Below are 55,007 nucleotides of genomic sequence, written 5' to 3'. Positions count from 1 at the left end.
TTAATCCTCGTCTTACTAATTGAATAATAATACTGATTGCCCAGAATACACCGACTGTTACGTGAAGACCGTGCGTTCCAAGTAGTGTAAAGAACCCTGATAAGAAGGCACTTGTTTGCATTGTTGCACCTTCGTGAACTGCGTACATGTAAAACTCACGAATTTCGTAGAAAAGGAATCCTCCACCAAGAACAAGTGTAATAACAAACCAAACTAAAAGTCCTTTTAAATCATTATTACGCATTTTAAAGATGGCAATTCCCATCGTGAAACTACTGAATAGTAGTAACAGCGTTTCGATCATAAAATCTTTAACAACGAACAGTTCTTCTGCAGTAGGGCCACCCGCTGTACGTGTATGGTACGTTAAGTACGTTACGAACAGCGTAGAGAACAACGCGATCTCGGCACCTAAGAAAATCCAGAATCCAAGGATATTCAGGCGACTTTGTTCTTCTTGGTATTCTAACGGCAATGATTTATCTAAATGTCCTGCCATTATTTGTCACCCCCTGTAATTCCTTCAACCTTCTTGATTTCATCTACTTTTACATAGAAGCCCGGATCATAATCAAATGAACGAGCAAGCATACAAGCAAAAATACCTGCTAATCCAACGATTGCCATTGGAATCCATTCAAATACTAAGCCAAATCCACCGATAAACCAGAAAATACCTGAGATAAACGGCACACCAGAGTTGCTTGGTAAGTGAATTGGTTTTAAGTCTTCTGCTTTAATTTCTGTTTCATTACGTTTTTTCATGTGCCAGAATGCATCCATTTCTTTCACATGAGGAATTACTGCAAAGTTGTAAGCTTGAACTGGTGATTTAGTCCACCACTCAAGTGTACGACCGTCCCAAGGATCGTTTGCAGTGTCGCGTTTGTTTTTCCATGCACTGTATAATAAGTTAACTACTAATACGAAGAAGCCAAGACCCATTAAGAATGCACCGATTGTTGAAACTAAGTTTAATCCGTTCCAGCCAAGGTTGTCTGCATAAGTTTGCATACGACGAGTCATACCGTCTAAACCTAGGAAGAATTGTGGGAAGAAACATACGTTAAATCCAACAACAAAAATCCAGAATGAAATTTTTCCTAATTTTTCGTTCAACGTGTGACCGAAAATTTTCGGATACCAGAAGTATAAACCTGCGAAACAGCCAAACACTGTACCAGAGATTAATACATAGTGGAAGTGAGCGATTAGGAAGTAACTGTTATGATATTGATAATCGGCTGATGCCATCGCAAGCATAACCCCTGTTACCCCACCGATTACGAAGTTTGGAATAAACGCTAATGACCAAAGCATCGCAGTCGTAAATTTGATACGTCCTTTATACATTGTAAAGAGCCAGTTAAAGATTTTAACTCCGGTTGGTACTGCAATTAACATCGTTGTGATTGAGAAGAACGAGTTAACTGACGGTGAGTTACCCATTGTAAAGAAGTGATGCACCCATACAAGGTAACTTAAGAATGCGATACCGACCATTGATACTACCATTGCTTTATAACCGAATAAGTTCTTACGAGAATGTGTACTGATAACTTCTGAGAAGACACCGAATACCGGTAAAATAACGATATATACTTCAGGGTGACCCCAAATCCAGAATAAGTTAGCCCACATCATTGGAAGACCGCCGTTAGCCATTGTAAAGAAGGCTGTTCCGAATACACGGTCAAGTGTCATAAGTGCAAGCGCTACTGTTAATACAGGGAACGCGAAAATGATAATAATTGATGTGATGAAGATTGACCAAGTAAACATTGGCATTTTCATCATTGTCATGCCAGGGGCACGCATTTTTAAAATTGTTACAAAGAAGTTGATACCAGTCATTAATGTACCAGCACCAGCAATCTGTAGTGAAACGGCATAGAAGTTATTTCCGATACCCTCACTGAATTCTTTACCTGCAAGCGGGAAGTAACTTGTCCAACCTGCATCAGGAGCTCCTCCGATTACGAAAGAAAGGTTAAATAGCATTGCTCCCATAAAGAATGTCCAGAAACTGATTGCGTTTAAGAACGGATATGCTACGTCACGCGCACCAATTTGTAATGGAACGATTACGTTCATTAGTCCGATAATAAATGGCATTGCCATGAATAAGATCATGATAACACCGTGAGCCGTGAAGACTCCGTTGTAGTGATGTTCATCTAAAATGTTCATACCCGGGAATGCAAGCTGCATACGCATCATGATTCCATCAATTCCGCCGCGGAAAAGCATTAATACAGCTGAAAGGATGTACATGACACCGAGTCTTTTATGGTCAACTGTTGTTAACCATTCTGTCCATAACCATTTCCATTTCTTGAAATATGTTAAGACAAAAACGATACCGATGACCGTCATAGCGATTGCTGCGTCAGCAGCGTAAATCATAGGTTCGCCAGTGACGAAAAATTCATCTAGCTTCATTATGTCTTCCCCCAATCATTACGTTATTTAGTGTAATAAATGAATGTTATTCATGATTTGAGTGATCCATGTTTTCCATTTCTTCATTACTCGTTTTTTCGTCTTCTTTCATCTTGCTGTGATCATGTCCTGTACCACGTTCTAGCTCTTTGCCAGGAATGTATACATCTTTTGCATGGTCAATCCATTTTAAATGTGTACCGTTGTAAGTTTGACGACCAACAACGCCTGGGCTTAGGATTTGATCATATTTCTTTTCAGTCAATTTACCAGCTGTACCTTTTACGTCACTAACCCACTCTTTGAAGTCTTTGTCCGTTTGAGCTTGAACTTCGAACTGCATTTGAGTGAAATGTTCACCCGAGAAGTTAGCACTACGTCCCATATAAGAACCAGGCTTATCAGCTTCTAAGTATAATGGCATTGACATATTGTTCATCGAATATTTTTGTCCGCCAAGTTCTGGTACCCAGAATGAGTTCATAGGTCCTTGAGCCGTTAACTCAAATTTCACTGGCGTATCTGCTGGAATGTTTACGTAGTTAACCGTCTCGATATTTTGTTCCGGATAACTGAAAATCCATTTCCAGTTTGCAGATGTAACGTGAATCACGATTGGATCTTTATCCTTTGATTCTGCCGGTACTTCTTCTGCAGAGTAGATCGCTTTAACAGTTGGCACTGCTAATAGAATTAAGATGATGATTGGGAATGCTGTCCAAATAACCTCCATCTTTAAGTTACCTTCTTGCTCAGGTGGCTCATAGTCCATGTTTTCAGGTTTTTCACGATATTTGACAAGAACAAATATAAAAATAGCAAATACGACAACAACCACGATCAACATCATCCACATAGACCAAATGATTAAATCAGATTGCGTTTTTGCAACAGGACCTTGCGGGTTCAATACAGCAAGTTTTGAACAACCGCTCAAAAATACTAGTGAAAGCGCAGATAGTAAACCTACTAGCTTCCAAAATCCTTTTTTTGGTTTCACTTAAAACTCTCCTTTCTAACAACACATGATGCGAAGCCTATATTGATGAACATTCAAAATGCGCTATCTTTCGCTAGATAACGACATTTTTATACAGACTCTCTTCCCCCTTATTTGTAGGCCACTACTATTGTAATACAAAATGACATTTTTTTCGTCCCTTTTGCTTTATTTTTTTATATTAAAAATATTCTAATATAGTGACTGTACCAATGGGGTTAGAGTGCTTCAACCTTGCGATATTCTATCACATAATTTGGTATGAATAAATGTAAATAAAAGGATTCAGCTCCCATTTCTTAACTATTTCTTTAGGAATAACTGCAAAATTAGCTTTGCATGTTTGCTTCAACATTGATATATCAATACACATCGACATAATTGAATATTTTGTGACAAATTTTCAAAGAAAATGTGACGCCCTGTATGAAACTTATTTTGCCCGTTAATTCCCCTTTGTTTTGTAGCAAATATTTGATTTTTTTGCTTAAAATTCTTTCTTTCGAAAATATGAACAAAACGTGAATTTTTTTAAAAAGCTTTTTATTATAGAAAAAAGCCACGTGTTATTCACGCAGCTCTTGGTCCATAAATTCTTTAACCGTGATATCATCCCCTGCTTTATCTAGCAGCGTTGTCGTTGCTGGAAACGGATGTTTAATATGACTCGGTATTTTTTCATACAGCACAAAATAATCACTTTTTGGAACCGCGGCATCAATTGTATATGTATCGTGCACCAAAGCCGCCTTTACGCGCTCAATTTGTTTACTTCTATTTGTTCCTGTAAACAGCGCATATGTACCTTTATTTGTATGGATATCATCATAATCCACTAAATTGCTCATTTTGGTACTGACTTCAATACGCAGGCGTTTGTTCCATCCTTGCTTCAATACGGCCATTCCTTCTTTATCACCAGGTATGGAGAATAAGGCTATGTATGTATTAGAGTGATCAACCCGTTTAAAATCTTGCAGCGTAATCCTTGCAGAACCATCAATACTTTCTTTATGCTCCCAATTTCGCAAATGCTGCTGCACACTTGCAGCATTGTTTTCAATCGGATATCGAATCATCTCATACGCAACAATTACAACCGCTATACAAATGAACAGAAATAGCAACCGCTTTATCTTTCGCACATCTATTCACCTTCCTTAGCTTACTCCCCTTTTATGTAATTGCCTAAATTATAACTTCCTATTAAACCTCTGTCTATGCACTAGTAGAACTACGTTTTTTTTTACCACAAAAGGGATTTTTCAAACCTTTTGTCATAAAAATACGCTAAAAGACTCAGTAGCTGTTGAACCAAAAGAAACCGATCTCCACTCCGCTTCTTAATCCTTAAAGCAAAAAAAGATACCCATTTTGAAATGAGTATCGCTTAGCTTATCTATTATATCCTTCTATATCAAAGTCGTTTAAGGCTTATTTGCCGTTTTTTTATTATACACATCTTTCCGCACACATGTATCCTTTGACCTGATATCCATGTTTTTTTAGCTGCCGAATGCTTAAATTTCGGGAAATGCTGTCAGGAACAATTACGACCACTTCTTTATATGGAATTTCCTCATGCTGTCTCTCTAAATAAGGAAGCGGAATATGGATTGCTTTTTGACAGGGGTTTTGTTTCATTTCATGAAAATGACGAACATCTACATACGAAATCGTTGTAGAAGCACAGTCGGCGGTCGTCACTTTCTTTATTCCTTGCACCGGCACATAGCGTTTATAAAAACTGTAACAAATTAATAAAAGTAAAATACCTATGCTCATATATAATATCGCCATGTTTTCCTCCCAATTAATTTCTATACCCCTGTATGTATACTATATTCAAAAGAAAGAATCAACACAGAAGTACTCTATCTCATTTCTCTCTGAAAGAAAAATGGTCTTTTTACACTTTATTATGAAACCACAATAAAGTGACGAAATCAATCATTATTTATTTTGATTTTTCGAAAGATTTAAATACTAGTAAACAGATCGTTTTTTCTTATTATAATGAAGAAACGCAGAATTTTTATCTTCATTTCCCCTTTTCTTTCCCGTTAAGGCTGAGGTTCGCTTATGAGTAATATAGTAGACCCAGTGTTGCAAGAACGTCAGAAAAATGATTCTAAAAACGAAGGATGCGAGATAGGATAGTATGAACACGTGAAGCGAAAGACTATATTGTGATTGGCTCAGGAAAATACGAGTTAACTTAGAAATGCGATATACACAAAAAAAGGAAAGCTTCGGAGACGAAAGCTTTCCTTTTCTAGATTAATCTCCGTCAAGGTTTGCACGACAATTATTATGAGACAAAGAGGTACTTTGTGCTTCATGCTGTTTTTTCTCACCCTGCATTGTCATATTTTCTCCGTCCTTGCTCCCTTTAGCAATATGTTTAGTTTTCTTTCCTTGGTTTAATGTCATGTTCATTCCCCTTTCTGGTGGATATAGTGTATGAAAATAACTCACACGCCATAAGAGGAAATGATATGAAAAAGCCCCTCTTAAATTGAGTGAGCTTTCTGCCTAAAACTGCTTTTCCTTTTATTGCTGAATCCGCATGAAAGGATATTCTCTATTTTAAACGTTCGTTTCTCGTTCCTTAGTAAGCACCAAGCTTTTACGCTCTGAGGATCAATTTTATACACAATGATAAATCGCTGTGTCAAACATCCTTTATCATCCATATAAATAATTTCAACAGGTCGTTTCGAAGAGTAGCTTTCTTGAAATAGCCGTTCCATAGAATTCGCTCCTTTAATTTTTAGTTTACCGAACACACGTTCCTTTTTCAAGTGTTGTAAACTGAATAATTCGGTAGCTTTTACAGCTTAAAATGGAGAAAAGAGTGGGAAAAATGATAAAAATCATACAAATATTAGGTAATTGTGATATGGTAAAAGAGATTACTTAAGTTGGGAGAGGTGCATGATGGAAAGTAACATACTTAAATGGATCCCCGTTCCTTACTTTCAATTAAATCAAGAAGGTAAAATCCTGCATTTTTCTAGTCAAGCACATTCTTATTTTTCTTCAGTCTCCAGTCTGTGGAGCATTATTCATAAAGACGACCGGAAACAAGCAATGTGGATGCTGTCACAGCACTCTTCATCTAACCCCATCATCAGGCATTTGCGTTTGAGAACGAGCGATGATACATTTGTGAATTTTAAATGCACGATTCATTGGAAAAATAATGTAGGTCATTTAGTATGCACCGAAAAGAAAAATGTCAAGGATCCATTAGATGTTGTATTATCTGCTCAATCCTATTTAGAAAACTCAGACAAGCGATTAAAAGAATCGGACAAGGTGTTAAATAATGCAGCAGATTTATTATTTAATCGATTAAAACGATAACCAAATGAACATAATTTGCGCTGTATTCGGTTATTTCTCTCATTTTTAAAAGTCATTGAAAGGCTACCTATAGGGGTGGCTTTTTGTTTTGTTCTACACGTAAAGTCATTCTCTTTTTGTCCGCACCATTTAGTCCACAGTACATACACTAATAGGCATACTTTTCATATTTATTCTTTCTATATTTATGTTTTGCTCAGAAAAAAAGTCCGAATAATCAATAAATGTTTGAACATTTTTTAAAATTGACATATATTATAAACAAACAATCATTTGAATGTTTGAATGAAGGAGGAAATCATGCCAAAAGACCGCTGTGATATTTATTGTTTTAACGAAGAAAAGGTGAATCGTATTAAGCCTTCTATCGATGTTGAAGCTGTTCAGGATATTTCTACGATGTTCAAAGCGTTGGGAGATGAAACGCGGCTGAAAATCGTATTAGCCCTTTATAAAGGTGAGGAATTATGTGTATGTGACGTAGCCAACATTGTAGGCTCTACGGTTGCTACTGCTTCTCATCACTTAAGACTGCTGCGAAATATAGGAATTGCCAATTATCGCAAAGAAGGAAAGTTAGCTTTTTATTCTTTAAGGGATGCACATATTAAACAAGTAATTGATATTATGTTTGCTAAAAAAGAAGATGTAACCATTTAAGTTTTTCTTACCGTATAGGGAGTGGGACACAATGAAACACGAAGATAAAAAACATCATCACCATACCGGAAGCTGCTGCAGCGGCCCCTCTTCATCAGAAATTGAGAACAGCCCCTGCTGCTCCTCTTCTTCAGAAGCCGCACCTACTGAAGAACCTTCTTCCTGTAGTACAAAGAGTCACGCACACAGTCACAGCTGCTGTTCAGATACAAGTGCGTTAACGACCGATAAAAGCCAGCATTCTTGCTGCAGTGATCACGATATAGCAACAGGCAGTGACATAGAAGAAACGGCTGAATACCGCGTGTATGGAATGGATTGTCCTTCTTGTGCTGCTACGATTGAAAAAAGTTTAAAAACGTTAAACGATATTCAACACGTAGCAATCAACTACAATACAGGAAAGCTTCAAGTGGCGGCGGCAAGTGAATCAGCTCTGTCACTCATTCCAAACTCAGTGGAAAGACTGGGCTTTAGTATTGAGCCTATTCAATCAAATAAGAAAATGAAAACGTATTTGATTGAAGGAATGGACTGTGCAGCTTGTGCAAACACGATTGTGAATCATTTAAAAACAGTTCCTGCTGTCAAAGACGTACGCGTTAACTTTTCAACGGGAAAAGCACAAATTGAACATGATAATGAAGCTGATGACATTATTAAAGAAGTATCTAAAGCTGGGTATACCGCTACTTTAGTGACCAGCAGCAGGCAGCCCGCTGAATCTCGGCACCATAAAGGCAAAAATGGTCCGATTATTTTTTCAGGTATTCTCATCGCACTAGGTTTTATCGGTTCTCATACAGGAATTGCTTCTTATATGACAACTGTACTGTACGCTATTGCTATGATTGTTAGTGGATATAAGCCGGCTAAAAGTGCTTATTACGGAATCAAAAGCCGTTCTTTAGACATGAATGTTTTAATGACCGTTGCAGCACTTGGAGCAGCTGTTATTGGTGAATGGCTTGAAGGCGCTACGGTCGTTTGGCTGTTTGCTTTAGGTGTAGCTCTGCAAACAAGATCAATTGAACAAACAAGAAACTCGATACGAGGTTTGATGGATTTAGCTCCTTCTGAAGCATGGGTAAAGGAAAACGGGCAGCTGATTAAAAAAGCTGCGGAAGATATTTCAATTGGCAGCACGATTGTCGTAAAGCCAGGAGACCGAATTCCGCTCGATGGTGAAATTATAAACGGGGAATCCAGTATCAACCAAGCTCCTATTACAGGTGAATCTATTCCCGTTGATAAAGTAATGGGCGATGCTGTCTATGCCGGCACGATTAACGAAAGCGGATCTTTAGAAATTAAAGTAACAAAGCTAGTCGAAGATACGACCATTTCTAAAATCATTCATTTAGTGGAAGAAGCACAGGAGAAAAAAGCGCCGACTCAAGCATTTGTTGATAAATTTGCAACCATTTACACACCTATTGTCTTTATTTTAGCTTTATTCATTATGGTCATCCCTCCCCTGTTTGATGGTGCATGGAGCGAGTGGTTTTACAAAGGGCTTGAATTATTAGTTGTCGCTTGTCCATGCGCTCTAGTCATTTCGACTCCCGTCGCCATTGTATCTGCGATTGGAAACGCGGCGAAAAATGGCGTGCTCATTAAAGGCGGGACGTTTTTAGAAAAAGCCGGTGCAATCAATGCGATTGCTTTTGATAAAACAGGAACGCTAACAGAAGGCAAACCAGCCGTTTCAGAAGTTGTTTCCCTTGCTGCTGAAGAAAATCAGCTTTTAGCGATAACCAAAACGCTTGAAGATTATTCAAATCACCCTATTGCCCGCGCTATCGTGGATTATACTGCGGAGAAAAAAGTTGTTTCTTTACAAGGATCAAATTTTAAAATTCTTACGGGAAAAGGCGTGCAAGCAACAATTCAAGACACGGTTTATTACGCAGGTAATGCAAAATTATTCTCAGATTTAGGAACACCTCTAACACACTGCTGGTCTCAGATTGAAAAGCTTCAAAACGAAGGTAAAACGATTATTATTGTCGGAACAGCTAAAAGTGTTCTAGGCATTATTAGCGTAGCTGATACCATCAGACATACAACCGTATCTGCTTTAGAAAGCCTTAAGCAAAACGGAATGCAGCAAATTGTGATGTTAACCGGTGATAACGAAGGAACAGCTAAAATGATTGCTTCTCAGTCTCGGGTAGACCGCTATTTCGCTGATTTGCTGCCTGAAGACAAAGTAAAGGCCATACAGCAGCTTCAACATGAAGGGTATCAAACGGCTATGGTTGGAGATGGAATTAACGATGCCCCTGCCCTTGCTACTGCTGATCTTGGCATTGCAATGGGCGGTGCTGGTACTGATACAGCCATGGAAACAGCTGATATTGTCCTGATGGCAGACAATTTAGAAAAGCTTCCTCATACAATGAAGCTAAGTCGCAAAGCGTTAGCTGTTATCAAACAAAACATTTGGTTTTCTATTATTGTTAAAGTCATTGCCTTAGCCTTTATCTTCCCAGGGTGGCTTACTCTGTGGATTGCCGTCTTAAGCGATACAGGAGCAGCGCTACTTGTTATTTTAAACAGCCTTCGCTTACTCAAAATGAAAAAATAAATGGAATCTATAAGCTTTCCAGCATGCGTTGGAAAGCTTATTTTTTAGGAGGGTTTACGTGAATAACCGCTGGAACCAATTTATTTATAAGTGCTGGGCCCCTTTTTATGATGTCTTTTTTAATAACGGGATGTTTTATCGAGCCAGAAAAAAAGTCTTTCAAGATGTCCCCTTTTCGTCTGAGCAGCGCATTTTATTTGTAGGTGTTGGAACGGGTGCCGATTTAGCTTTTATTCCTCATCAAGTAAATGTAACAGCCATCGACTATTCCAGTGAAATGCTTCAAAAAGCAAAAGATAAATACAAAAACCCGTCTATAACTTTCCACCAAATGGACGCTCAGCAGCTAACATTCGACTCTTTTTCATTTGATGTTGTTGTAGCAAGCTTGATTCTTAGCGTAGTACCTGATGCAAAGCAAGCTTTAAAAGAAATGACCAGAGTAGTAAAGCCTAAGGGAACGATCCTGATTTTTGATAAATTTGAAACCAAAAAGAAATCCGCGGCTTTTCCTAAAAAAATATTCCGCCTCTTCGTAAAATTACTAGGAACGGATATTGGCCTCTCTTTTGAACATATGCTTGAAGCAAGCCGGGATCAGCTTATCTTGAAGGAAAATTCAAGCGTCATGTTGAAAGGTATGTATCGGAAAATTATTTTGCAGAAAGTTGATGAATGACTTCAAAGACGAATGATGTCTTTTTAACGTGATGGATGTACATATTATTTTCTATCTTTAATTGAAGAAAGGATGAACATTTTGATGATGAAATCAAAGGTCATACCAGTTGTCCTTGCAGCAGGCATGGTGTCCGGCTGTGGAAACGAAAGTAAAGAAAGTTCAGCTAACAAACAGACAGAAACAACACAACATGAAGAACATCAGCCGCACACATTAGGGGATAAACGAGAAGAAACAAAAAATAGTGAAACTCTCCCTTCCTTTCTGAGTGACAAGCCCGAAGATATGCAACTTATTTATGCAGCCGCTGCTAAGCATCAAACCTTACTAGAAAACATTCCTTGCTACTGCGGATGTGGAGAAGAAGCTAATCATCAAAACAACTACGACTGTTTTATCTTTGAAAACAAAGAAAACGGCGCAGTAACGTGGGATGATCACGGAACAAAATGCGGTGTCTGCTTAGAAATAGCGGCTCAAGCTGTAGTAGACTACAGCAAAGGCAAAAGCATCGAAGACATTCGTCAAGAAATTGATCATAAATATAAGGAAGGCTATGCCAAGCCTACTCCTACGCCCGAGGTATGATGCTTCAGCATAAAAATTAGTAAAAGACTTTGGTCTCTTCATCCAAAGTCTTTTTGTCATTTTATTATTTGTTGGTAAAATCTCGTTTGACCTCCCCTTTTAAGTCCTTATAAAACGCCATAATGTAAAAATAACACATTTGGACGTTTATTTACTGAATGCTCGGGGAATATGCTTTCTAACACCCAAATATAACCATGAGAGGAGAAAAAAACTATGAGTAATTCTGTAGAAACAAATCATTCAGCAAAAGTTGAAGGAGCCATTAATTCTATGAGCGAGGAGAAAAAAGAGGATATTCTCTCTAGCTTCGAAGGATTTAAAAGTTATCTAGGGGACAAGGTCTCAAAAGGTGAAAAGTTAGGGATGAATGAGGAACAGCTTGCTAAAACAGCTCAGAAAGTAGCTGATTATCTCGCTAAGCATGAAGAGCCGCGCAACCGAGAGGAAAACCTTCTTCACGAACTGTGGAAGGTTGGAAACGAAGAGCAACAGCATCACCTTGCCCATATGCTTGTAAGATTAGTTCAATAATAAAAAAGATGACACGCTTCCGTGTCATCTTTTTTATTTACAGATATTAAACAGCGGGAATGATGATTTGCTGCCCAATTTGCAGTTTGGTAGGATCTACGCTGGTATTTGCATCCTGCAGCTGCTGAACAGTCATATTATACTTCTTTGCAATGCTATAGAACGTATCTCCTGCTTGTACAGTATACGTAGTGACAGGAAGAACAATCTGCTGCCCAATTTGCAGTTTGGTAGGATCTACGCCGGGATTTGCATCCTGCAGCTGCTGAACGGTGATATTATACTTCTTTGCAATGCTATAAAACGTATCTCCAGATTGAATGATATAGAATGTAACGCTAGTAGAAGGTAAGTTTAAATACGCAGCAATTCCACGCGCGTGTGCTTCTCCCACTTCACGAAGAAACGTCGCGTTTTTTAATTTTTCAGCGTCGGCTGTTGTATCGATAAACAAGTTTTCAGTTAAAACAGCAGGCATATTTGTTTCACGCAGGACAGCATAATTAGCTGTTTTTAAACCGCGATCTGCAATCGTTCCAAATTTGCGCATGGTTGGTAAAATCTCTGCATGAAGCTCTTTTTGTAAAAGAGAAGATTGACTTCCCTCTTGTGATGGATAGCGATACGTTTCAAATCCAGTACCTCCGCCGGCATTAATGTGCATCGAAACAAATATATCTGCTCCCCATGCATTAGCTCGGTTCGCTCGATCTGATAATGAAACGAACACATCGGTTGAACGAGTTACTTGAACATCTACTAAATAGTTATGCTCTAAATACGCCCGCGCGTGTAATACAAGCTGCAGCGTAATATCTTTTTCACGCAAATTATTTCCTAAAGCGCCTGAATCTGTACCGCCGTGCCCTGCATCTAGCCATACTTTTTTCATGTGAACCTTTCCTTTCAGCCATAATATGAAAGAACTTGGGGTTAACACCGGCTTTGTCCGATGTTTTATCTCTCATTTTATATATATATGTAAGTGGACAAGAAGGGTTCGTCCTCTTAAAGGTTAGAGAACAATAACTTAAAAAACTGGATTTTACCATAAACATAAAAAATCCGAACGAATTGGATTTATCGTTCGGATCTCCCTTTAACTAACCTATGTCCACGCCTCTTAATAGAGATAAAAAGCAGGTTCGCCACCTTATCTTCTGCTATTTCTCACTAAAAGCAATTTTTAAGCCAATAAGCGTAAAGATAGAGCCTTGCACGAGATTAAGCCGCTTAGACAGCGCCGGAGATTTTCGCAAAAACTCCCCTACTTTCCCTGCAAATAGACTAATTAACGTAAAGATAATCAGCGCTTGAACTAAAAACACAGCTCCATAAACAAGCATTTGCTGCGTGGTGTGTCCGGTTGAATGATTAACAAACTGAGGTAAAAGAGCAAGAAAAAAAAGCGAAACTTTTGGATTTAGCAGGTTCATAATCACTCCTTTTTTATATAGCACCTTGTACTCAATGGCTTCTTTATTTTCAACAGCGAGAGCGGAATCTTTGGCTGTAAACGTCTTATAAGCCAGATATAATAAATAAGCTGCCCCAGCGTATTTGACAATAGCAAATGCTAAAGCTGATTGATAAATAATAGCTGACAGACCCAACGTTGCCGCTGCTATATGACCAAGCAAGCCCGTGCAAAGACCTAATGAAGTCGAAATCCCTGCGTGTTTACCGTTTGATATGCTTTGTGCTAAAACAAATAAGTTATCAGGACCAGGCATAACCGTAAGCAAAGCGGCGACACTTAAAAAAGAAGTGATTGATACGATATCCATAAGTCGTTCTCCCCCTGCATGATTTTGCCAACCATTATAGCATTTTTTACTATCTAGTATTCAAAAAAAGAAAATTTATCCATAAAAAAGGCTGGGACATAACTAAATCAATCTAATCTAAAGACGAATAAATTGTATACATGAGCTGAGCTGCTTGTTACACCGCTGTTGATTTCCGTGCAAGGCTTCGCTTTCCACAGGCGGCCGCTGAGCCTCCTCGTCGCTTACGCTCCTGGGGGGTCTCATCTGTTCCGCTTTTCCCGCAGGAGTCTTCGCCTTGTCCTCCAATCAACTGCTAGAAGCAATTGAAAACATGAAATCTATCTTCAACATAACAACAAAAAACACGAACTACCAATTAAAAAATAATTAATAGTTCGCATTTGACTTTAACTGAAATACTTTTGTCCCAGCCTTATTTTTACTACTTATTTAATTTGTTTTTCCATGATTTGTTCTTTAGCCGAGGCAGTCTGTGCTTCCGCTGCTATCATTTCATTATTAACATGAATTGCTTCTTTTAAATACTCTGTTTTGTACCCGCTTTTAAGTGCCCAAGCATAAAAGAAAAGTGCAACAATTGCAATAAGTCCCATATCCCAGCCGTATTTAATAATATTGAGTCCCCCGAATTTTTCACTTCCTATCCAGGAGATTGTCATCATACATAATAAGTAGACAATCATCCAAACGCCAGCTCGGAAGTTTTGACCAAAGCCTTTCCATTTTGATTTTGCTTGATAATAAAAATAAATTGGCAAACCAATTAAAATAATAAATAATACCTGTCCAGTTAACGGCCATCTCGCCCAGTAAAGAGTAAGTGAAGCAAAAATAAAGCCAAGAGGCGCTATTACATTTAACCCTTTTATACGTAAAGGTCTATAAAGATTGGTCCCCGTTTTTCTTAACGTCATAGCTGTGATAGGACCAGTAAGATATGAAATTAACGTAGCTACAGAAATAATTTCGGCTAAAATTCCCCAGCCTCTAAATAAAAATAAAAAGATGAATGAGACAAATAGATTAAAAAACATGGCTTGACGAGGAACGCCGTAAAGAGGATGAACTCGTCCTAGTATATTCGGCAAGTATTTATTTTTTTCCATACCATAAATCATGCGTGACGTGGTAGCTGTATACGTAATACCTGTTCCTGATGGCGATACAAACGCATCGGCATATAAAACAATAACAAGCCAGTTAATATTTAGTGCAATCGCTAAATCGGCAAACGGCGAATTAAAGTTCAGATGACTCCATCCTTTTACGATTTCTGAAGGATTTACCGCTCCAATAAACGCAATTTGAAGCAATACATAGATCACGGTTGCAATCAAAATGGATCCTACCACGGCAATTGGAATAGAGCGTCCCGGATTTTTCGCTTCTCCCGCCATGTTAATAGGGCTTTGAAAACCGTTAAAAGCAAACACAATCCCAGACGTAGCAACAGCTGTCAACACGCTTGCCCATCCATTTGGAGCAACGCCTCCTGCAGAGGAAAAGTTTCCGCTGTGAAATCCTGCAAATAAAAGAGCACCAATTGTAAGCCCTGGAATCACAATTTTAAAAACGGTAATAAGTGAGTTAGCTTTCGAAAATAAGCCTACCGTCCAATAATTTAAAAGAAAATAAATGATTAATAGCCCTGTAGCAATAGCCAAGCCTTTTCCAGTAAGAATCCCGTTTTCTACTAAACTGCCTGTCCATTTCGCCCACTCCCACGGCCATGAACTCATGTACTGAACAGAGGCAACCGCTTCAACAGGAATAACGGATACAATGGCAATCCAGTTTGCCCAAGCCGCAATAAAGCCAAGAAATGAGCCGTGTGAGTACTGCGTATACTTAACCATACCTCCTGCTTCTGGAAACATCGATCCTAGTTCACTGTAAGAAAGAGCTATAAATAAAATAACAACCATTCCAATAATCCAAGAAGCAATTGCTGCAGGGCCTGCAATTTGAGCAGCTCTCCATGCCCCAAACAGCCATCCTGATCCAATAATAGATCCAAGGCCGACCATCATGAGAGAAAACGTTCCCATTTTTCTATGTAAGTTATTCATGTATCTAACACCTTTCTTCTATATATTCTGAGAAGTGAGTTATTAAGCGCTTTCATTAAATTTAAAAAATAAAATTCATTTTGATCTCTAAAAATGCTGCTTAAAAGTACTAACCAAAAGCTTTTACATTCATTCACGCGTCCCCCTTCTTCATTTATTATTTGCTATTATATCATCATCAAGTTAAAAAAGTACGCGTTTTGAATAAAAAATATTTTTATTTTTAGAATTTTTTGCGTTTTACCAATTAAAAGTACGCGTTTTGAACACTAACATTTATAAAAACAGCCTTTTCATTAAAGTGATATACAAACGATTTTGCTGCAATAACCAGAAAAAAAGCAGGGTAAAATGAAGCGCTCATTTTACCCTGCTTTTTTAAATTATTTTACAACAGCTAACACTGTTTCTTTGAAGCTGTTATAAACATACGACCAGAGAGCCGGTTCTTCTTTATATCTTGTTCGTAACGCAGAAAAGACTTCTTTTTGCTTTTCTTCAAACGAAGGATCTTCTTTTGAAGGAAGTTCGGCGCGAAGCTCATCCACGATTTGCTGAACTTCAGGAGCACGAGGACCCCATTTACCTAGTAAATTTCCTTCATTATTAAAAATTAAAATAATCGGAATAGCACGGCCGCCGTTTGTTAAGTGACGATCAATTAATTCGGTGTCCGCATCGCGCAGTGCAACACGCACATCGATACCGGCAGCTTCAGCTACTTTACGAATGATTGGGTTAATCATCATCGCATCTCCGCACCAATCTTCAGTAATCGCTAAGAAGTGAAGCTTGTGAGCTTTTAATTTGTCAGCCAGTCCATCTTTAGGAAGCTGAAATTGTTCATAAACAGCTAAACTTTCCTCTTTTAATGTACTCATGTCGTTCATATATGTTTGAATTGATTTTCCTTCTTCAAAATACTGTTGTTCTGTTTTCATCAAGATCCCTCTTTCTTTTTTGTATATGAATAGATGAGATATCCAACCTCGTTTTCGTCTTTTTTATACGCACTACTAGTATAGCTTTTAAGCACCATGAATCAAAATATAAAAGTCTGCGTGCTCATTTTGATCATGTTTTTTTATTCTGCGACGGAATTCATAAAACTTCAATTTAAAAACAGCACATTGAGATGTTATAAAAAAAGAGAATGGGGTACATGTACACTATCAATGTAACAAATTTTAAATCTTTGTGAATATTTGAGAATGTTTATTGTGTAACCGTCATCTTTTGATTATGATAATGATATGTTAGCCACTTGACTAAATATGGAGGATGAGGCGAATATGAATCAATCCCCGCATGAAAAGCGAAAAAAACGCAAACAGTTTGTAGAACGTTTAAGACTAAAAGGAATCAAAATAGAGCTGACAAAACCGCGCTCTCACTTTTCTTCACTATCCTTACTAAAATCATAACTCGTAGCCACCTTTTTCTAAAGCGGAACGGTATCGAATTTCAACTATCTATGCTAATGCTTACATATCATTTCAAAAAGAACAGCTTCTAAGTGCTGTTCTTTTTTGATGTTTCTTTATATTTCTGCTTTGTCAAAAAAATTATAAACCTTTTTCTTTATTTTCCCCTTTTTTCTATCTAGGTCTTTTCGCTCTCTTCCATATGGTATTCTCAAAATATATAGTTCTATAAATACCTTAAATTACCACTATATTCAAGGTATATATAATATAAGTATATATTGTAAATTTATAACTCTTACTATATAATCTTGTAGAAAACGTAAAAAAAAGGAGAAAATTGATGAAAAAACTGGGGACAATTTTATTATCATTTCTGCTGTTTGTTGGCGTATTTCCAACGTCTTCATTCGCAGCCGCGTCAACATTTGACGCAGACTTCAACAAATATTTAAAATCGGTAAGCCAAACGCGAGGTTTTGAAGTAACCAAAGACGACGTTGAATATTCACTTTCACTGTATGACGATAGTCTTGAAAACTACGATACAATCGCAGATTTAGAAGATTTTTTAGGTGAACCGATTGCAGCTGACTTACATAACGTGCAAGATTTGTATGCAGATTTTGACTTAGACAAAACAAGCTTAAATGCGTTATTAAAAGAAAACGGCCAAAGCTTAGACGATTATGTGTACCTAGATGATTTATACGATGATGTCGGCTTCTATCTAGAAGGCGATGACTGGTATGAAGATGATGAGTCATATGACGAAGAAGACACTTCTTACGATGATGAATTAAGTGAAGAAGATTTAAGCGGCTTACTATCATTTATGCAGTCTGAATTAGGCTTAACTTCAGAAGAGTTAAATCGAATTGAAGCACATTTTACATCGTTAGAAGATGAGCTTTCAAATGAAGCAACGCTTAACCGCTTAGATCAATTAGGCGAGCGCTTAGCGGCATTCGAAGATTTTGATACAGCAACAGAATTATCTGCTGATCAAATCGCTGAATTAATGTCTATTTATAAAGAAATGCTAACAATCTTCCATTTAGACGCTAAATTTTCACTTGTACAAGGTGGAAATGAAAGATCGCTTTCTCTTACTGATTTAATCAACTTAGAAGAATTAAAAAATGCAAGTCTAAAAATTTCTCTTTATACAACAGACGGTAAATTTTTAGCAGACATGGTGATCACAGGCGATATGTTTAATTCTGATATCATCACAGACACAGGAAAAGAAGTAGAAAAATCTGCTGAAGCTGTAGCAAAACCAGCTCAAGCGCAAAAACCAGCAGTGGAAAAGAAACAAGAACCGGAGAAGCAACAAACGAACAGCGCTGTACAAAAAACCGTTAAAGGCGGAAAACTTCCGGAAACGGCTTCTAATTATGTAACAAATACATTAATTGGATTAGTGCTTGTAGCAGCTGGCTTTGTTCTTTTCCGCAAAGTGAGACGCGCATAAAATGGAACCAAGAAAAACAAGAAGAACAATCAATCGTAAAAAGCGGTTGATTGTTCTTTCCCTTTTAGCCGCTGTCATCTGCTTTGGTCTTTGGTTTACAACAACAAACGCCTATAAATTTGCAAGAGGCTATTTGGCATTTAAAACAATGGATACAGAAGAACCAGCCGTAGCTTCAGTCTCTAAAAGCAAGGACTCATCAACAGCAGACTCTTCTGCTGAAGCTTCTTCTGTTGAACCCAAAAAAGCGGTACACTCTCGTACTGCTAGCTCAGAAAAAAAGCCAAAAGTGTCAAATGTGTCTTATCCGAAACAGCCAAAAATCGGTGATTTAATGGGAGAACTATATATTCCTAAATTAAACGCGAAGCTGCCAATTTATCACGGTACGAACGAAGATGAATTAGAAAAAGGCGTCGGTCATTTTGCGGGAAGCGTGCTGCCTGGTCAAAACGACAATTCTGTTCTATCAGGACATCGCGATACGGTTTTTCGTAAGCTTGGCGACGTGGGTGAAGGCGATTCGCTTGTGGTAAGTACAGCAGCAGGCACCTTCACATACAAAGTAAACAAAGTACGAATTGTGGATGCGGATGACCGGACCGTTATTGTGCCAAAACCTAGAGCCACTTTAACCGTCAGCACCTGTTATCCATTTAACTACGTTGGTTCAGCACCTGAACGCTATATTTTAGTCGCTCATCTTGTTGCATCAACAACAAAATAAAAAAGCTGCCCTTAAAGAGGCAGCTTTTTTTAATGAATAGATTTCATTAGTAAATCAAACCATATTTTCAACGAAGTCGCCGTAATAACGACTGCTAAGATCACTTGCAGCGACGCTACCTTCGTCTTTTGCCCGACAAAAGCGCCAATCGGAGCTGCTAGTAAGCTTGCTCCAATAATCATAAGCGCCGGAAGCAAAAGGACTTGATGCGTCATTACTTTACCGAATGTTGTTCCCATAGACGAAATAAACGTCACGGCTAATGAGCTTGCAATCGTTACGCGCACAGGAATTTTTAACACGGTAATCATAATAGGAACAAGTAAAAATGCGCCTCCTGCTCCGACAATTCCCCCGCAAATCCCAACTAAAAACGCCAGGGCTGCTGCCAAAGGTTTTGAAAACGTCACTTCGAATGAATCGGCCGCTGGATTATTTTTTTTGGGCATAAACATTAATCCTGCAGCAATTGTTGCCATCACGCCGTAAATGAAATTGATCATTCCTTCTGAAAACGAGTTTGATAGCGTTGAACCAATGAGACTACCAACTAAGACACTGACGCCCATATATAAAATTAACGGTTTATTCAAATAGCCGCCCTTTTTATAAGCAAGAGCTCCTGAAACGGAGGCAAACAGCGACTGCACGGCTCCTATACCAGCTACTTCGTGCGCGCTGAATATTCCCACTCCTACAAGAGGCGGAACAAATAGCAACAGCGGGTACAAAACAACTGACCCTCCAATTCCAAGCATACCTGCTAAAAATGACCCGAAAAACCCGAGTGCAAATACCGTTATTAATAGTTGTACATCCATGTTTTTACCACCTGCTTTTATCAATCCAATATCATGTTTGTTAGAAAGTATGTATACATACAACGCCTTATCTCTTCTTCCATTGTATCACTGTATATGCTTCTTTTCTGTAAAAATATTGATAAAAGTGCTTTCAATTATTAATTTTTTTAATCATTAAAATCCTATCGACTTTATGCGTTATTTACGTTTAGCTCAAACTTCCTCGTTCTCCGCTCTGCTACTTGTGGTAGAATAAAGAAAAACTAGATGTTAGAACTGCCTACATGCTACGCTTATCTCAGCAGGCCCATCATCACAGGAGGCTTTCGTATGTTTGAATACAAAATTGATGACGAAGTTAGTTTGCATTTAATTGAATCAACTGACGCTTTCCCCTTGCTTTCTCTTATTAACGAGTCAAGACCTTACCTAAAAGAATGGCTCCCATGGGTAGATAGCATGCAAAGTATTGCTGACTATGATGAACTCATCCCTGAATGGAGAGCTCAATACTATAATAACCAAGGGTTCCAGGCGATCATTCGGTACTACGGAGAAATCGCCGGAATGATTGGTTTCCACGGAATTAATTGGGGAAATAAAAGTACAAGTCTCGGCTATTGGATTGGACATGATTTCCAAGGAAAAGGCATTATGACAAGAGCCGTACACGGATGCCTGAATTATGCATTTAATACGTTAAACCTTCATCGAGTCGAAATACGCTGCGGCGTTAATAATGAAAAAAGCAAAGCCATCCCTACGCGTCTAGGTTTTACGGAAGAAGGCATTTGCAGAGAAGGTGAATATCTATATGATCACTACCACGATCTTGTAATTTATGGCATGTTAAAACACGAGTGGAAGCAAGCTCCTTATGCTCCGTGGCTTCTTTCTTAAAAAGTAGAATCATTTGGACAAGCTATCGTTTAAATAGGGTATAGTAAAAAGATTAAAAGAAGCTGGGACAACAATATGTGAGTTGAAGAGAAATCCGAACGAGGTTGATTCTTAATGAAGAATCAACCTCGTTCGGATTTTTTATTGTGATGCTGAACACAGGTTTCATTCAATGCAGGTGATACCAGCTGTTGATTGGAGGGCAAGACGAAGACTCCTGCGGGAAAAGCGGAATAGATGAGACCCCGCAGGAGAGAAGCGACGAGGAGGCTCATCGGCCGCCCGCGGAAAGCGAAGTCTTGTACGGAAATCAACAGCGGTGTAACAAGCGGTTCAGCTCATGTATCCAATTTGTTCGCCTTTTGATTGGAGCGATTTCGTTATGTTTCAACCTATTTTTTAATTAAAATATTGAAGCTGTTCGCGGCGAAGCTTATCTTTTTGTTTGTCCGAAATTGAGTAGTCGTAGTTATAAATAGCTCCTTCCCAATCTCCATACATTGGATTTGGAAACACAATTAGCTTTTGACCAAATGCTTCTTTTTGTTCTTCTACAAGCTTATTTCGATCGTTCATCGACTTTTTATCAAAGCCGCTAAAATCAGATAAGTTATCACCAAACAGCAGGACTACATTATGATTCGTCGCTACTTTTTGACGGCGCGTTTCTTTTCCTTCGTCTTTTGGACCCGTCAACAGCACATGGTCTTTGGTTGCTTGAGGAATATGTAAATTCTTTAGGTTTTTAATTGTTGCCTCAAGCTGAGAAGTTGTACGGCCTGAAATGTAGTAAATATCTACACCTTTTTGATCTGCATACGTCAAGAAATCGACAGCACCTGGCACTGCTTTCGCTTTTGCTGCTTGCACCCATTCATCCCACTTATAAGGGAATCCTTTACCCGTTTTGATGGCTGAAGCTTGAAATGGGCTATTATCAAGCACGGTCTCATCTAAATCCAAAATAATGGCAGGCTTTTTATCGGTACTTTTTGCAAGCGCCTCATCTAAACGAAGCTTCCCTGTATTATAGCCTTGGTAATACAAAGCTTTCATTTCGCCGGATGTCTGGTACCAAGCGTCCGCCATAATTTGCTGATCAGCTAGATTTTGAACGGGTTCTTTTTTCTCAGCAGAAACCTCTTTTTCCTGCTGAGGGGCACATGCTGTAAGCGAAAAAGCAAGTACAGCCACACCTGTCAACGCTGATAATTTCTTATTCATTTTGCATCCACTTCCATCTCTACATATTTTCATGCTAATAATGTTATATATTACCTCAATCAAACAAAAAATCAACAAAAATACGAATAATATTTTAATTAATAATTAAAATAGTTCGTTTTAACTGATATTCCTTCCCTTTTTTTGACCATTATCCAAATATTTGTTTATACATTTTCCAAAATCCGTTTTTCTCATTCTTTCTTTTTAATCTTTTTTTAGAAACATATCGGCTTATCACTCATTTGCTCCAGAAGAACTCAATAAATCTGAATTATCTAACTTTTTATCTTGTGTTAGATTCTCTCACAAAAGTGCTTTTTTTTGAAAAGATATATAGTAAAATAGATTTTGTGAATTAAAAGACGGTGTTTTCTATCGAAAGTGTTGTATAAATATACAAAAGGGGATGGAGATATGAATCACGTAAAACAATGGGGATGGATTACCTTTGGCTGCTTATGCGTTGCCATCGGAATTCAATTTTTAACCGCTTCTAACCTCGTTATTGGCGGAACGGCAGGACTTGGCATTGTGCTGCAGCATTTAACCGGTATTTCATTTGGGGTATTGTTCTTTATCATCAATCTACCGTTTTATTTTATGGCTCTTACACAAATTGGACTGCAGTTTACGATAAAAAGCTTCATCAGCGTTAGCCTGATGTCAGTGATGTCCGATTTATTAGCTGCCAACTTTTCATTTGCACTTCCGCATCCGCTTGTAGCCGCGGTTATGGGCGGCATTATCGTCGGCATTGGACTAATCTTTTTGTTTCGTCACGGCTCTTCTCTTGGCGGAATCAACATGTTATGCGTGTTTCTTGATAAGAGATTTGGCATTAATCCAGGTAAAACAATGCTTTTGACAGATGTGTTGATTGTAGGCTCTGCAACAGTGGTATTCGGCGTAGTTCAAGTTCTTTATTCGTTAATTGGTATTTTTATCATGACAGGACTGCTTGGACGCTATCACAAACGCTCGCCAATCGAACGAACTGGTGAACATATTGAAGAAGAAGCCAAGCAACAAACGGCTTCAACTATGTAAAAAAACCGTGCGGAAATGATCCCGCACGGTTTTTTTACGCTTATTCTGCTACTTTTACAAGCTGTTTTCCTAAGTTTGCTCCTTCAAATAAACCAAGGAACGCTTCAGGTACATTTTCAAAACCTTCTACAACGTTTTCGCTGTACTTGATTTTCCCTTGCTGCACCCATTCGCCTAACTGCTTAATGCCTTCAGGGAATTTGTCAGCATAGTCGGCTACGATAAACCCTTTCATTAGCGCACTGTTAATTAATAAAGGTGTTTGAACACGTGGTCCAACATCTTGTTTTTCTAAGTTATACAGTGAAATTTGGCCGCAAAGTGGAATGCGCGCAAATTTATTTAATAAGCTAACAACTGCATCTGAAATCTCTCCGCCGACGTTTTCAAAGTAAACATCAACGCCATTAGGACACGCTTCTTTCAATGCTTCTTTCACATTTCCTTTTTTATAATTAATCACTTCATCAAATCCGAGCTCATCTTTTAAATAAGCAATTTTATCTTCAGAACCTGCGATGCCGACAACACGTGCGCCTTTAATTTTAGCGATTTGACCAACAACAGATCCAACAGCACCTGCTGCACCGGAAACGACTACTGTTTCGCCTTCTTTTGGCTGACCGATTTCAAGCAGTCCAAAATAAGCTGTGAGACCAGGCATACCAAGAACGCCGATAGCCGTTGTAATTGGCGCTAGCTCTGGATCAACTTTCTGTAAGTTTTTTGCTTCTGCGGCTGAATAGCGTTTCCAAGGAAGCATACCTGTCACGATATCGCCTTCTTTAAAGCGATCTGATTTTGATTCCGTTACGCGTGCTACAATGCCGCCTGCAAGCGGTGCGTTTAGCTCAAATGGAGGAACATATGATTTTGTATCGTTCATGCGTCCTCTCATATACGGATCAACAGAAAGGTAAAGTGTTTGAACAAGTACCTCGCCTTCTTTCGCTGTAGGCATTTCAATTTTTTCGTATTTAAACGTATCTTTTGTTGGCATTCCCTTTGGACGTTCTGCTAATAAAATTTGTTCATTCATCGATATCGCTCCTTTTTATTTCTCTGTTTTTTGTAAAATGTGCTAAACTTACTTTTGTTATTTTAAATTATATATTGTGCACAACGCAAAAAATATGATTGTGCAATAACACCGAAGGAGAAAAAGACATGGAGCTAATTCGCTGTAAAGAAAATGTTGTTAAAAAACTAAACGATTTTGTTGAAGTAACTCCCCCCGTTATTTTGTTTAAAAAAGGCAATATGTATCCGATTAAAATGGATATCAACTACAACTGGATTGCCACAGACGAACAAGGTCATGAGCATATTGTCGCTTCAAACACAAAGAATGTGCAGGACGACTACTGGTTTAGCTACCATTTTGACTTATATTAAGGAGTTTCCCGGATTTACTCTTCGTAAACGTTATATAAATAAAGTGTTGCATCAGTAAAAAAACAGCGCCAGAATTCTGGCGCTGTTTTTATGTAGTAATCGCAATTGCACGGGTAGTCGTTTGAACGGTCACCCCAGTTGAAGACCGGACAAAAAATTCCATTCTGACTGAGTACGTGTATGTACCAATTGATGCTACTGTATCTACCCATGTAAAAGAAAGAGCATTTTGCTGAGTAAATGATAGTGTTAGAACGGCTGCAGCTCCTTGCTGTAAATTCTGTGAAAACAAAAGCTGAGAATTTCTATATACTCTAAGTGTTACCCCGTATTGATAGCTAGTTAATCCAAGAGGAATGTTTGCTTCAATTGTAGCAAACCCATCTATTTTCATCTTCTGATTGTTTTTTTTCGTCTCAGCATTTACTGTTAAAATGCTCGTTTCAGAACCGTAAGTCAACGACTGCACGCTTTGAGACTGCGATGAAAATATATTCAGCTGGCTTTGAATTACGTCTCCCATTACTTTCCCTCCTCTTAGTTATATGAAATATACGGTAATAAAGTATATACTTACCTTTTGATTTGCATGACTAAGAGTTCAAAGACCTCCGTCAACCAGCTTGCTAAAACTATTTCTTAATTCACAAAAGCTGGCTACTGTAATGTTCCATTTTCTGCATCGATATCTACTTAAGATTATGTTACAATCACGGTAAAGTAATTTATGATTGATAGAATAAAAGCTAGAGCTTGAAAAATTCGAGGTGGATTATGCAAGGTAAAGTTGTATATAAAGAAGGATTTTCAGTGATAGGCATAGCAAAAAACGGAGAGTATCAAAAAGAGAATCTTTTGAAGCAAATACTTAAAGAAAAAGAAATGATTAGCTCTTCAAAAGAACCTTATATGGTTACAGGCATTTGCATGGCTCCGAAAAGAGAAAATTATTTTTATATTGCAGGTACAGAAGTGGCTGATACGGCTTGTATTCCAAGCGGTATGAGCGTTCATACGTTTCCTTCGTTTACATACCTGCAGTTTAAACACAGAGGTCCCATTACATCGCTTGGGTCGACGTATAACAGCATCTGGAATGAATGGCTGCCGAACTCTTCTTACAGCATGATTGAAGGTCCTGCTCTTGAAATTGTAAATACAGCTATACACAGCAATTTATATAGTGATACATATGAAATGGATATTTATATTCCCATAAAGCTTGGACATTAAAAAAGGTGAACTTACGTTCACCTTTTTCCTATTTTTGTAGCTGTTTATATAAATGATAAAGAGTAAAAACGCACTCTGGATGCCGCTCTTTATGGTTAAAAAAGCCATGGGGAAACATGAGTGAAAGATTCCCTTTTTCAATTCCGGTTACATACTTGTTTTCCATAAGCGGATATTCTTTCACAACCCAGCGCGCTTCATCAATCGTAGACGTAACCACCTCACCAAAGTATACGCCCATACACTCTTCGAATTCTTCTTTTGTCATCGAAAAATAGTCAAAACAATTGCTGTCTTCTAGATCATAGTAAAGAAGCTCTAATATTTTCAAACTTTCATCTGTAAAATCAACGGTGAATTCAGCTACCGCTTTGCTTATTTCATGAATATGATTCATGCACTGTTCGCGCACTTGATGATAGTAATAGCTAGCTTCAAACTGATGTTCACACGTCACTAGCGATTCTCCGTATGATGTTGTTAGATCATGATGCTTGCTCATGCTGACACCTCCACGCTAAGCTTATGGAGCAAGTATAACATTAACCAAGCTACTATTGAGCATCTTCCATTAACAACCTATCCGCGGCAATATTAGGTTCACTTTTTACTCATTATTCTGCCGTACACAAATCCTCCGCTAACAAGAAGAATACCGCTAATTAATACGCTGCTTAAAAAGATTTGCGAGTGCATCAAGTGATTATACATCATCCACACGCTCATTTCGTCATCTCCTTTTGGCCTTTTTTAACTAGTATCCCCGATTTTCTTACCGCACATGCCGGCATTTTCATCATTTTTTCATCAAATCCCTATATAGTGAAAATTGTGAAGCCAACTTTTTTTCATCGTTTTACTCTTTAAAAAGCCTGCTTATGACTCTAAAGCAGGCTTTTTTTATAGAGTGAAACAAGTAATTAAGCCGTCTATCCCCACTAATTGTGCACAGTAAGGTATAATTAAAGATAGTTTCACTTTTCTAAAGTGAGAAATACATAGGAGACATCAAAGGAGACATGCAAATGACAGAAATCGAAAAAGCGAAAATTCAGCACCGAAAGCTGTCCAAGGGACAGGTATTTGGAAGGGCCATCGCTATTGCGATTGGTGCCCTGCTCATGGCCACAGGACTTGAAATCTTCCTTGTTCCAAACCACGTTGTTGACGGAGGAATTACCGGTATTTCCATCATGCTTTCGCATATTACCGGCGTAAATCTAGGAATCTTTCTTTTTGTACTAAATCTTCCGTTTGTATTTATCGGGTACAAGCAAATGGGAAAAACATTTGCCCTTTCCACTATTTTTGGCATACTGGTTGTATCCATCTTAACTTCTATGTTTCATGATGTCCCCGCGTTTACCGCAGACGTTCTTCTTGCTACCGTTTTTGGAGGGATTATTCTCGGAATTGGAATTGGACTCGTCATTCGCTACGGCGGAGCGCTTGACGGTACGGAGATACTTGCCATTTTAATCAGTAAAAAAATTCCGTTTTCTGTGGGAGAAATTGTAATGTTTTTCAACTTCTTCATTTTAGGAGCAGCGGGATTTGTGTTCACGTGGGACCGCGCCATGTATTCCATCCTTGCATACATCATTGCGGCTAAAGCCATTGATACAGTTGTAGAAGGATTGGAAGAATCAAAATCAGCTTGGATTATTAGTGATCATTCTGATGACATCGGCGATGCGATTAATGCGCGTCTAGGTCGAGGCGTTACCTATTTGCACGGTGAAGGTGCTTATACGGGCGATGATAAAAAGGTGATTTTCTGCATCATTACGCGCCTTGAAGAATCAAAGCTAAAAACCATTGTTGAAGATTTTGACCCTACTGCCTTTTTAGCCGTTGCAGATATTACCGAAGTCCGCGGCGGACGCTTTAAAAAACGAAACATTCACTAAAAAAACGCGCAGAAAGCATGATGCTTTCTGCGCGTTTTTATGTAAAAGAGACTTTTTGAACCCGCTTAAACCATTCATAACAAAGAAGTACAATTAAACATAAGTCGATTAAATCGCCTCCGTAATACATCAGCATAGCCCCTTGCTGCGCCTCTTCTGCCGAGACGTGCATAGGCGGGTGAGCGTACACATATTTTGATAAAATACCGTGGGCGGCAAGAGCAAGAACCAATACGAACGCTCGGTGCGTAAAAGCTTTTTGATGCGGCGAAGGATCAATTGAAATCATCGATACGGTGAACAAATAGCCGGCTAAAAATACGTGAATATGTACAGCGACATGCACGAAAAAAGAGTGATGCATCATGCCATACAGACTTGTTGTATAAAGAAGCCAAAGTCCTCCTACGTTAAGAACAGAAGCTGTCACCGGACTGCTGATGAACCGAACAAACCGCCCTTTTAAAAATTTTGACACCTTTCTGGCTGCATGAACCGGAAGCGTGCGAAGCAGCAGCGTAAGAGGTGCTCCTAACGCCATTAAAAGCGGAGCTAGCATACCTAAAAGCAAATGCCCCGTCATATGCGCAGTAAAGTCCATATGAGCACGGGCTGCGAGCGGTCCTGCTACAGAAGATATGGCGCATAAAATACCAAGTGTCCAGCTGGACGTCCTATATAATGACCATTTTCTATACGTTACATTTGAAGACGTTACAGCCCACATGTATAAAAAAAAGGCAGCGGCAAAAGGCAGGGCTAATACAACCTGAGACAATACTTCATATTTAATCATGATGTGCACCTTGTTTACGTGTAAACCATGTTAAAATGATGCCGATAAGCAGCATCAAACATGCAAGTACATTCCACGTAATGTCGTAAGGTGCAATCTTCACTCCGTACCGGATTTGATGAAGTCCCATAAGCTTATGCTGCACGGTCCCGTCATAAAACTGAAACGCTCCGGCTCCAAGCAATACTCCTCCTATCCACCTTTTCACCCACCAGCCGCCCCGGCGCCTGAGATCTGCCACCATAAAAAGTGATGCAATTGTAGCGAACCAGCTGAATGCGTGAAACAAACCGTCCGACACTAAACCAGCGGCTGTTGTGGACTTATCATAAAAATGATGCCAATGAAGCAGCTGATGAAACACTGCTTCATCAATAAAAGCAACTAACCCTACGCCAAACAAAAAGCCTGACCAGCTATTTCGAGCGCGGTGAACCACGCGCTGATTTGCAGTTGCTTCGTGCTTCTTTTCCATATATATCCCTCCCTGCCAGTTCTTTAAGTTTATATCGATTCTAATGAACGTATACCCTATTAAAGAGAAATGAATCTATAATATGGAAAAATAGGAGCTATATCCTAATCTCGTTTTCACTATCTTTTCACCATAAAGGTATAGGATAGTATTTGCGAAGCCAATTAGCATATTTTTTCATAGTTTTACTCCCTTTCTAAAGACCTGTTTCCCCAAAGCAGGTCTTTTTTATATCCCGCTTCTCTTTTCACCATTTTTTCACCATAAAGATATAGGATAGTACTTGCGAAGCCAATTAGCATATTTTTTTCATAGTTTTACTCCTTTTGAAGACCTGCTTCCCCAGAGCAGGTCTTTTTTTATATCCAGTTTCTTTTTTCATCATTTTTTCACCATAAAGGTATAGGATAGTACTTGCGAAGCCAATTAGCATATTTTTTCATAGTTTTACTCCCTTTCTAGTGACCTGTTTCCCCAAAACAGGTCTTTTTTTATTTTTTCTAAAAGCTTCCATCTTTTCACCGTTTTTTCACTTTTCTTTTGTATACTAAGTTTGTCAAAGCAATTTCATCATTTTTCATAAATGACCCCTATTTATTCCCCGCTTTTTGTGAGCGGGGCTTTTTTTATAAGAAAAGCATATTTTTTAAAAAAGCTTTTCTCTTTTCACCGTTTTTTCACTTTTCTTTTATATACTGTTCTTGTCAAAACAATTTCATCATTTTTCATAGATGTACCCTATTTGCACCCGCTTCTTGTAAGCGGGACTTTTTTTGTTTTCAGATAAAAAAAGCTTAACCCGGAGGTTAAGCTTTTTTCATCTGCTTGCGAAGAACAAGCATCATAATCGTAATAATGGTAAACGCAATAAACGCTAAAAAAGGAATGGTGATAAATCCAAGCCAGTTAATATATTGACCTGAGCAAGGAACACCGCTTGTACACGTTTCAAATGCTTTAAGAGCCGGTATCTTCTGCAGGCAATAATGATAGCCTGAAAGCGCCATACCAATCACCGAAAACGGCAGGACGTATTTGTAGATGAACGTATCATTCCGGTACACGGCTACACCTAGCACAATCGCGAGCGGATACATTAAAATTCGCTGATACCAGCAAAGTTCGCACGGGATAAAGTGAAGAACTTCACTAAACGTCAAGCTTCCAAGCATCGCGATAAGCGCTGTAATCCACCCGAAAACTAAAGACTTGTTCATTATTTGTTCTCCTTAGCCGCATCTTTGACCATTTGATCAAAGTCATCGATTGTTTTTCCTTCGAATTTTTTGCCGCCTACATAAATGGTTGGTGTACCTGTGATGCCTAAGTCATTGGCTGTCTTCATATCTTGATTAAACGCATTTTTTCCTTTTCCGTCTTTAAATGCACTCGCTACTTTTTTCGCATCGGCATCGCTTGACACTTCTTTCAGCGTATCTTCTAAGTAAGATTCCGTTAAGACATCTTTCTTTTCGTCCGCTGCGTTTTGCTTTTTATAAAGAAGTTCATGGAATTTCCAAAATGTATCGTTTCCAAGCTCTTTGTATACCGTTTCGGCGAATTCTGCTGCACGAGAGGAGTCGTTGTTGATAAATGCATAGTTCATAAAATAGAATTTCACTTTACCTGTATCCACATAATCTTTTTGAATCAGCGGGAAAAAGGATTCCGTGAAGTTTTTGCAAGCCGGGCATTTGTAATCTCCAAACTCTACCACTTCTACCGGAGCTGACTCTTTTCCAAGATACGGCTGATTATCATATGTAAGAGAGGCCTTTTCATCTCCTCCGCCCTTTGACATATTCGAAAGGACGATTAACCCTAAAATACAGACCGCAATAATTCCAATCACCCAAAAAATCCACTTGCTTGAGGATGTTTGCTGATTGGGCGTTACTTTTTTCTTTTTCTTTGCTTTTGACACAATCTCATCTCCTTCTTTTCTTTCTCTCTTACAAACTTACAAAGCTGTTAGAGCTGTAAAAATCAGCGCACACAAAATAAAAAACACGTATAGCGACGTCAGCGTTAAAACAACAGGAGGCTGCATCGGCATTTTGGTTTCCGGATTTAAAATATATTGAATGCGATAATTAACCGACGTATCAGCAAATGATACGTGCGCACACGAAAGACTACCCTGTCCCGTTTTTACCATTTTTAAAAGCGCGCTGCCGATGTGAGCAGGCGTGCCATTTTTCACAATGGCATCTTGATCAGCCAGCACTTCACGCATGACCTTGAAGCGTTTATGGCTCCATTTAATAAACGGAATATACCATAGTGCAGAAGCAAGCGTGCTTAGTAAAAATGTTTTGAGCGGATCTTTGTTTGCAACGTGCGACTGCTCATGGTAAATAACGGCTTCTAGTTCATTTTCATCAAGCACAGACAGCAATCCTGTAGACAGGACGATATGCGGTGTAAACAACCCCATTGTTAATGCAATGGGCTGATCTGTTGTTAAAACTGTTAAACCTTTTCCATACGCTTTTTGCAGGTTAGTCGTTGTTGTTTCATCTCGCAGCTTCGTAATCATTTTACGGACTTTCCGCATTTGAATCACTTGCTTTACAGCTTTAATGAACAGCACGAACATCGTATGAAAAACAACCGCATTCAGCATGTATTCAATAAAAAACAAGCCGAAAAAGTGGGCTACTTTATTACAAAGTAAAATTAAGTTGAACGATAAATTCCATCCAAACAGCAAATGCAGCACATACATGCCCATCTGCATAAGCAACGTCACGGCAATAAAAAAGCACAGGTTAAAAATAAGCTTAGAACGCTTTAGTATTCCTTGATTCATTGATTATTCATCCTTTTTTAACTGTTTGACTTTTGATTCGAGCATGCTTAGCAGTGAATCATCCACTTCTTCTAGCGCATCAAGCATATGAGTAACAGCAAGCGAGCCAAATTCATCGATTAATTCGTGCGTTAACTCTTTCGACTGAGCATCGATAAATTCCTCTTTAGAAAGAATTGGCTGATACATTGATGTACGTCCTTTTAGACGCTTTTGCAACACGCCTTTTTCCACCAATCGATTCATAACGGTCATAACGGTGTTGAAGTTAACTGTTTTTTCTTTCTCAAGCACGTGCTGCACGTCTTTAATGGACATTTCACTTCCGTTCCATAAAGCCGTCATAATTTTTGCTTCAAGCGGGCCAAAAAAGCGATTAAGGCCGGTTTCGTTAAATTTGAATTTTTCAATTTTCATATTCGACACCTCACACTACTAATTGTAGTGTGAGGTGTCAAATCCGTCAACTTTTCCATGACAACCGCCTTACAATTGTCATAATCACTTTTTTACTTCATCAGTTAAATGCTGAATGGACAGCACAACTGTATCGAGCTTGGCTTCGATTCGGTGAAGTAAATAAAGCGTCACCACAATAGGAAACCCAACGTCTGAAACAAGCGTAAACCACTCTGCCATCTTCCTCTCTCCTTTTAAAAAAGCCCTTCGCACCGAAGTGGAAGGACTTTCATTTTTAAATCGTAAATTCGGTTACATTTCGCTCGACAATTTGGGCGCCTTTTCTGGCAACGAGCGCTCCGCCGCTTGAAGTAAAGACATCGCTTGCGATCAGCGCGTTCATTGCTGCTGTGATGGCTGCTGCGTCTAACGTATCTTTTGGTGATTCAATCGATAGGCTTACTGCTTTTTGTGACTCATTCAAAAACTGCATCGTTAAAGTTTTCATACTCTACCTCTTTTCTTATTTTAAAAGTGAAAACGTGACAACTTCGTTGATTTCAACAAGCGGCAGCGACTGCAGGCTGGCGATGGTTTCGCTTGCTGTAATGAGCGCATCTGCAGAACTTCCGGGCTGAATGTTCATATAGGATTTTGTCTTTAAATCGGGTTTTCCATCCTCTTTTATTCCTTGTTCTAATACTAAGCGAAGCTGGCTTGAATGCTGAATTTTTTCTGCCATCTTTTATTCCCCCTTTCACTTTATATATAGAAATGGAAATAGGAAAGAGGGATGATGGAAACATAAAAATTTTTGGTTTATAATGGGAGATAGTCTGAGTTAGAAAGAGGCTTTGGTAATGAGAAAGTGGAGCTTTTTATTTTTTGTTCTAGCATTCATGCATCCAGCTTCAGCACTTGCTGATGACGGTGCAGATGAAAAAAAGCTTGGTCCGTTTTACTACACGGTTTCTCATGATTATAGTCGAGAAAAATGGGATGTAGGGGTGTTAAATCAGCAAGACAAAACGAACATTCCTGAGACTGATTTGAACGATGAAACGCTAAAACTGTTTCAAAGCACGGTTGATGATTTAGCAGAGCTCGCGATTCGATTTGCTGCTATGAGCGTACTGCTTGTATGTTCACTCGTTGTTTTTACGTACTTTCGCATTCAAAAAAAACGCCCTTTTCTCCGCTTGTTTTTTATTTTTTCAAGCGTTGGCTTTCTATTTTGCCTCTATACATCATTGGAGTTATTTAAAAAAACTGAACAAGCAAAATCTTTATTTTACTTACTATGACTTGAAACCAAAAAAACCAGCCGATTGGCTGGTTTTTTCATGCATTTCTTACGGTTATGTAGTTCTGTTCATACGTCATTTCTTCCGTTTGCTTTTGCTGCTCCAAATGATAATAAGCAGCGCATACTCCTCCTAGACCAGCAAGTGCTAGGACAATTAGAAGTATGGATGTCGCTTTTTTCATTACTTTTTCTCCCCTTGTGTTTAACCCTACCTAGCAACGGCAGCTGTAAAAAAGAGTCCCCTTTCTCTTCTTTACTTGCTCATTACTTACGAAAGATATTATCATACTTTTTTTCATTTTTGTCATTTTTTTAGCTATTGTCAAAAAATTGTATATTTTATACTCGGTTTAACGAATGTTTAAGAAAGTCCATGGACTGGTTTTTTGAAAGGCCAAACGCCGTTACGATATAATCAACGTAGGCAAGAAGCTCGACGTTTCCCCCTAGTTTTGTTGTTTTAAATGATTGATTAAACCGATACTGCTTTTTATCTGAAAAGACGAGCCCTTCTTCTTCTAGAAATGTTTGAAACTGCTGATGCGGAAAGTAAAGCACATCATTTCGAACGTTCTCTAAATCAATTACAATAATCATGTCTTCGAGCTCAGTTTTTAGTTCCATCATACAATCGATGTATCCGCCGATGCAGCTGATTAAAGATGTAAGAAAAAAGGGGCCGTTTATATATTGAAACTGCTCAAAAATCGTCTCATCAATGTAGCTTGAAATGCTTGATTTCAGCACGTCATGAATTTGTTTTGGTTCTTCCATATACGGAATAGGAATGTGAAACTTAGCTGATCCGTTATAAAACTGCTCCCACGCAATTGTTTTATCATATGCATCAATTACATCTGTGCTTCGAAAAATGATGGATTCCGCTGAATAAGAAGCTTTGACAAACGGTGTATGCAGCATCACCGTACTCTCATCGTCCAAACGATAGTGTTTTGGTTCGCTAGACTTGCTTAAAATATATTGCTTTAACCGTTCTTCTTCCATTTGTTCGATTAAATGCAAATCATATAGTGGCAGCACGTACATATTACACATCCCGTAATGAATATAGCTTTTCCCGTGCATCGGCCACTTTCTGTTATAGATAGACAGTTCTTTTGTGCAAAATTCCTCTATTCGCTGCGTTTGATCCTCCGATTTTTGATAAAGACGATCTAAATGATAGCGATCATCGATTTCCGTAACCGGAGATGTGCCGCTTCCAATTCTTCTGTAAATTTTCCCGTAAGACATGTACGGAGGGTTCGGACCTTCGGGAATCCAAATAACAAAAACACCTTGCCCGGGGTGATCTTCAGGTGATAAAAAGCGCGTAACGATACGAGGAATGGGGTTGGTGACATCTTTCAGCATATTATTAATAAACAGCTCATATTCCTTGCGCTCGAGCAGGTTAATGGAATGGTCGTCTTCATCTACGCCAAAAATAAGCCACCCTCCTTTTTCATTGGCAAACGAAGCGATGATATTTGGGATTTTCCGTTTGACCGTTGAGCTTACTTCGCGCTTGAACTCAAGCTGATAGCCTTCTTCTAAATGTTTTTCCATCATGCGCTGCACATCTGAAAACTCAATTTCTCCAATTGTTTTTTTCTTTCCTTCTTCGCTTATAAATGGTGAATAAAACGATTCTTCGTTCACTTGTCTTCCCCCTCCTCACCACTTCTATTTAACTTATCCATATGATGAGAAGTAAAAAGACAGTCATATTTCTTTGATTTTTTTCAAAAAACAAAATTTTTACCAAATTCATCCTGTTTTATATTATGATAGAAAACGAGGTGAATAACATGATTGAAGCAATATTTTTAGACCGAGACGGAACGATTGGAGGCAGTAATGACATTCAATATCCAGGTGATTTTCAGCTGTTCCCCCAAGCAAAGCAAGCGATTAAAGACATAAAAAAACAAAACATTCCGCTGTTTTCCTTTACGAATCAGCCCGATGTTGCAAAAGGAAAGGTAAATAAATCACAGTTTATCTCTGAACTTTTAGCTTTTGGATTTGATGATGTTTACCTTTGTCCTCATGAAGATTCAGACGCCTGTTCGTGCCGCAAACCAAACCCCGGCATGCTGTTAAAAGCAGCGGAGGAGCACAGCTTAAATTTGGCTAACTGCATCGTGATTGGCGACCGGTGGAAAGACCTAGTAGCGGCCAGTGCAGCAGGCGCTCACTGCATTTTAGTGTTAACAGGAGCCGGGCATGACACGTTACATGAACGAGGAAAATGGGCTGATGTACAACCAACTCTTATTGCAGCCAATATACAGGAAGCTGTTGAATTTATCTTTACATCACTGAGTTCACAGCCGATACTATCGCATTCACATACTCGTTGAACAGTTGCTCATCCTGTAATAATTGTTCATACTGCGGAGTGGTGATTTCAAGCTGCAGTCCTTTATGCCGCTGATTGTCGTTGGCGATATTTCGAGGTGAAACGCCTTTTAAATGTACGGGCGTTTCACTGATCGGAAAACCTGAGAGTGCATGACGCACCGCTTTTTCTAACTTTTCGTCTCTTCCTCCAATATAAGTTGTGCAGACATCGCTATAGGCACCGTGAAGAGAAATGGTGACCTCTGATTTTTTCACAAGATGACGGGCCATTTCTTCATCGTAGTTTGCAGACGTAACGTGCAATTCAAACGGATTTTCTGTTTTCAGCGTTTTAAATACGTACACCGTTGCGTTCAGCTTTTCTGCTATTTTTTCCGCTACTTCTTCTGTCCCAATTTCCATCGTTCCTCCGTGAATCGCAAGCACGACAATTTCTCTCCGGCGAATGACACACTCTATTTCGTAATCAATTCCCGCTCGTTCACACTGAGATAATTCTTGAAAACTTTGATACACATCCCTCATCTGTTTCTTCACACCTTTCTTTTATCTTTCATATACCCAGGCTTTAATTTTCCTTTTTCTTCATATAGTAAAAGTAGTAAAGGGATTAACCCTTTGTTTACGCGTTCATTTTTGTTTTTATACTTTATATTTTAGTGTGCACAAAAATTTTTTTTGAAATTCGAAATAAAAGTATTGCCAAACAAACCGTCCAGACGGTAAAGTATTCTAGGGAAAATCAAAAAGGAGGAAATTCATGTGTCTACATATGATGATATATTGCTTGCGGCCACTCAGGTTGTACAGCGTGACGGCGTTGGAAATTTAACGCTCGAAAAAGTAGCAAAAGAAGCCGGTGTTAGTAAAGGCGGCTTGTTGTACCACTTCTCATCAAAAGATGAATTGATTCAGCAAATGCTGTACTCAGTCACAAAGCAATATGATGACGGGCTACACGTGCAAATTGAACATGATGATGCTCCTGGCAAATGGAGCCGGGCTTATCTCGCTGAGACGCTTCATGACCTTCAGCGTGAACAAGCGATGAGCGCAGGGTTGCTTGCAGGTATTGCAACGAATCCTGAACTTCTGCAGCACCTTCAAACACACTATGAAAAGTGGCAGCAGCATATTGAACAAGACGGCATTGACCCTGTCCTTGCTACCATCGTGCGCTTAGCAGCCGATGGATTATGGTTCAGCCAAATGTTTGGGCTCGCACCCGTGGATCCAGACATGCAAAAACAGATTCAACAACAACTTCGGAAATTAACAGAGGAGGGTTTTCGATGAAAGCCTATTTATTTTTAGCAATTGCAATTAGTTCAGAATTATTTGGTACATCTATGTTAAAAGCATCAAACGGATTTACAAAATTTTGGCCTAGTCTTGGTGTTTTATTAGGATTTGGTCTTGCTTTCTATGCGCTTTCCACATCACTTCAGCACATTCCACTCAGCGTTGCATACGCCATTTGGTCTGGTGTAGGAACTGCTGTGACAGCTGTAATTGGCGTAGTCATTTGGAAAGAAAGCGGCAGTCTTACGATGGTATTTGGCATCGTATTAATCATTGCAGGAGTCATTCTTTTAAATTTAAAATCAGTGGCTCATTAAAAAAAGAGCCAGTAAATACTGACTCTTAAGCAAAGGAGGAAAATCGACTGTCTACTTATGAAAGTAGTATGTATCGTTTTCCTTTTTTTATACTCTTTTATAGATTAAACGGATCTAGGAATTTAACAGATGGGTATTTGTCCTGGAACAAACGCCATACAAAGTCGTTTTCAAACATAAGAACGGAATGCTTATCACGGTCTTCTACTAGCATCACGCGAGAATCTAGCATGCGATCTTCGATTGTTGCTTTGTCTACCCATTTTGCAATGTTGTGAGACATGCGTGTGAATTCAAGATCGACATTGTATTCACCTTTCATGCGGTGTTCAAACACTTGGAACTGAAGTTCACCAACTGCTCCTAAAATATAATCTCCAAAGAACGGCGTACGATAGAGCTGTACGGCTCCTTCTTGTACAAGCTGATTAATCCCTTTTTCAAAGTGCTTGGATTTCATTGCGTTTTTCGCACGAACTTTTACAAACAGTTCAGGCGGGAACTTTGGAAGAGCATCAAATTCGAATACTTTTCCTTCTCCTACAATTGTGTCCCCGATTTGATACGTGCCTGAATCATATAAACCAATGATATCTCCAGGATACGCTGTGTCTACTGTTTCACGGCTTGACGCCAGGAACTGATGAGACTGCGCTAGCTTCATTTTACGGTTTGTTCTTGCTAACGTCACGTTCATTCCACGCTCGAATTTCCCTGAACATACGCGTACGAACGCAATGCGGTCGCGGTGAGCTGGGTTCATGTTCGCTTGAATTTTAAAGATGAAACCTGAGAAGTTTTCATCCGTAGGCTGAACGGTGCCATTCGTTGATTCACGAGGCTGCGGCGGTGATGTTAATTGTAAAAATGAATTAAAGAAAGACTGTACACCAAAGTTTGCAATCGCACTTCCGAAGAAAACAGGTGTTAATAGACCTTGCTTTACTTTTTCAATTGAAAAATCATTACCTGCTTCGTCTAATAGAGATAAATCATCCACTAAGCCTGGTAAATACATTTCATCGACGTGCTTTTTAATTTCATCGTCGATATTTTCACCGTCAAAGTCTGCAAAATATGACTCTTTGTTTCCTTGGTATACTTCAATTTGTTTTGAAAAACGGTCATACGTTCCTTGGAATCGTTTCCCCATGCCAATTGGCCACGTTACAGGGTATGATTCAATACCGAGTACATCTTCAATTTCTTCAAGCAGCTCAAGCGGCTCTTTTCCTTCACGGTCTAATTTATTGATAAATGTTAGGATGGGAATACCGCGCATACGACAAACTTTAAAAAGTTTAAGCGTTTGTGCTTCAATCCCTTTTGTTCCGTCAATAACCATGACCGCACTGTCTACAGCCGTTAAGGTACGATACGTATCCTCACTGAAGTCTTCGTGTCCTGGTGTATCCAAGATGTTAATAAAGTGATCTTTATACTCAAACTGCATAACACTTGATGTAACCGAAATTCCACGTTGTTTTTCGATTTCCATCCAGTCAGATGTAGCAAACTTGCCTGATTTTTTTCCTTTAACCGTTCCGGCTGAACGAATCATTCCACCCAGTAACAGCATTTTTTCTGTTAACGTTGTTTTCCCGGCATCCGGGTGAGAAATAATGGCGAATGTACGACGCGAATCGACCATTGTTTCTTGAAGTTGGTTGCTCATACGTTTTAAAATCCTTTCTGCTCTACAATTCCTATTTTCATCATTTCATTATACGCTTTTTTTATACTGTGTGACTAGTTTTTTTCATATTTGAATACTTCTGCAAAATCAAAGAAATCGTCAACAAGGTGTAAAAAGCGAACAAGAAAAGACCCCTTTTATAAAAGGGGCCTTCTCCCAGTTTAGTTTAACGAACGACCAGAGAAACGTTCTGCTGATCGGCTTAAACTTTATAAAAAAAATTACTTTTGAACGTTAGCAGCTTGTGGTCCACGGTTGCCTTCAACGATTTCAAATGTAACTTCTTGACCTTCTTCTAAAGTTTTGAAACCTTCGCCTTGGATAGCAGAGAAGTGTACGAATACATCGTCTTGTCCTTCTACTTCGATGAAACCGAAACCTTTTTCAGCGTTGAACCATTTTACTTTACCTTGTAACATATCTCTTTTCCTCCTTGTGTGACAATCCACACATTGTGTATTACTCTATTCCTGCTCTTACAATAAGTCAAGACGAACACTTCGAACTATCCTTACCGAACAAAAATAAGCACCTTTATTGTAACAAATCCTCCAAAAAATTTCAAAGGAATTTGCACATTCTTTTTGTTTGCTTCTATCCCTTACCTACAGCCTTTCTACCCCCTTTTAAGCAGCCGAATGTGAACGAATTATCCGCACTTCTTCTTGATGTTTCTTCTGGTATAACGATCCTTTAAATGGATAACGCTATAGAGATAGATACTCTTTCTATTTATGAGAAAGCAGGTGACATCACAAGCGATGGAAGACATTCTTTTGTCCCTTCTTAGAACCTTTGTTTCTTTTATTATCTTAAGCATTACAACTTTCCTGATTGGAAAACAAATTAACACGCATAATAATCATTTTACATTTGCAATGTCCATCATTATTGGATCGTTCATCGCAAATATGGGATTTGATTTAAAATTAAAATTTCTGCCGATGTTCGCTTCTTTTGCTTTTCTTGTGGCCATTCATTTTCTTTTAGCATCAACAGCTCTAAAAAGCAGGCGCTTACGAAAATGGATTACAGGCCGCCCGACGGTTATTATGGAAAAAGGAAAGCTTCTTGAAGCAAATATGAAAAAAGTCAAATATTCTATTGACGACTTGAATCAGCATTTACGAGAACTAGGAACGTTCAACATTGCTGAAGTAGAATTTGCTGTTTTAGAAGTAAGCGGAAAACTGTCAGTATTAAAAAAAGCGGCTTATCAAAACATTGCCAAACAGGACGTTTTGTCTAAGCCGTTTAAAGAAATGAATTTACCGGTAGAACTCATCATGGACGGAGAAATTATTCATAAAAATTTAACATCTCAATATACCGAACAATGGATCAACCTTGAGCTTTCAAATCGCCAGCTTCAGTTGAACCAAGTGCTGTATGCAGTTGTGTCAACAAACGGCATGCTCTATGTAGATGAGTATAAAGATCAGCTGTCCGCTCCTACAGACAGAGAATAAGGTTGAGACATAACTAAACGAGTTTGATTCTCCATAAAGAATCAAACTCGTTCGGATAAAATACGTTTGTCCCAGTTTTACTGTGCCATTTCTTCAACTGTTCCTTCTTTTAAGCCATAATAGTTCCGCTCAAATCGCTTTATTTCTTGATCATAGCGGCGTACTTTTGCATCGGCTAGCTGGCGGCTTTGTTTTGTTTCTTCAAGCAGCTCGACCTGCTGATTAATTTGAAAAATAGTCGTCGTCAACTCGTCTTGATAATCATAAATTTCATTTTGAATATCCACGCATACGGGCAAACGATTTGCTAAAATAAAGTCCGTCATTTGCATAAGCACTTTTTTACGCTCTACTTCTTTCACTTTGCTTTTGACAGCTCGTTCTGCAGAACGGAACGTCAGCCTTACTTTAGAGAAGAAGTCACCTTTAATCGAAAGCTTACGCTGCAGTTCTTCTACATCTTGTTTTAATGATTCATGCTCTTCAATCATTTTTTGAAGCACAAGCCCTCCGTTTAATGATGTGAGCTCCATTTCATCAAGCTGATGGCGAATAGCTGTTTTGAGCGTTTCAATTTGTTTCACCGTCTTTTTCTCCGTTGCGCGGAGCTGCTTAACATACTGCTCTGTTTTATAAATAAAGCTGTCCAACCGTTCACGGTCAAACAGTGACTGCTCTTTCTTTTTTACATAATCTTGATACGCTGTGTGTACAGATGACCATTTAATCAGCAGAGACTGATAATTCAACAGCTCATCCTGATGCTCAAGCTTGTACGTCCACATCAGCTGAACAACTACTAATAACAGCGGTAAAAAAGTTCCAGCTTCTTTGCGTTTTGCAATAATTTCATGACTTTCAAAGCTCGCCATTAAAAACAGCGGCGCATTCATACTAAATAGCAGTGCTGGCGGGTAATTAACGGGAATAAAAATACTCATTACGGTTGCCATAAGGCCTGAAATAGCAGGGTATGCGTGCGGAGGAAGCTGTTTGTATAGCTCGATTGTCCCTTTTTTTTGCAGCAGTTTCACAAGCGATTTCTGCTGATAGTCTCCTAATGCATCAATCATTCTTTCTTGATACATGGGGTTTAGCTGTTCAATCCAATTCATCAACTGCTGCTGAAACACAGCTTGCTGACGATTTGTAGCAATCATGTACTGCGAATCAATTAGATGAAAGAACAGTCGGATTTGATGGCGCATTACGTCTTCTAGCGTATGACAGCGTGCAATTGAAAACAGCTCATTGTATTTAGATACAAGCAAATTTCCAATGTTATCACTTAACTCGTACAGTTCGCCATTTGTCGTAGCATGAGAAACGGGAAGTTCAAAAAACTTCGCCATTTCAAGCAAAATATGCAGATGCATGTCTACTTCAGGCTGTTTTTCAAGCAATTTCATTTCTTCTACCAATGATGCTTGAAAATCCGTATGCTCCGTTTGCTGATACTGTGCTGACATTTCCGTATAAATGCGGTGGTCACATAACACATAAGCAGCTCTTAGGATATCGCCTTTAGACGTAAGCAACCCATACAATAACTGTTGTCCGTTCATCTTCACACCGTCCTTCATTAAATTTTCTTACTATAGCTTTCTATCATTTTATACTTTTTCTATAAATTCGATGCAATAGTTCAAATTTCCTGTTATCTTTCTTCTTGCTTTCTTAATACGAAGAGTGCCGTCCAACATGACATCAGTGCAGGCGGGATTATCCAAGTCATATATCGCCACTCACCCGTCACAAGCGCCATAATGAGAAAGATGAGCGGAAAACCTATTAGTACTATGATAACACGTGCTCGGCTTACCGTTTTTTTCATAGTGCATCGCCCCTTCTGTTCGTCCCTTATTCCTATAATACCCTTTCGCTTCTATAGCATTAAACACCTTTATAAACCGTTCGTACATTTCCTCGTTTTCTAGACAGTCTATGACATAAGTTTTAAAAAAGAACAGAGGATACCTCTTACTTTGATGAATCTCGTAAGCAGCTTTTATGTTTTGACAAGCTAAATCGAGAAAAATGTGTTATGGTAAAAGAAAATTTCGTTTTTACTACCTACATTGAAACGAAAGGGTTGATCGTATGAACATTTTTTTGATTGGCGCAAGTGGCAGGACCGGACAGGAATTAATAAAGCAAGCGATTAAAAACGGACATTATGTAAAAGCATTTGTGCGAAATCCATCTAAGCTTAAGATAACGCATGCGAACGTACACATCATACAAGGGGACGTGCTTGATTATTATGAAGTTTGTCAGGCCATGCGGGGGTGTGATGCAGTAATCTCTTGTCTTGGAACCGAAAATCTAGGGCATTCTACCCTTTTAGTAGAAACGACAAATCTGCTGGTTCAATGTATGAACGAAAACGGAATTCAGCGTATCGCCTACACGGCTTCAGCGGGAATCGACGGAGAAATTCCTGGGATGACGGGCTGGCTTGCTCAGCGTATTTTAAAAAATGTACTTCGCGATCATCACGAAGCCGTGAAGCTCTTGAAGGTAAGCGGACTCGACTGGACCGTTGCTCGGCCAATGGGTTTAACAAGCGGTCCATTAACCACGTATTATCGTATAGGAGAGGCTAGCATACCAGAAAACGGACGCAATATCAGCCGTTCTGACGTCGCTCATTTTCTCCTTCAAGCCGTAGAAAACAACAGGCACATAAAAAAATCACTAAGTCTTTCGTATTAAGTGTTCTAAAGGAGTGTTGATAGTGAACCTATCAAAAATTTTTCTAAAAATAAGTCTTGTACTTTTAATGGCATGCGTCTTTATTGAAGGTAATTTTCAGCTGGCGCTTGGCATCTTTGCTGCTGTTTGCATGCTTGTCATTATTTTTGCCAAGCCTCTTGCAAAATCGCTGCTTCCTGCTAATAAAAAAACAGGAAAAAAAGACCGCGAAACGTTAATGATGATTATTGGTGTGATCGTTTTTATTTCAGGAAGCTTTTTTATTGCGTAGTACTGTAAAGAAAACAGACTTAAATCCACATTTTCAATCATATAAAGGGCTGTGCTGTAAGTCGAATGTTCGACTTATGACACAGCCCTTTTTTAGTTTTAATAAGGTCTCTTTTTACAATAGCTTCTGTTCTTTTATATACATACCATTCCATTATTTAAGCAAATTACCTACCAAACCCTCTTATGCTTTTTTCATCAGCTCACATAATATATGTAGAAGATGTCAGAAGACAAGCGTCAAACGATTTATATCTAGAAAAAGGAGGAAGATAAATGAAATGCCCCCATTGTGCTTATTCTAATTCGGAAGGGGTAAAATTCTGCTTAAATTGCGGCCATGAAATCGTGGACCACAACGAAAACTACAGCATATTCTACTTGTTTGCCCATCGTGTTGATAAAATTCCGAGAAATGAACGTTCCGTTGAACCTAAGTTTCGAAATATATTTTCTCGAGTCTTCCGACAGCACAGTGAAATGGAAGCTGAACGGCTTTTTATTGTAGGAACAGGGCTTACGACTCCTAAAATAGAAGAAGTTGTAAATACATGGCCAAAACCTTGGCTTTTTGCAAGGGTCTTTCTTATTGCGCTTGTCGCATACTTAGGCCTATATTTAGGCGTAAGTTTGTTCGAAAACATCAACTTCATACCAGGTCTTATTGTAGTCGGTGCTTTTGCAGTTCCATTTACTACTCTCATTTTCTTTTGGGAAATGAACGCTCCCCAGAATATTGCTATTTACAAAATTGTTTATGTCGTTTTTATTGGCGGAATCCTTTCACTTTTATTAGCACTTGTGTTTTACGATATTCTTGGAAATAACACAAACGTGATTGTAATTGGAATATGTGAGGAACTCGCTAAAGTTATCGCTGTTATTTATTTTGTGCGCAATCTTAAATATAGATATATCCTTAACGGCCTTCTTTTAGGAGCTGCAATAGGAGCTGGTTTTGCTGCTTTTGAAACCGCTGGCTATGCTCTACGGGCACTTCTTTCCGGCAGCTTTCACATGCTTTATTCCACAATACTCTGGCGCAGTATTTTCGCTCCTGGGGGGCATGTGGCTTGGGCTGCCTTGACAGGAGCTGCCATATGCATCGTACAAGAAGATAAGAAATTTCAGTGGAACATGCTGGTAAAACTGAAATTTCTCGGTGTATTTTTGCTTGTCGTTTTTATGCACGCTCTTTGGGACTCACCTATACTAGGTGTTGTCCCAGCAGGACATACGATTTTGACGGTTGTCTTATGGATTTTAGTATTCAGTATGATCCGTATTGGTCTAAAAGAAATCGCGGATAAAAAGTTGGAGTTGACCTACTCTAAAGAAAATCCTACACCCTCTTAGGAGATGTTCAGCTTGCGTTAAGCTGCTCGTTTTAACTTTTTATTACCTTTATGTTTCATTTTGAAAATTGGTGTTACAAATTGTAAAAAACAGCATTCAAATTACCTGTACATGATATGATAACCTCAATAACATGAAAGGGTGACTTGGTGAATGAACCTCACTGAAATTAAGCATATGATAACAAATTTAGTAAATTATAAAGATAGTGATATTACTCATACTCTTGCTAATAGGTTTACACTGAGTTATTCAGAACAATTAAACAGTTTTCAAATCTGCGACATTGAGAACGATATCATTTATCGTTATGAAGAACTGGAAACAGCTGCGTTAGCTTTGTTTAATATGATCCATAATCTTCCTAAGACCATTAATAGACATATTAATTCGTTTGAGCAAGTTTAAAACAGACAAAAAAGTTCATTTATTAACTAACATGAGCTTTTTTGTCTGTGTCTATCTATTTTAGTTATTTATAACCTTTTTCAAAAGCAGAATATCCTTTTGAATGGCCCGTCTAATTTCTTCAACTTTACAACGTTTATATTCTTGTACTAAGCGATAGAGCTCTCTTTTAAATAAAAATTCATCTTGTTGACTACTCATAGCAGCATGCCCCTTATTAGCTTTCTATTACAAGCGATTAAAGAAAGTATTCCCTTTTCTTCTTGTAAAAAACAATTAAATTAACACACATTTCATCCGAAGTTTATAAAAACGGCCAGATGTTCTTGCCTTTAGAGGAATAGCAGCTCAAAAAACATAAAAAAACATTGACTACTAGCCCTCAGTCAATGTTTTTTAAATTACTTTAGTTCTAATTCACTAAAGCTAATTCACATATTTTTAAGCGTTCATGTCTCCTAAACCTGGAGCGTGCTCATTTGGCATTTCAGATAAGTGAGGAACGGGAAAAGCTTCCGGTGGAGGCGTTACGCTCAAGTCTCCGCCATTTCTGCTTGGCGTCTGCCCTTGGAATATTTCTTCCATTCTGTGCGGATCTGACCTAAAATCAAATTGCGTGTTATGATAGCCCATCTCGACAAATTTTCTTCATTCAGGGTATTTATTAATATCATAATTTGGTACAGGGAAAAGCTTGCCCCAGTCCATGCACAAAAAAAGGAGCTGGTTAAAACCAGCTCCTTTTTCTCTATTATTTCTCTATCCCTGCTTTGATTTCTTTAATCATGCCTGCCATTGACTCAAGGCCTCCTCCAGATAAATACCAAAGACCTGGATCAAGATACACAACGTGATTGTTTTTCACTGCATTGACTTCTTTTACATACTCATTTTCAACAATTTGTTTAGCAGATGATTTTTCACCAATTGCTGCGCCGCGGTCAACCACGAATAAGTAGTCCGGGTTTTGCTTAACTAAATATTCATATGCAATGCTTTGACCGTGCTTAGCCGATGGATCTAGGCTGTCGTCTGCTGCTTTGATACCAAATACATCATGAATTAATCCGTATTTAGACCCTGGACCAAATGCTGTCATTTTGCTGTCATTTGCCATCATTACAAGCGCTTTTTTATCTAGTTTGTCCGCTTGTTTTTTCAAATCTGCAATTTGCTTATCAATTGCTGCTAGCTCTTTTTTCGCTTGATCTTCTTTATCAAAAATTTGTCCTAGTACTTTTGTGTTTTCTTTAAATGACTTCATATAGTGCTGGTTGTCCGTATCGATATAGATCGTCGGCGCAATTTTTGAAAATTCATCAAATGAATCTGCTTGGCGCCCTTGAATAATAATTAAGTCTGGCTTTAGTTCTGCAATCTTTTCGAAATCAGGTTCTTTTAAGCCACCTACATTCGCATACTTATCATCTTGATACTTTGATAAATACTCAGGAATCGCTTGTTTTGGCAAGCCCGCTACTTCAACGCCTAGTTTATCTAGCGTATCAAGTGCACCCATGCTGAATACTACAACTTTTTTAGGATTTTTCTCAATTTTAATTCCGTCTTTATTGAACTGATCGGTTACCGTTACCGTTTCTTTTTGCTTACTTTCTCCACCTGTTGTTTCTTTTGCTCCTTGATTACCGCAAGCGGCCACAACAATCGCCGTTAAGACTGCTACAAACATTACTAACACTTTTTTCACTTTTGTCACCTCATGAATAAATTTTATGAAAAATAAACGCAAATACGCTGTCCGCCAACCGTTTCGATTGGAATATCCATATCGTATATATCCTTTAATACAGATGTTTGAATGATGGTTTCTGTTGGGCCTTCACGGATCACTTCACCGTTTTTAAGCGCCACGATGTAATCCGAATAGACAGACGCAAAATTAATATCGTGAATGACAATCACAATGGTTTTGCCTAAGTCTTCTACGAGACGTTTCAACAGCTTCATAATTTCAACAGAATGCTTCATATCTAAGTTATTGAGCGGTTCATCTAAGAAGATATACTCCGTGTCCTGTGCGATGACCATAGCGATAAAAGCTCGCTGACACTGTCCTCCGCTCAGTTCATCTAAGTATTTATCTTGAATACTTTCAAGCTTCATATAACTCAGCGCCTGATCAACCGCTTGTTCATCGCTTTTTGTTAACCGGCCTTTTGAATAAGGAAACCGGCCAAAATTTACGAGTTCACGTACGCTAAGTCTGATATTCAGTTGATTGGACTGTTTTAAAATGCTCATTTTTTTGGCTAAATCCGAGCTGTCAATATTCTCTATATTTTTTCCTTCTATTGATATTGATCCTGAGTCGGCTTTAATAAGACGGCTCATAATGGAAAGCAGCGTACTTTTCCCCGCTCCGTTTGGGCCGATAAATGATGTGATTTTCCCTTTTGGAATCACCACAGATGTTTTTTCTAAAACGGTTTTTTCTCCGTATTTTTTACTGACATTTGTTACTTCTACCATGATCTATTCTCCTTTAGCAGCAAATAAATAAAGTAAATTCCGCCGGCAAAGTCAATGATGACGCTCAGCGTGGTGCTGAAGGTGAACACTTTTTCAACAATAAATTCTCCTCCGACGAGGGCTATAACACTAAGCAGCAGTGATCCCATCATTAGATAGGTGTGCTTGTACGTTTTGAACAGTTCTCTCGCAAGGTTCACAACAAGCAGTCCAAGAAAGGTAATCGGCCCAACTAAAGCTGTGGCCACTGAGACAAAAATGGCGATCACAATCAGCATTTTTTTGACAAGCCTGTCATAATCAATACCTAAATTTACCGCATGTTCTCTTCCTAACGACAGAACATCAAAAATGGAGGTAAAACGCCATACGTAAATGCCAAGCAGGATAAAAATAACCGCTGCTATGTATAGCAAATCATTATTGACATTGTTAAAGCTTGCAAATGATTTATCTTGTACAATTTGAAATTCATTCGGATCAATCAGCATTTCCATAAATGAAGACATGCTTTTAAATAACGTGCCGAACACAATTCCAACCAGTAAAATAAAGAAAATATTCTTACCGGCTTTTTTGAACATCAGTATGTAAAGCAAGACCGAAAAGATAATCATCAGCGAAACGCAAAGAAGAAAGTTAAGATTTTTGTTCATGATGACAATATTCGTCGAGCCAAAGATGTACACAATAAACGTTTGCAGAAATAAATACAGTGAATCCAGCCCTAGAATACTAGGAGTTAGAATTCGATTATTGGTAATCGTTTGAAAGATAACGGATGAAAACGCAATCGCTCCTCCGGTTAAAACAATCGCAGCGACTTTTTCAATTCTTCGCGGCAGCGTGTACTGCCAGTAGCCTAAATCATAGCTGATAAACAGCGCAGCCGACAAAATAGCCAGCGCGGCCAGAATAATAATTTTATATTTGTTATGCATAACGACCTCTCCTTATCAGCATAAAAAGAAAGATCGCACTTCCTATTACACCGACCATTAACCCAATAGAAACTTCATAAGGGAAAATAATGACTCTGCCTAAAATATCGCACGCAAGTACGAATACAGCTCCAAGCACTGCTGTATGAGGCAGGCTTTTTCGCAAATGATCTCCACGGTAAATCGATACGATATTTGGGATGATTAATCCTAAAAAAGGCAGCATGCCAACGGTCAAAATCGTAATCGACGTAATAAGCGAAACAATGACTAATCCAATGTTTACGATTTGTTTGTATTTCACGCCTAAATTGATTGAAAAGCTTTCTCCCATACCAGCAACCGTGAACTTATCTGCGTAAAGATAAGCAATTATTAAGAGCGGTATACTCAGGTATAAAAGTTCATATCGCCCTTTGACTACTAGCGAAAAGTCGCCTTGCAGCCATGAAGAAAGGTTTTGAATCAAATCGTATTTGTAAGCGATGAAGGTAGCTAGGGAACTTACGATACTGCCGAGCATTAAACCAACTAGTGGAATATAAATCGTATCGTTAAATTTAATTCTGTCTAGTATTCTCATAAACAATAGATTGCCCGCAAGTGAGAAAATGAAAGCAATGCTCATTTTTAATAGAGGACTTGCTGAAGCAAATACTAGTAGAGAAATCAACACACCAAGTCTTGCCCAGTCCATCGTTCCTGCAGTTGTTGGAGAGACAAACTTATTTCGCGTAATTTGCTGCATAATTAACCCGCAAATACTAAGGCTCATTCCCGCCATAATAATACTCAAAAGCCTAGGAAAACGACTAAAAAACAGCGTTTGGCTTTCTTCTTTTGTTAAATGAAACAGATCCATCGCTGACAGGTCTTGTACTCCTACAAAAAGAGACGAAACCGCTAGTACAGCAAACACAAGAATTAACTGATAAAACTTCAACTTTCCTTGCTCCTTTCTTTCATCTAGAAGTCTAGTTATCTCCTCCTCTATATCATATGTAAATGATTATCATTATCAATTGACTACCCCTATAATACCATTATTCTCTAAATAATCAATGGTTTTCTTAAAATTAAAGCAAAAAAATGCCTTAACAGATGGATCTGTTAAGGCATTTTAAGGTTCAATTAAACTTAAAAAGAGCTATTTCTCTCTTCATACATAAGAGATTAAAACATACCTAACTCGCCCTCATTTAAAGACGAATAATAGGAATAAATGATCTGGACTGCTTGTTTCACCGCTGTTGATTTCCGTGCAAGGCTTCGCGCTCCGTGAGGTCTCATCCCTTACGCTTTTTTCGCAGGAGTCTTCGCCTCTAACCACCAGCTAGAAATAACTACATACATGAAATCTACGTTCACCATAACAACAAAAAATCCGAACCATTAATAATTATTAATGGTTCGGATTTAACTTTAAGCAAAATACTTTTGTCACAGCCTCTTTGTATCGCAATTACATATATATGAAATATATGTTTATATTTGAAAGAAATCTACTTATTTTGCAAATACATGGTTTCCGATAACTGCCGTTACTTGCTGCGTTGCAACCCATTGACTTTCAGCGATTTTCGGATTATAGAAAAACAGCGCATCGTTTTCATGCGGGTTTGATAATGCTTCGCTTACCGCTCGTTTTGATTCTTCTGATGCAGGTTGATTAATTGCTCCATTTGCTACTGGTGAAAATTGATATACGCCGTTTCCTAGCTGCTGATAAATAACGTCGTGAATGCTATTTGGGAATTCCGGTGAAGCTACACGGTTTAATACCACAATTGCTACCGCTACTTTTCCTTGGTACGGCTCACCTTTTGCTTCTGCCTCTACTAATCTAGCTAGTAAATCTTGATCTTGTGCAGAAACCGATGTAGACGGAGCAGTTTGTGCCGGCGCCGGTGCTTCTCCTTGAAGTTTTAATGTTTGTCCGATGGTAATGATATCACTTTGTAAACCGTTAACAGCTTTTAACTGATCCACAGTCATGCCGTTTTGTGTTGCAATATGATATAACGTTTCGCCTTGTGCTACTGTATGTACAGATGTTGCCGGACTAGCGGCAGGTTGTGCTTGTCCTTGGTCAGGAATCGTTAATGTTTCTCCAACGTAAATCATGTCGTTTTGGCGGTTATTAGCGCCTTTCAGCTCATCTACCGTAACCCCATTTTGTTGGCCAAGCCCCCACAAGGTATCTCCTTTTACGACTTTGTGCGAAGCTGCTGCTGATGCTGTTCCTTGACTTGCTAGAAATGCTACAGACGCTGCAGAAGCAACTGCCCATTTTTTTACACGTTTTTTACTCACAAAAACTACCTCCTAAAATTTGAACCTGTTATTACCTTAGCACATAGATTCGCCTTTTCATTAAAAAAAACAGTAACATTTGTTCTAATTGGATTAAGTTTCTTACAGTGCCATTCATTATGTTACAACTTTTACATGACCCTTAAAGAATATGTAGAAATATGACGATTTCATTGCGAAACGCGCTTTTTATCTGTTTACTTACATTCCTCTTTCTGTAAAAAACTTGATTTAATTATGATTAATCGCAGAGATTAAAAGGAAAACAGCAGTCAAATAGAGAAATAGTGTAACTATTGAGGAATGATTTAGCGCTTCTTTGTCAATTTACGTTTGTTTATTAATAAAGGAGGTCCATTTGGATGTGTGCAAATAAAATGTATGTAACGTATAATACGGAAAAACCAGCTATTACGATTCAAGGAGCTTTTTATCATACGGGAGGAACGCAGGAAGAGTTTTTGCGGGAATTCAAGTACTGGCTTGAATCTCACGGCTGGTCATTTATGGGCGTAACAAATGAAACGACCATGACAACGGCGAACAAAGAGTTAAAAGAAACGATGGAACAGCATAAAATAGAAGGCAAAAAAGTTCAAAGACTAGAAGATTTATAACGATTGCTTCTATGACCCTTCACACATGTCCAAACGCCAATACGTAAAAAAGCCTTTAGATGAGCTAAAGGCTTTTTTACATTAACGAGAAAGTGCGACCACCTTCTGATTTTCTACTCTCTCTTCAACAGGCTTTCTCATTTCTTTTTCCGTCCATACGCCAATGCGTTTTTGTCTTTTCCCAAGAGGCTGTTTTTCACATGCATAGCAAATTTCTGAAATATCATCAAAATGAGCTAACGACATCTTTATCCCTCCTTTTCTAAATATACACAGGCAAGTTAGTATGCTTTTTCCCTTATTTTCCAACGCTAAACTGCTTCATGTTGGATTTAAACAATTTATAAACAAATGGAATAAATAACTTCTACTTCATTATGATTTAGATTGTTTTATTTACATATAGGGGGGTAAACAAAAACTATCCCACCTCACACCCTGAAGTTTGAAACTGTCACGTAAGAAAGCTGCTTTATATAAAGCAGCTTTTTTATGTTTTTACTTTTCCTAGCTCCATACCTGATAAAATTTATATAACATCTAAAAAAGCATTCTCACAATTAAAATTGCTGCTTGATGTGCAGATCCTGTAAGTGCTCAGCAAGCTTATTTTCAAAAGATTCCAGTTAAACAAAAAACACCTGTAGCATTTAAAAAAAGATAAATACTACAGGTGTTTGTGCATGAGTCATAATAACAGGCAGCGCTAACTCACATCTCTTTTACAAACATCGCGCTATGTTTTTGATACATCCCCGGTATTTGTTATAAAGCAAGTATGACAAATATCTTCAATGCCTGTACAACTGGTGATGATGTCTTTCTTTCCTTCTTTTTTAATAGAAGAAAGTTCTAGATTTACGAGCCGATCCGTCACAGGGCAATAGGCAACCCAACGTTTATTTTCTAGTCGTTCATCCATCCCATACCTTCACCTTCTTAGACTTTAAAGTAAAGATACGTGTAAGTACTGCTTCATAATTCATTTCATATCGGAGAACTATTTACTATACCCTTTCCTTAAACATCTAAAACATGATTTTCAAGGAAATCATTTATATAAAAATTTTAAGAGCAGCAGTTCATTTTTTGTATCGGTGAATAGTACGCATGGATTCGTTAAAATCTTTTATGAGACGATAAGGTTTGCTCACTAACCTTATAGGAACTCCAATTAAAAATTTATTTATATCTTTTTTATATTTTTTTGATACTCGGTTAGGTTTCGTAGAGACACGCTTATAAACCTCTTTATAAAACTCTTTCAAAACATCAACTTGAAATACCATTGTGCGATTGCATTCATGACATTCTACGCGCACAATTTTGCCGTTAATATAGGGAAGTTCCTCTTTACAACTGTTGCCATATAAATCGGCTTTGAATCCTCAGCTCCAATAATTAAGAGATACGATTTTTGCATCATAATGAATAAAAAAACCGACTGTTTAGTCGGTTTTTTTGTAGAGATTGATTTTTAATGTCCCTCACCTATTCCAAATACTTCTGCTACGTGATTTTCTAATTTATGCTTGTAGTGATCAATGTTTGGATGTTTAACTACATCGTGAATAGAGTATGTTGGAAGTGGACTCATACCGACGTACTGATTCATTTTATGCAAATGCATAATGGCTTCGTCTAAACTTTTTCCTTCATAGAAAGCTTCGTCATTGTTAAAAATCGCTTCCGGCGCATTCCATGTAAGAGAAAACATGTATTTTTTCCCCGTTAATAAGCCGCCTCGCCCGTATTGATTGGAACCTTTAAAGAAAATGTTATCCATATACACGCGATCAATATATTGCTTAAACTTTCCGGGAATGCTGAACCAGTAAATAGGCGTCTGCATAATCACAACATCAGCCCATAGCCACTTTTCAATTTCTTCTTCTACTTCGTAGTCTTTATCAACCACCGTTGTTTTAATGTCAAATTGATCAGCGAGTAAATGCTGCATTTCATTAAAAATCGTCTGATTTAACTCTCCTTTTGACTTTTTATAATACTCGTGTCCATTAATGATTAATACGTTTTTCATGCTGACCTGCTCCTTTCCAAAATCCTTACTTCTTTATCTTCATATATCTGTATACCCATAAAAACTGCTTATCTATCAGTACTACCTCTTACTTTGAAGTAACATAGGTACCTAGAAGTCCCTTTTTAAACACCCTTATGATTTCCTAAATAAAGAAAAAAACAAGATCTAATTTACTAATTTCTTAGAAGATGTTTAACTTGCATAAAGCAAATCGTTTTTTTAAAATCAGTTCTTTTCACCCAACAAAAAAAGACTGACGAATTAAATTTCGTCAGTCTTTCTATCTTTTTTATTTCGGTTCGCCCACTTCATTTAACGGATAGTAGCGAAACTGCACTTTTCCGATCACTGATTTTTGTGAAATAAAGCCAAATGCTCGTCCATCATGACTTACAGGACGGTTGTCACCCATTACAAACAGTGAATTTTTCGGCACTTTCACTTTGCCATCAGTTGCGGGCAGCGTTTGAAGCGTAAAATCTTCCGTGAATTTTTCATTAGGTGCAAGAGATTTTTTAGATTCTTTTAAATACGGCTCTTTATAAGCTTTTCCGTTAATATACAGAACGTCGTTTTTCATTTCTACCGTATCTCCTGGCAGTCCAATTACACGTTTAATATAATTTTCATCTGCATCCGGTGCATGAAATACAATCATATCAAAGCGATCAACATCACTGATTTTATTTAAAATAACGCGATTTGAATCTTCAAACGTTGGATACATCGATTCACCGTGAACCGTAGTTGGCGCAAATAAAAAATGGCGAACTCCCACTACAATAACCAATGCAATAACAATGGACTTAATCCATGAAAACACTTCTTTTTTTACGTTATTTTTGCTCATTTCAAAACATCCCTTACGTCAAAATATACTTTCATCATAGCATCAAATAGAGGGAAAGTATAATAATAACCGAATAATCTTATTTATTACTCACCGTTTGTCACTGTGCCTTGATGGAAAAACAAGCACCACTTTTCTTCTCTTTTTCGCCAAATAGAACTGCGAAGCGTCTTTTTTTCTGCCGTATGGTTCATAAG

68 protein-coding genes and 1 pseudogene (2 of these 69 cut by a window edge) are annotated in these 55,007 nt (G+C 38.4%); 24 read left to right on the top strand and 45 right to left on the bottom strand.

Annotation, left to right across the window (positions count from 1 at the left end):
• The 7 genes from qoxC to ACRPLY_RS12280 form a co-directional block, all read right to left on the bottom strand.
• Positions 1-499, bottom strand: partial view of a cytochrome aa3 quinol oxidase subunit III gene (gene qoxC, locus ACRPLY_RS12310; RefSeq protein WP_013057825.1) — the 5' portion only. The gene continues 110 nt to the left of window position 1, outside the view; only the first 499 of its 609 coding nucleotides appear in the window; it begins with the start codon at positions 497-499; its stop codon lies off the left edge, out of view.
• The gene (qoxB, locus tag ACRPLY_RS12305; RefSeq protein ID WP_013083896.1) at positions 499-2,442 is read right to left on the bottom strand and encodes a cytochrome aa3 quinol oxidase subunit I; all 1,944 of its coding nucleotides are present in this window, start codon (positions 2,440-2,442) and stop codon (positions 499-501) included. The genes qoxC and qoxB overlap by 1 nt, the downstream gene beginning before the upstream one ends.
• Before the next feature lie 46 nt (positions 2,443-2,488).
• The gene (gene qoxA / locus ACRPLY_RS12300; protein ID WP_013057827.1) at positions 2,489-3,442 is read right to left on the bottom strand and encodes a cytochrome aa3 quinol oxidase subunit II; all 954 of its coding nucleotides are present in this window, start codon (positions 3,440-3,442) and stop codon (positions 2,489-2,491) included.
• A gap of 566 nt (positions 3,443-4,008) precedes the next feature.
• Positions 4,009-4,587 carry a hypothetical protein gene (locus tag ACRPLY_RS12295; protein WP_013057828.1) on the bottom strand — a complete coding sequence of 193 codons (579 nt, stop codon included), beginning with the start codon at positions 4,585-4,587 and terminating at the stop codon, positions 4,009-4,011.
• A 307-nt stretch (positions 4,588-4,894) separates the two neighbouring features.
• The gene (locus tag ACRPLY_RS12290; protein WP_028409228.1) at positions 4,895-5,242 is read right to left on the bottom strand and encodes a rhodanese sulfurtransferase; all 348 of its coding nucleotides are present in this window, start codon (positions 5,240-5,242) and stop codon (positions 4,895-4,897) included.
• Between the two features lie 480 nt (positions 5,243-5,722).
• The gene (locus tag ACRPLY_RS12285; RefSeq protein WP_165573530.1) at positions 5,723-5,875 is read right to left on the bottom strand and encodes a hypothetical protein; all 153 of its coding nucleotides are present in this window, start codon (positions 5,873-5,875) and stop codon (positions 5,723-5,725) included.
• A gap of 80 nt (positions 5,876-5,955) precedes the next feature.
• Positions 5,956-6,195, bottom strand: a complete 240-nt coding sequence (locus ACRPLY_RS12280; RefSeq protein ID WP_155010009.1) for a hypothetical protein — start codon at positions 6,193-6,195, stop codon at positions 5,956-5,958.
• A gap of 187 nt (positions 6,196-6,382) precedes the next feature.
• On the opposite strand from ACRPLY_RS12280, the gene ACRPLY_RS12275 reads away from it, so the two are divergent.
• From ACRPLY_RS12275 to ACRPLY_RS12250, 6 genes are all read left to right on the top strand, one after another.
• On the top strand, positions 6,383-6,811 hold the full coding sequence (locus ACRPLY_RS12275; protein ID WP_223546161.1) for a PAS domain-containing protein: 429 nt from the start codon (positions 6,383-6,385) through the stop codon (positions 6,809-6,811).
• Between the two features lie 300 nt (positions 6,812-7,111).
• Positions 7,112-7,471 (top strand): ArsR/SmtB family transcription factor, encoded by a 360-nt coding sequence (locus ACRPLY_RS12270; protein WP_028414427.1) that lies wholly within the window; start codon positions 7,112-7,114, stop codon positions 7,469-7,471.
• A gap of 31 nt (positions 7,472-7,502) precedes the next feature.
• Complete coding sequence (locus tag ACRPLY_RS12265; protein WP_098113276.1) at positions 7,503-10,061, top strand: heavy metal translocating P-type ATPase; 2,559 nt, start codon at positions 7,503-7,505, stop codon at positions 10,059-10,061.
• Positions 10,062-10,119: 58 nt separating this feature from the next.
• A complete protein-coding gene (locus ACRPLY_RS12260; RefSeq protein WP_028414429.1) occupies positions 10,120-10,740 on the top strand; it encodes a class I SAM-dependent methyltransferase in 621 nt (206 codons plus the stop codon).
• Between the two features lie 84 nt (positions 10,741-10,824).
• Complete coding sequence (locus tag ACRPLY_RS12255) at positions 10,825-11,331, top strand: PCYCGC motif-containing (lipo)protein (protein ID WP_028414430.1); 507 nt, start codon at positions 10,825-10,827, stop codon at positions 11,329-11,331.
• A 216-nt stretch (positions 11,332-11,547) separates the two neighbouring features.
• Positions 11,548-11,865: a DUF3243 domain-containing protein gene (locus ACRPLY_RS12250; RefSeq protein WP_014459329.1), complete on the top strand. Its 318-nt coding sequence runs from the start codon at positions 11,548-11,550 to the stop codon at positions 11,863-11,865.
• A 46-nt stretch (positions 11,866-11,911) separates the two neighbouring features.
• On the opposite strand, the gene ACRPLY_RS12245 is transcribed toward ACRPLY_RS12250, so the two are convergent.
• The 5 genes from ACRPLY_RS12245 to ACRPLY_RS12225 form a co-directional block, all read right to left on the bottom strand.
• Positions 11,912-12,757, bottom strand: coding sequence for an N-acetylmuramoyl-L-alanine amidase (locus tag ACRPLY_RS12245; RefSeq protein ID WP_325077161.1), 846 nt, complete (start codon positions 12,755-12,757; stop codon positions 11,912-11,914).
• A 271-nt stretch (positions 12,758-13,028) separates the two neighbouring features.
• A complete protein-coding gene (locus tag ACRPLY_RS12240; RefSeq protein ID WP_325077162.1) occupies positions 13,029-13,652 on the bottom strand; it encodes a LysE family translocator in 624 nt (207 codons plus the stop codon).
• A 157-nt stretch (positions 13,653-13,809) separates the two neighbouring features.
• Positions 13,810-13,944, bottom strand: coding sequence for a hypothetical protein (locus ACRPLY_RS12235; RefSeq protein WP_257041289.1), 135 nt, complete (start codon positions 13,942-13,944; stop codon positions 13,810-13,812).
• Between the two features lie 136 nt (positions 13,945-14,080).
• Positions 14,081-15,724, bottom strand: coding sequence for an APC family permease (locus tag ACRPLY_RS12230; RefSeq protein ID WP_274862569.1), 1,644 nt, complete (start codon positions 15,722-15,724; stop codon positions 14,081-14,083).
• Positions 15,725-16,107: 383 nt separating this feature from the next.
• Positions 16,108-16,665, bottom strand: coding sequence for a thioredoxin family protein (locus tag ACRPLY_RS12225; protein WP_028414434.1), 558 nt, complete (start codon positions 16,663-16,665; stop codon positions 16,108-16,110).
• 351 nt (positions 16,666-17,016) lie between these two features.
• Between ACRPLY_RS12225 and ACRPLY_RS12220 the strand changes: the two genes are divergently transcribed.
• The 3 genes from ACRPLY_RS12220 (at position 17,017) to ACRPLY_RS12210 (ending at position 19,352) form a co-directional block, all read left to right on the top strand.
• Complete coding sequence (locus tag ACRPLY_RS12220) at positions 17,017-17,148, top strand: hypothetical protein (protein ID WP_013057845.1); 132 nt, start codon at positions 17,017-17,019, stop codon at positions 17,146-17,148.
• A gap of 343 nt (positions 17,149-17,491) precedes the next feature.
• Complete coding sequence (locus tag ACRPLY_RS12215; protein WP_432231864.1) at positions 17,492-18,625, top strand: processed acidic surface protein; 1,134 nt, start codon at positions 17,492-17,494, stop codon at positions 18,623-18,625.
• Between the two features lies 1 nt (position 18,626).
• Positions 18,627-19,352: a class D sortase gene (locus tag ACRPLY_RS12210; protein WP_432231863.1), complete on the top strand. Its 726-nt coding sequence runs from the start codon at positions 18,627-18,629 to the stop codon at positions 19,350-19,352.
• Between the two features lie 29 nt (positions 19,353-19,381).
• On the opposite strand, the gene ACRPLY_RS12205 is transcribed toward ACRPLY_RS12210, so the two are convergent.
• Entirely contained in the window at positions 19,382-20,173 is a 792-nt protein-coding gene (locus ACRPLY_RS12205) for a sulfite exporter TauE/SafE family protein (RefSeq protein ID WP_033580552.1), read from the bottom strand.
• Positions 20,174-20,485: 312 nt separating this feature from the next.
• Here ACRPLY_RS12205 and ACRPLY_RS12200 point away from each other — a divergent pair, with 312 nt between their 5' ends.
• On the top strand, positions 20,486-21,055 hold the full coding sequence (locus ACRPLY_RS12200) for a GNAT family N-acetyltransferase (RefSeq protein WP_013083913.1): 570 nt from the start codon (positions 20,486-20,488) through the stop codon (positions 21,053-21,055).
• Between the two features lie 191 nt (positions 21,056-21,246).
• Positions 21,247-21,462, top strand: a complete 216-nt coding sequence (locus tag ACRPLY_RS12195) for a hypothetical protein (RefSeq protein WP_165573214.1) — start codon at positions 21,247-21,249, stop codon at positions 21,460-21,462.
• Here the strand turns inward: ACRPLY_RS12195 and ACRPLY_RS12190 are convergent.
• Positions 21,455-22,279: a 5'-nucleotidase, lipoprotein e(P4) family gene (locus ACRPLY_RS12190; RefSeq protein ID WP_028414438.1), complete on the bottom strand. Its 825-nt coding sequence runs from the start codon at positions 22,277-22,279 to the stop codon at positions 21,455-21,457. The two genes, ACRPLY_RS12195 and ACRPLY_RS12190, sit on opposite strands and share 8 nt — an antisense overlap.
• A 417-nt stretch (positions 22,280-22,696) precedes the next feature.
• Between ACRPLY_RS12190 and ACRPLY_RS12185 the strand changes: the two genes are divergently transcribed.
• Positions 22,697-23,329, top strand: a complete 633-nt coding sequence (locus ACRPLY_RS12185) for a YitT family protein (protein WP_028414439.1) — start codon at positions 22,697-22,699, stop codon at positions 23,327-23,329.
• Between the two features lie 40 nt (positions 23,330-23,369).
• Here the strand turns inward: ACRPLY_RS12185 and ACRPLY_RS12180 are convergent, their stop codons facing one another.
• The gene (locus ACRPLY_RS12180; RefSeq protein ID WP_028409240.1) at positions 23,370-24,368 is read right to left on the bottom strand and encodes an NADP-dependent oxidoreductase; all 999 of its coding nucleotides are present in this window, start codon (positions 24,366-24,368) and stop codon (positions 23,370-23,372) included.
• 128 nt (positions 24,369-24,496) lie between these two features.
• On the opposite strand from ACRPLY_RS12180, the gene ACRPLY_RS12175 reads away from it, so the two are divergent.
• Positions 24,497-24,724 carry a hypothetical protein gene (locus ACRPLY_RS12175; RefSeq protein ID WP_154973745.1) on the top strand — a complete coding sequence of 76 codons (228 nt, stop codon included), beginning with the start codon at positions 24,497-24,499 and terminating at the stop codon, positions 24,722-24,724.
• Positions 24,725-24,812: 88 nt separating this feature from the next.
• Here ACRPLY_RS12175 and ACRPLY_RS12170 read toward each other — a convergent pair whose 3' ends face one another.
• Positions 24,813-25,247, bottom strand: a complete 435-nt coding sequence (locus tag ACRPLY_RS12170) for a hypothetical protein (RefSeq protein WP_028414441.1) — start codon at positions 25,245-25,247, stop codon at positions 24,813-24,815.
• Between the two features lie 251 nt (positions 25,248-25,498).
• Between ACRPLY_RS12170 and ACRPLY_RS12165 the strand changes: the two genes are divergently transcribed.
• A complete protein-coding gene (locus ACRPLY_RS12165) occupies positions 25,499-25,957 on the top strand; it encodes a GyrI-like domain-containing protein (RefSeq protein WP_432231862.1) in 459 nt (152 codons plus the stop codon).
• Positions 25,958-25,985: 28 nt separating this feature from the next.
• Here ACRPLY_RS12165 and ACRPLY_RS12160 read toward each other — a convergent pair whose 3' ends face one another.
• Together ACRPLY_RS12160 and ACRPLY_RS12155 are read right to left on the bottom strand one after the other, a co-directional pair.
• A complete protein-coding gene (locus tag ACRPLY_RS12160) occupies positions 25,986-26,459 on the bottom strand; it encodes a hypothetical protein (RefSeq protein ID WP_028414443.1) in 474 nt (157 codons plus the stop codon).
• Between the two features lie 98 nt (positions 26,460-26,557).
• Positions 26,558-26,683 carry a hypothetical protein gene (locus tag ACRPLY_RS12155; protein ID WP_016764808.1) on the bottom strand — a complete coding sequence of 42 codons (126 nt, stop codon included), beginning with the start codon at positions 26,681-26,683 and terminating at the stop codon, positions 26,558-26,560.
• Positions 26,684-26,982: 299 nt separating this feature from the next.
• Between ACRPLY_RS12155 and ACRPLY_RS12150 the strand changes: the two genes are divergently transcribed.
• Complete coding sequence (locus ACRPLY_RS12150) at positions 26,983-27,867, top strand: YitT family protein (RefSeq protein WP_114895950.1); 885 nt, start codon at positions 26,983-26,985, stop codon at positions 27,865-27,867.
• A gap of 37 nt (positions 27,868-27,904) precedes the next feature.
• Here ACRPLY_RS12150 and ACRPLY_RS12145 read toward each other — a convergent pair whose 3' ends face one another.
• The 9 genes from ACRPLY_RS12145 to ACRPLY_RS12105 form a co-directional block, all read right to left on the bottom strand.
• On the bottom strand, positions 27,905-28,663 hold the full coding sequence (locus ACRPLY_RS12145; protein ID WP_432231861.1) for a cytochrome c oxidase assembly protein: 759 nt from the start codon (positions 28,661-28,663) through the stop codon (positions 27,905-27,907).
• Positions 28,656-29,138 carry a DUF2243 domain-containing protein gene (locus ACRPLY_RS12140; RefSeq protein WP_154973750.1) on the bottom strand — a complete coding sequence of 161 codons (483 nt, stop codon included), beginning with the start codon at positions 29,136-29,138 and terminating at the stop codon, positions 28,656-28,658. Before ACRPLY_RS12140 ends, ACRPLY_RS12145 begins: the two co-directional genes overlap by 8 nt.
• A gap of 806 nt (positions 29,139-29,944) precedes the next feature.
• Positions 29,945-30,355 carry a disulfide oxidoreductase gene (locus tag ACRPLY_RS12135; RefSeq protein ID WP_028414446.1) on the bottom strand — a complete coding sequence of 137 codons (411 nt, stop codon included), beginning with the start codon at positions 30,353-30,355 and terminating at the stop codon, positions 29,945-29,947.
• On the bottom strand, positions 30,355-31,062 hold the full coding sequence (locus tag ACRPLY_RS12130; protein WP_432231860.1) for a DsbA family protein: 708 nt from the start codon (positions 31,060-31,062) through the stop codon (positions 30,355-30,357). The genes ACRPLY_RS12135 and ACRPLY_RS12130 overlap by 1 nt, the downstream gene beginning before the upstream one ends.
• A 36-nt stretch (positions 31,063-31,098) precedes the next feature.
• Positions 31,099-31,950, bottom strand: a complete 852-nt coding sequence (locus tag ACRPLY_RS12125; protein WP_014459306.1) for a M56 family metallopeptidase — start codon at positions 31,948-31,950, stop codon at positions 31,099-31,101.
• Positions 31,951-31,953: 3 nt separating this feature from the next.
• The gene (locus tag ACRPLY_RS12120) at positions 31,954-32,367 is read right to left on the bottom strand and encodes a BlaI/MecI/CopY family transcriptional regulator (RefSeq protein ID WP_028414449.1); all 414 of its coding nucleotides are present in this window, start codon (positions 32,365-32,367) and stop codon (positions 31,954-31,956) included.
• Positions 32,368-32,451: 84 nt separating this feature from the next.
• Positions 32,452-32,589: a YvrJ family protein gene (locus tag ACRPLY_RS12115; RefSeq protein WP_028414450.1), complete on the bottom strand. Its 138-nt coding sequence runs from the start codon at positions 32,587-32,589 to the stop codon at positions 32,452-32,454.
• 55 nt (positions 32,590-32,644) lie between these two features.
• Positions 32,645-32,857 (bottom strand): DUF2922 domain-containing protein, encoded by a 213-nt coding sequence (locus ACRPLY_RS12110; RefSeq protein WP_013057867.1) that lies wholly within the window; start codon positions 32,855-32,857, stop codon positions 32,645-32,647.
• Between the two features lie 15 nt (positions 32,858-32,872).
• Positions 32,873-33,091, bottom strand: a complete 219-nt coding sequence (locus ACRPLY_RS12105; protein WP_013057868.1) for a DUF1659 domain-containing protein — start codon at positions 33,089-33,091, stop codon at positions 32,873-32,875.
• 118 nt (positions 33,092-33,209) lie between these two features.
• Here ACRPLY_RS12105 and ACRPLY_RS12100 point away from each other — a divergent pair, with 118 nt between their 5' ends.
• Positions 33,210-33,653 carry a hypothetical protein gene (locus ACRPLY_RS12100; protein WP_274862577.1) on the top strand — a complete coding sequence of 148 codons (444 nt, stop codon included), beginning with the start codon at positions 33,210-33,212 and terminating at the stop codon, positions 33,651-33,653.
• A gap of 37 nt (positions 33,654-33,690) precedes the next feature.
• On the opposite strand, the gene ACRPLY_RS12095 is transcribed toward ACRPLY_RS12100, so the two are convergent.
• Positions 33,691-33,837 carry a hypothetical protein gene (locus tag ACRPLY_RS12095; RefSeq protein ID WP_165351766.1) on the bottom strand — a complete coding sequence of 49 codons (147 nt, stop codon included), beginning with the start codon at positions 33,835-33,837 and terminating at the stop codon, positions 33,691-33,693.
• A 157-nt stretch (positions 33,838-33,994) separates the two neighbouring features.
• Positions 33,995-35,317 carry an AlbA family DNA-binding domain-containing protein gene (locus ACRPLY_RS12090; protein WP_028414452.1) on the bottom strand — a complete coding sequence of 441 codons (1,323 nt, stop codon included), beginning with the start codon at positions 35,315-35,317 and terminating at the stop codon, positions 33,995-33,997.
• Positions 35,318-35,466: 149 nt separating this feature from the next.
• On the opposite strand from ACRPLY_RS12090, the gene ACRPLY_RS12085 reads away from it, so the two are divergent.
• On the top strand, positions 35,467-36,021 hold the full coding sequence (locus tag ACRPLY_RS12085; RefSeq protein WP_274862578.1) for an HAD-IIIA family hydrolase: 555 nt from the start codon (positions 35,467-35,469) through the stop codon (positions 36,019-36,021).
• Here ACRPLY_RS12085 and ACRPLY_RS12080 read toward each other — a convergent pair.
• A complete protein-coding gene (locus ACRPLY_RS12080) occupies positions 35,972-36,547 on the bottom strand; it encodes a poly-gamma-glutamate hydrolase family protein (RefSeq protein ID WP_028414454.1) in 576 nt (191 codons plus the stop codon). The two genes, ACRPLY_RS12085 and ACRPLY_RS12080, sit on opposite strands and share 50 nt — an antisense overlap.
• A gap of 237 nt (positions 36,548-36,784) precedes the next feature.
• Here ACRPLY_RS12080 and ACRPLY_RS12075 point away from each other — a divergent pair, with 237 nt between their 5' ends.
• Positions 36,785-37,318 (top strand): TetR/AcrR family transcriptional regulator, encoded by a 534-nt coding sequence (locus ACRPLY_RS12075; protein ID WP_034328103.1) that lies wholly within the window; start codon positions 36,785-36,787, stop codon positions 37,316-37,318.
• Positions 37,315-37,641, top strand: a complete 327-nt coding sequence (locus ACRPLY_RS12070; RefSeq protein WP_013057875.1) for a DMT family transporter — start codon at positions 37,315-37,317, stop codon at positions 37,639-37,641. The genes ACRPLY_RS12075 and ACRPLY_RS12070 overlap by 4 nt, the downstream gene beginning before the upstream one ends.
• Positions 37,642-37,738: 97 nt before the next feature.
• Here ACRPLY_RS12070 and ACRPLY_RS12065 read toward each other — a convergent pair whose 3' ends face one another.
• Together ACRPLY_RS12065 and cspD are read right to left on the bottom strand one after the other, a co-directional pair.
• Positions 37,739-39,316 (bottom strand): peptide chain release factor 3, encoded by a 1,578-nt coding sequence (locus tag ACRPLY_RS12065; protein ID WP_014459298.1) that lies wholly within the window; start codon positions 39,314-39,316, stop codon positions 37,739-37,741.
• Positions 39,317-39,558: 242 nt separating this feature from the next.
• Positions 39,559-39,756, bottom strand: a complete 198-nt coding sequence (gene cspD, locus ACRPLY_RS12060; protein WP_013057877.1) for a cold-shock protein CspD — start codon at positions 39,754-39,756, stop codon at positions 39,559-39,561.
• A gap of 327 nt (positions 39,757-40,083) precedes the next feature.
• Here cspD and ACRPLY_RS12055 point away from each other — a divergent pair, with 327 nt between their 5' ends.
• On the top strand, positions 40,084-40,806 hold the full coding sequence (locus ACRPLY_RS12055; RefSeq protein ID WP_223546162.1) for a DUF421 domain-containing protein: 723 nt from the start codon (positions 40,084-40,086) through the stop codon (positions 40,804-40,806).
• Positions 40,807-40,883: 77 nt separating this feature from the next.
• Here ACRPLY_RS12055 and ACRPLY_RS12050 read toward each other — a convergent pair whose 3' ends face one another.
• The gene (locus ACRPLY_RS12050) at positions 40,884-42,371 is read right to left on the bottom strand and encodes a hypothetical protein (protein ID WP_325077171.1); all 1,488 of its coding nucleotides are present in this window, start codon (positions 42,369-42,371) and stop codon (positions 40,884-40,886) included.
• Between the two features lie 535 nt (positions 42,372-42,906).
• Here ACRPLY_RS12050 and ACRPLY_RS12045 point away from each other — a divergent pair.
• The 3 genes from ACRPLY_RS12045 to ACRPLY_RS12035 all read left to right on the top strand — a co-directional run bounded on the left by ACRPLY_RS12045 (position 42,907) and on the right by ACRPLY_RS12035 (position 45,147).
• On the top strand, positions 42,907-43,521 hold the full coding sequence (locus tag ACRPLY_RS12045) for an NAD(P)-dependent oxidoreductase (RefSeq protein WP_098112345.1): 615 nt from the start codon (positions 42,907-42,909) through the stop codon (positions 43,519-43,521).
• Positions 43,522-43,543: 22 nt separating this feature from the next.
• A complete protein-coding gene (locus ACRPLY_RS12040) occupies positions 43,544-43,792 on the top strand; it encodes a hypothetical protein (RefSeq protein ID WP_014459293.1) in 249 nt (82 codons plus the stop codon).
• Between the two features lie 275 nt (positions 43,793-44,067).
• Positions 44,068-45,147, top strand: coding sequence for a PrsW family intramembrane metalloprotease (locus ACRPLY_RS12035; protein WP_154973754.1), 1,080 nt, complete (start codon positions 44,068-44,070; stop codon positions 45,145-45,147).
• A gap of 468 nt (positions 45,148-45,615) precedes the next feature.
• Here ACRPLY_RS12035 and ACRPLY_RS12030 read toward each other — a convergent pair whose 3' ends face one another.
• The 7 genes and pseudogenes from ACRPLY_RS12030 to ACRPLY_RS12000 all read right to left on the bottom strand — a co-directional run bounded on the left by ACRPLY_RS12030 (position 45,616) and on the right by ACRPLY_RS12000 (position 51,299).
• Positions 45,616-45,756, bottom strand: a complete 141-nt coding sequence (locus ACRPLY_RS12030; protein WP_014459290.1) for a hypothetical protein — start codon at positions 45,754-45,756, stop codon at positions 45,616-45,618.
• A gap of 240 nt (positions 45,757-45,996) precedes the next feature.
• Positions 45,997-46,263, bottom strand: a pseudogene (locus tag ACRPLY_RS12025) (manganese catalase family protein); the annotation flags it as partial.
• A gap of 43 nt (positions 46,264-46,306) precedes the next feature.
• Positions 46,307-47,263: a siderophore ABC transporter substrate-binding protein gene (locus ACRPLY_RS12020; protein WP_033580631.1), complete on the bottom strand. Its 957-nt coding sequence runs from the start codon at positions 47,261-47,263 to the stop codon at positions 46,307-46,309.
• Between the two features lie 23 nt (positions 47,264-47,286).
• Positions 47,287-48,045, bottom strand: a complete 759-nt coding sequence (locus ACRPLY_RS12015) for an iron ABC transporter ATP-binding protein (protein WP_028414465.1) — start codon at positions 48,043-48,045, stop codon at positions 47,287-47,289.
• The gene (locus ACRPLY_RS12010) at positions 48,039-48,986 is read right to left on the bottom strand and encodes an iron chelate uptake ABC transporter family permease subunit (RefSeq protein WP_325077173.1); all 948 of its coding nucleotides are present in this window, start codon (positions 48,984-48,986) and stop codon (positions 48,039-48,041) included. The genes ACRPLY_RS12015 and ACRPLY_RS12010 overlap by 7 nt, the downstream gene beginning before the upstream one ends.
• On the bottom strand, positions 48,979-49,929 hold the full coding sequence (locus tag ACRPLY_RS12005; protein ID WP_028414467.1) for an ABC transporter permease: 951 nt from the start codon (positions 49,927-49,929) through the stop codon (positions 48,979-48,981). The genes ACRPLY_RS12010 and ACRPLY_RS12005 overlap by 8 nt, the downstream gene beginning before the upstream one ends.
• 563 nt (positions 49,930-50,492) lie before the next feature.
• Positions 50,493-51,299, bottom strand: a complete 807-nt coding sequence (locus ACRPLY_RS12000) for a cell wall hydrolase (protein WP_115654345.1) — start codon at positions 51,297-51,299, stop codon at positions 50,493-50,495.
• A 362-nt stretch (positions 51,300-51,661) separates the two neighbouring features.
• Between ACRPLY_RS12000 and ACRPLY_RS11995 the strand changes: the two genes are divergently transcribed.
• Positions 51,662-51,916, top strand: a complete 255-nt coding sequence (locus tag ACRPLY_RS11995) for a hypothetical protein (RefSeq protein ID WP_013057893.1) — start codon at positions 51,662-51,664, stop codon at positions 51,914-51,916.
• An 81-nt stretch (positions 51,917-51,997) separates the two neighbouring features.
• Here the strand turns inward: ACRPLY_RS11995 and ACRPLY_RS11990 are convergent, their stop codons facing one another.
• The 5 genes from ACRPLY_RS11990 to ACRPLY_RS11970 all read right to left on the bottom strand — a co-directional run.
• Positions 51,998-52,162, bottom strand: a complete 165-nt coding sequence (locus tag ACRPLY_RS11990; RefSeq protein WP_013057894.1) for a hypothetical protein — start codon at positions 52,160-52,162, stop codon at positions 51,998-52,000.
• A 490-nt stretch (positions 52,163-52,652) separates the two neighbouring features.
• Positions 52,653-52,838, bottom strand: a complete 186-nt coding sequence (locus tag ACRPLY_RS11985; RefSeq protein ID WP_014459286.1) for a hypothetical protein — start codon at positions 52,836-52,838, stop codon at positions 52,653-52,655.
• Between the two features lie 555 nt (positions 52,839-53,393).
• The gene (locus ACRPLY_RS11980) at positions 53,394-53,957 is read right to left on the bottom strand and encodes an NAD(P)H-dependent oxidoreductase (RefSeq protein ID WP_028414469.1); all 564 of its coding nucleotides are present in this window, start codon (positions 53,955-53,957) and stop codon (positions 53,394-53,396) included.
• A 292-nt stretch (positions 53,958-54,249) separates the two neighbouring features.
• Entirely contained in the window at positions 54,250-54,810 is a 561-nt protein-coding gene (gene lepB, locus ACRPLY_RS11975; protein ID WP_028414470.1) for a signal peptidase I, read from the bottom strand.
• An 86-nt stretch (positions 54,811-54,896) separates the two neighbouring features.
• Positions 54,897-55,007, bottom strand: the 3' end of a protein-coding gene (locus tag ACRPLY_RS11970; protein WP_251439780.1) for a DUF4440 domain-containing protein. Its footprint extends 249 nt past the window's final position; 111 of the gene's 360 nt are visible here — the last part of the coding sequence; its start codon lies off the right edge, out of view; it ends in the stop codon at positions 54,897-54,899.

The sequence above is a fragment of the Priestia sp. TGN 0903 genome, from assembly GCF_050846855.1.
In the GTDB taxonomy this organism is placed as follows: Bacteria; Bacillota; Bacilli; order Bacillales; family Bacillaceae_H; genus Priestia; species Priestia zanthoxyli.
This window is presented reverse-complemented; position numbering and strand designations above follow the sequence as displayed.

Excerpts from the sequence above, each read along its gene's own strand:
- ACRPLY_RS12100 (WP_274862577.1), top strand. The coding sequence starts at position 33,210 with ATGAGAAAGTGGAGCTTTTTATTTTTTGTTCTAGCATTCATGCATCCA.
- ACRPLY_RS12280 (WP_155010009.1), bottom strand. The coding sequence starts at position 6,195 with ATGGAACGGCTATTTCAAGAAAGCTACTCTTCGAAACGACCTGTTGAA.
- ACRPLY_RS12290 (WP_028409228.1), bottom strand. The coding sequence starts at position 5,242 with ATGGCGATATTATATATGAGCATAGGTATTTTACTTTTATTAATTTGT.
- ACRPLY_RS12140 (WP_154973750.1), bottom strand. The coding sequence starts at position 29,138 with ATGGAAAAGAAGCACGAAGCAACTGCAAATCAGCGCGTGGTTCACCGC.
- lepB (WP_028414470.1), bottom strand. The coding sequence starts at position 54,810 with ATGAGCAAAAATAACGTAAAAAAAGAAGTGTTTTCATGGATTAAGTCC.
- ACRPLY_RS12270 (WP_028414427.1), top strand. The coding sequence starts at position 7,112 with ATGCCAAAAGACCGCTGTGATATTTATTGTTTTAACGAAGAAAAGGTG.
- ACRPLY_RS12125 (WP_014459306.1), bottom strand. The coding sequence starts at position 31,950 with ATGAATCAAGGAATACTAAAGCGTTCTAAGCTTATTTTTAACCTGTGC.
- ACRPLY_RS12285 (WP_165573530.1), bottom strand. The coding sequence starts at position 5,875 with ATGACATTAAACCAAGGAAAGAAAACTAAACATATTGCTAAAGGGAGC.
- ACRPLY_RS12110 (WP_013057867.1), bottom strand. The coding sequence starts at position 32,857 with ATGAAAACTTTAACGATGCAGTTTTTGAATGAGTCACAAAAAGCAGTA.
- ACRPLY_RS12255 (WP_028414430.1), top strand. The coding sequence starts at position 10,825 with ATGATGAAATCAAAGGTCATACCAGTTGTCCTTGCAGCAGGCATGGTG.
- ACRPLY_RS12115 (WP_028414450.1), bottom strand. The coding sequence starts at position 32,589 with ATGGCAGAGTGGTTTACGCTTGTTTCAGACGTTGGGTTTCCTATTGTG.
- ACRPLY_RS11995 (WP_013057893.1), top strand. The coding sequence starts at position 51,662 with ATGTGTGCAAATAAAATGTATGTAACGTATAATACGGAAAAACCAGCT.
- ACRPLY_RS12175 (WP_154973745.1), top strand. The coding sequence starts at position 24,497 with ATGGAGCTAATTCGCTGTAAAGAAAATGTTGTTAAAAAACTAAACGAT.
- ACRPLY_RS12265 (WP_098113276.1), top strand. The coding sequence starts at position 7,503 with ATGAAACACGAAGATAAAAAACATCATCACCATACCGGAAGCTGCTGC.
- ACRPLY_RS11980 (WP_028414469.1), bottom strand. The coding sequence starts at position 53,957 with ATGAAAAACGTATTAATCATTAATGGACACGAGTATTATAAAAAGTCA.
- ACRPLY_RS12210 (WP_432231863.1), top strand. The coding sequence starts at position 18,627 with ATGGAACCAAGAAAAACAAGAAGAACAATCAATCGTAAAAAGCGGTTG.
- ACRPLY_RS12155 (WP_016764808.1), bottom strand. The coding sequence starts at position 26,683 with ATGAGCGTGTGGATGATGTATAATCACTTGATGCACTCGCAAATCTTT.
- ACRPLY_RS12245 (WP_325077161.1), bottom strand. The coding sequence starts at position 12,757 with ATGAAAAAAGTATGGCTAGATGCAGGGCACGGCGGTACAGATTCAGGC.
- ACRPLY_RS12150 (WP_114895950.1), top strand. The coding sequence starts at position 26,983 with ATGACAGAAATCGAAAAAGCGAAAATTCAGCACCGAAAGCTGTCCAAG.
- ACRPLY_RS12070 (WP_013057875.1), top strand. The coding sequence starts at position 37,315 with ATGAAAGCCTATTTATTTTTAGCAATTGCAATTAGTTCAGAATTATTT.
- ACRPLY_RS12250 (WP_014459329.1), top strand. The coding sequence starts at position 11,548 with ATGAGTAATTCTGTAGAAACAAATCATTCAGCAAAAGTTGAAGGAGCC.
- ACRPLY_RS12035 (WP_154973754.1), top strand. The coding sequence starts at position 44,068 with ATGAAATGCCCCCATTGTGCTTATTCTAATTCGGAAGGGGTAAAATTC.
- ACRPLY_RS12010 (WP_325077173.1), bottom strand. The coding sequence starts at position 48,986 with ATGCATAACAAATATAAAATTATTATTCTGGCCGCGCTGGCTATTTTG.
- ACRPLY_RS12275 (WP_223546161.1), top strand. The coding sequence starts at position 6,383 with ATGGAAAGTAACATACTTAAATGGATCCCCGTTCCTTACTTTCAATTA.
- ACRPLY_RS12065 (WP_014459298.1), bottom strand. The coding sequence starts at position 39,316 with ATGAGCAACCAACTTCAAGAAACAATGGTCGATTCGCGTCGTACATTC.
- ACRPLY_RS12170 (WP_028414441.1), bottom strand. The coding sequence starts at position 25,247 with ATGGGAGACGTAATTCAAAGCCAGCTGAATATATTTTCATCGCAGTCT.
- ACRPLY_RS12240 (WP_325077162.1), bottom strand. The coding sequence starts at position 13,652 with ATGGATATCGTATCAATCACTTCTTTTTTAAGTGTCGCCGCTTTGCTT.
- ACRPLY_RS12190 (WP_028414438.1), bottom strand. The coding sequence starts at position 22,279 with ATGAATAAGAAATTATCAGCGTTGACAGGTGTGGCTGTACTTGCTTTT.
- ACRPLY_RS12185 (WP_028414439.1), top strand. The coding sequence starts at position 22,697 with ATGAATCACGTAAAACAATGGGGATGGATTACCTTTGGCTGCTTATGC.
- ACRPLY_RS12095 (WP_165351766.1), bottom strand. The coding sequence starts at position 33,837 with ATGAAAAAAGCGACATCCATACTTCTAATTGTCCTAGCACTTGCTGGT.
- ACRPLY_RS12165 (WP_432231862.1), top strand. The coding sequence starts at position 25,499 with ATGCAAGGTAAAGTTGTATATAAAGAAGGATTTTCAGTGATAGGCATA.
- ACRPLY_RS11985 (WP_014459286.1), bottom strand. The coding sequence starts at position 52,838 with ATGGATGAACGACTAGAAAATAAACGTTGGGTTGCCTATTGCCCTGTG.
- ACRPLY_RS12080 (WP_028414454.1), bottom strand. The coding sequence starts at position 36,547 with ATGAGGGATGTGTATCAAAGTTTTCAAGAATTATCTCAGTGTGAACGA.
- ACRPLY_RS12205 (WP_033580552.1), bottom strand. The coding sequence starts at position 20,173 with ATGGATGTACAACTATTAATAACGGTATTTGCACTCGGGTTTTTCGGG.
- ACRPLY_RS11990 (WP_013057894.1), bottom strand. The coding sequence starts at position 52,162 with ATGTCGTTAGCTCATTTTGATGATATTTCAGAAATTTGCTATGCATGT.
- ACRPLY_RS12225 (WP_028414434.1), bottom strand. The coding sequence starts at position 16,665 with ATGAAAACAGAACAACAGTATTTTGAAGAAGGAAAATCAATTCAAACA.
- ACRPLY_RS12030 (WP_014459290.1), bottom strand. The coding sequence starts at position 45,756 with ATGAGTAGTCAACAAGATGAATTTTTATTTAAAAGAGAGCTCTATCGC.
- ACRPLY_RS12230 (WP_274862569.1), bottom strand. The coding sequence starts at position 15,724 with ATGAATAACTTACATAGAAAAATGGGAACGTTTTCTCTCATGATGGTC.
- cspD (WP_013057877.1), bottom strand. The coding sequence starts at position 39,756 with ATGTTACAAGGTAAAGTAAAATGGTTCAACGCTGAAAAAGGTTTCGGT.
- ACRPLY_RS12220 (WP_013057845.1), top strand. The coding sequence starts at position 17,017 with ATGAATCAATCCCCGCATGAAAAGCGAAAAAAACGCAAACAGTTTGTA.
- qoxB (WP_013083896.1), bottom strand. The coding sequence starts at position 2,442 with ATGAAGCTAGATGAATTTTTCGTCACTGGCGAACCTATGATTTACGCT.
- ACRPLY_RS12145 (WP_432231861.1), bottom strand. The coding sequence starts at position 28,663 with ATGATTAAATATGAAGTATTGTCTCAGGTTGTATTAGCCCTGCCTTTT.
- ACRPLY_RS12180 (WP_028409240.1), bottom strand. The coding sequence starts at position 24,368 with ATGAATGAACAAATTTTATTAGCAGAACGTCCAAAGGGAATGCCAACA.
- ACRPLY_RS12015 (WP_028414465.1), bottom strand. The coding sequence starts at position 48,045 with ATGGTAGAAGTAACAAATGTCAGTAAAAAATACGGAGAAAAAACCGTT.
- ACRPLY_RS12215 (WP_432231864.1), top strand. The coding sequence starts at position 17,492 with ATGAAAAAACTGGGGACAATTTTATTATCATTTCTGCTGTTTGTTGGC.
- ACRPLY_RS12105 (WP_013057868.1), bottom strand. The coding sequence starts at position 33,091 with ATGGCAGAAAAAATTCAGCATTCAAGCCAGCTTCGCTTAGTATTAGAA.
- ACRPLY_RS12050 (WP_325077171.1), bottom strand. The coding sequence starts at position 42,371 with ATGAACGGACAACAGTTATTGTATGGGTTGCTTACGTCTAAAGGCGAT.
- ACRPLY_RS12045 (WP_098112345.1), top strand. The coding sequence starts at position 42,907 with ATGAACATTTTTTTGATTGGCGCAAGTGGCAGGACCGGACAGGAATTA.
- ACRPLY_RS12160 (WP_028414443.1), bottom strand. The coding sequence starts at position 26,459 with ATGAGCAAGCATCATGATCTAACAACATCATACGGAGAATCGCTAGTG.
- ACRPLY_RS12135 (WP_028414446.1), bottom strand. The coding sequence starts at position 30,355 with ATGAACAAGTCTTTAGTTTTCGGGTGGATTACAGCGCTTATCGCGATG.
- ACRPLY_RS12085 (WP_274862578.1), top strand. The coding sequence starts at position 35,467 with ATGATTGAAGCAATATTTTTAGACCGAGACGGAACGATTGGAGGCAGT.
- ACRPLY_RS12200 (WP_013083913.1), top strand. The coding sequence starts at position 20,486 with ATGTTTGAATACAAAATTGATGACGAAGTTAGTTTGCATTTAATTGAA.
- ACRPLY_RS12120 (WP_028414449.1), bottom strand. The coding sequence starts at position 32,367 with ATGAAAATTGAAAAATTCAAATTTAACGAAACCGGCCTTAATCGCTTT.